The organism is uncultured Sphingobacterium sp., assembly GCF_964277905.1.
Taxonomy (GTDB): domain Bacteria; phylum Bacteroidota; class Bacteroidia; order Sphingobacteriales; family Sphingobacteriaceae; genus Sphingobacterium; species Sphingobacterium siyangense.
The window spans coordinates 1-57,671 of record NZ_CAXYKD010000046.1; the positions used below are offsets into that span (position 1 = coordinate 1).

At 40.1% G+C, this 57,671-nt stretch carries 53 protein-coding genes and 1 tRNA gene (1 of these 54 running past the window's edge); 24 read left to right on the forward strand and 30 right to left on the reverse strand.

The genetic code is table 11. The annotated features are described in order from the left end of the window. Positions 1-456: 456 nt before the first annotated feature. Positions 457-1,113, reverse strand: coding sequence for a tRNA (guanosine(46)-N7)-methyltransferase TrmB (gene trmB / locus ACHWSC_RS21280; RefSeq protein WP_394678101.1), 657 nt, complete (start codon positions 1,111-1,113; stop codon positions 457-459). Positions 1,114-1,314: 201 nt separating this feature from the next. Between trmB and ACHWSC_RS21285 the strand changes: the two genes are divergently transcribed. After that, positions 1,315-2,256 (forward strand): GDP-L-fucose synthase family protein, encoded by a 942-nt coding sequence (locus ACHWSC_RS21285; protein ID WP_394678102.1) that lies wholly within the window; start codon positions 1,315-1,317, stop codon positions 2,254-2,256. Positions 2,257-2,272: 16 nt separating this feature from the next. Here ACHWSC_RS21285 and ACHWSC_RS21290 read toward each other — a convergent pair whose 3' ends face one another. The 3 genes from ACHWSC_RS21290 to ACHWSC_RS21300 all read right to left on the reverse strand — a co-directional run bounded on the left by ACHWSC_RS21290 (position 2,273) and on the right by ACHWSC_RS21300 (position 3,631). Then, a complete protein-coding gene (locus ACHWSC_RS21290; RefSeq protein ID WP_394678103.1) occupies positions 2,273-2,773 on the reverse strand; it encodes a hypothetical protein in 501 nt (166 codons plus the stop codon). After that, entirely contained in the window at positions 2,763-3,182 is a 420-nt protein-coding gene (locus ACHWSC_RS21295; protein ID WP_088163270.1) for a hypothetical protein, read from the reverse strand. Before ACHWSC_RS21295 ends, ACHWSC_RS21290 begins: the two co-directional genes overlap by 11 nt. Before the next feature lie 179 nt (positions 3,183-3,361). Then, positions 3,362-3,631, reverse strand: a complete 270-nt coding sequence (locus tag ACHWSC_RS21300) for a YtxH domain-containing protein (RefSeq protein WP_075990249.1) — start codon at positions 3,629-3,631, stop codon at positions 3,362-3,364. A 235-nt stretch (positions 3,632-3,866) separates the two neighbouring features. Between ACHWSC_RS21300 and ACHWSC_RS21305 the strand changes: the two genes are divergently transcribed. Further along, on the forward strand, positions 3,867-5,411 hold the full coding sequence (locus tag ACHWSC_RS21305; protein WP_394678104.1) for a YifB family Mg chelatase-like AAA ATPase: 1,545 nt from the start codon (positions 3,867-3,869) through the stop codon (positions 5,409-5,411). On the opposite strand, the gene ACHWSC_RS21310 is transcribed toward ACHWSC_RS21305, so the two are convergent. Genes ACHWSC_RS21310 through rsfS form a run of 4 tightly spaced genes read right to left on the reverse strand, consistent with a single transcriptional unit; the run spans position 5,408 to position 9,245 of the window. Then, on the reverse strand, positions 5,408-6,031 hold the full coding sequence (locus ACHWSC_RS21310) for a rhomboid family intramembrane serine protease (RefSeq protein ID WP_145328760.1): 624 nt from the start codon (positions 6,029-6,031) through the stop codon (positions 5,408-5,410). The two genes, ACHWSC_RS21305 and ACHWSC_RS21310, sit on opposite strands and share 4 nt — an antisense overlap. Before the next feature lie 8 nt (positions 6,032-6,039). Beyond that, a complete protein-coding gene (locus tag ACHWSC_RS21315; protein WP_394678105.1) occupies positions 6,040-6,687 on the reverse strand; it encodes a lactate utilization protein C in 648 nt (215 codons plus the stop codon). A 55-nt stretch (positions 6,688-6,742) separates the two neighbouring features. Continuing rightward, positions 6,743-8,824 carry an ATP-dependent zinc metalloprotease FtsH gene (ftsH, locus tag ACHWSC_RS21320; protein WP_205400290.1) on the reverse strand — a complete coding sequence of 694 codons (2,082 nt, stop codon included), beginning with the start codon at positions 8,822-8,824 and terminating at the stop codon, positions 6,743-6,745. 46 nt (positions 8,825-8,870) lie between these two features. Next, positions 8,871-9,245, reverse strand: coding sequence for a ribosome silencing factor (rsfS, locus tag ACHWSC_RS21325; RefSeq protein ID WP_046673130.1), 375 nt, complete (start codon positions 9,243-9,245; stop codon positions 8,871-8,873). A 47-nt stretch (positions 9,246-9,292) separates the two neighbouring features. Here rsfS and ACHWSC_RS21330 point away from each other — a divergent pair, with 47 nt between their 5' ends. The 4 genes from ACHWSC_RS21330 (at position 9,293) to pfkA (ending at position 13,633) form a co-directional block, all read left to right on the forward strand. Beyond that, entirely contained in the window at positions 9,293-10,063 is a 771-nt protein-coding gene (locus tag ACHWSC_RS21330; protein ID WP_394678106.1) for a biotin--[acetyl-CoA-carboxylase] ligase, read from the forward strand. A 156-nt stretch (positions 10,064-10,219) separates the two neighbouring features. Further along, positions 10,220-10,669, forward strand: a complete 450-nt coding sequence (locus tag ACHWSC_RS21335; protein WP_075990253.1) for a protein-disulfide reductase DsbD domain-containing protein — start codon at positions 10,220-10,222, stop codon at positions 10,667-10,669. Positions 10,670-10,755: 86 nt separating this feature from the next. Then, positions 10,756-12,462, forward strand: coding sequence for a protein-disulfide reductase DsbD family protein (locus ACHWSC_RS21340; protein ID WP_394678107.1), 1,707 nt, complete (start codon positions 10,756-10,758; stop codon positions 12,460-12,462). Between the two features lie 196 nt (positions 12,463-12,658). Next, on the forward strand, positions 12,659-13,633 hold the full coding sequence (gene pfkA / locus ACHWSC_RS21345; protein ID WP_075990255.1) for a 6-phosphofructokinase: 975 nt from the start codon (positions 12,659-12,661) through the stop codon (positions 13,631-13,633). A gap of 168 nt (positions 13,634-13,801) precedes the next feature. On the opposite strand, the gene ACHWSC_RS21350 is transcribed toward pfkA, so the two are convergent. From ACHWSC_RS21350 to ACHWSC_RS21370, 5 genes are all read right to left on the reverse strand, one after another. Then, a complete protein-coding gene (locus tag ACHWSC_RS21350; RefSeq protein WP_394678108.1) occupies positions 13,802-14,248 on the reverse strand; it encodes a hypothetical protein in 447 nt (148 codons plus the stop codon). A gap of 309 nt (positions 14,249-14,557) precedes the next feature. Next, positions 14,558-15,697 carry a TlpA disulfide reductase family protein gene (locus ACHWSC_RS21355; protein WP_120335178.1) on the reverse strand — a complete coding sequence of 380 codons (1,140 nt, stop codon included), beginning with the start codon at positions 15,695-15,697 and terminating at the stop codon, positions 14,558-14,560. A 74-nt stretch (positions 15,698-15,771) separates the two neighbouring features. Continuing rightward, a complete protein-coding gene (locus ACHWSC_RS21360; RefSeq protein ID WP_394678109.1) occupies positions 15,772-16,581 on the reverse strand; it encodes a TPM domain-containing protein in 810 nt (269 codons plus the stop codon). Positions 16,582-16,738: 157 nt separating this feature from the next. Further along, on the reverse strand, positions 16,739-17,167 hold the full coding sequence (locus tag ACHWSC_RS21365; RefSeq protein WP_201667033.1) for a TPM domain-containing protein: 429 nt from the start codon (positions 17,165-17,167) through the stop codon (positions 16,739-16,741). Positions 17,168-17,322: 155 nt separating this feature from the next. After that, positions 17,323-17,901 (reverse strand): LemA family protein, encoded by a 579-nt coding sequence (locus ACHWSC_RS21370; protein WP_046673163.1) that lies wholly within the window; start codon positions 17,899-17,901, stop codon positions 17,323-17,325. A gap of 165 nt (positions 17,902-18,066) precedes the next feature. On the opposite strand from ACHWSC_RS21370, the gene ACHWSC_RS21375 reads away from it, so the two are divergent. Together ACHWSC_RS21375 and ACHWSC_RS21380 are read left to right on the forward strand one after the other, a co-directional pair. Then, positions 18,067-19,611 carry an FAD-dependent protein gene (locus ACHWSC_RS21375; RefSeq protein ID WP_394678110.1) on the forward strand — a complete coding sequence of 515 codons (1,545 nt, stop codon included), beginning with the start codon at positions 18,067-18,069 and terminating at the stop codon, positions 19,609-19,611. Between the two features lie 59 nt (positions 19,612-19,670). After that, positions 19,671-19,743: transfer RNA gene (locus ACHWSC_RS21380), tRNA-Gly, on the forward strand. Between the two features lie 324 nt (positions 19,744-20,067). Here ACHWSC_RS21380 and sufD read toward each other — a convergent pair. The 3 genes from sufD to sufB all read right to left on the reverse strand — a co-directional run bounded on the left by sufD (position 20,068) and on the right by sufB (position 23,707). Continuing rightward, positions 20,068-21,375: a Fe-S cluster assembly protein SufD gene (gene sufD / locus ACHWSC_RS21385; protein WP_075990261.1), complete on the reverse strand. Its 1,308-nt coding sequence runs from the start codon at positions 21,373-21,375 to the stop codon at positions 20,068-20,070. A gap of 59 nt (positions 21,376-21,434) precedes the next feature. Then, positions 21,435-22,193 (reverse strand): Fe-S cluster assembly ATPase SufC, encoded by a 759-nt coding sequence (sufC, locus tag ACHWSC_RS21390; RefSeq protein WP_046673119.1) that lies wholly within the window; start codon positions 22,191-22,193, stop codon positions 21,435-21,437. Positions 22,194-22,255: 62 nt separating this feature from the next. Next, positions 22,256-23,707, reverse strand: coding sequence for a Fe-S cluster assembly protein SufB (sufB, locus tag ACHWSC_RS21395; RefSeq protein WP_394678111.1), 1,452 nt, complete (start codon positions 23,705-23,707; stop codon positions 22,256-22,258). 332 nt (positions 23,708-24,039) lie between these two features. On the opposite strand from sufB, the gene ACHWSC_RS21400 reads away from it, so the two are divergent. Then, entirely contained in the window at positions 24,040-24,510 is a 471-nt protein-coding gene (locus tag ACHWSC_RS21400; protein ID WP_046673117.1) for an Lrp/AsnC family transcriptional regulator, read from the forward strand. A 110-nt stretch (positions 24,511-24,620) separates the two neighbouring features. Here the strand turns inward: ACHWSC_RS21400 and ung are convergent, their stop codons facing one another. After that, entirely contained in the window at positions 24,621-25,295 is a 675-nt protein-coding gene (gene ung / locus ACHWSC_RS21405; RefSeq protein WP_394678112.1) for a uracil-DNA glycosylase, read from the reverse strand. A 222-nt stretch (positions 25,296-25,517) separates the two neighbouring features. Here ung and ACHWSC_RS21410 point away from each other — a divergent pair, with 222 nt between their 5' ends. Next, entirely contained in the window at positions 25,518-26,057 is a 540-nt protein-coding gene (locus ACHWSC_RS21410; protein WP_075990263.1) for a hypothetical protein, read from the forward strand. A 66-nt stretch (positions 26,058-26,123) separates the two neighbouring features. On the opposite strand, the gene ACHWSC_RS21415 is transcribed toward ACHWSC_RS21410, so the two are convergent. Then, entirely contained in the window at positions 26,124-26,588 is a 465-nt protein-coding gene (locus ACHWSC_RS21415; RefSeq protein ID WP_394678113.1) for a hypothetical protein, read from the reverse strand. 67 nt (positions 26,589-26,655) lie between these two features. Continuing rightward, the gene (locus ACHWSC_RS21420) at positions 26,656-27,138 is read right to left on the reverse strand and encodes a DUF4293 domain-containing protein (RefSeq protein WP_075990265.1); all 483 of its coding nucleotides are present in this window, start codon (positions 27,136-27,138) and stop codon (positions 26,656-26,658) included. A gap of 193 nt (positions 27,139-27,331) precedes the next feature. Between ACHWSC_RS21420 and ACHWSC_RS21425 the strand changes: the two genes are divergently transcribed. Continuing rightward, positions 27,332-27,853: a hypothetical protein gene (locus ACHWSC_RS21425; RefSeq protein WP_075990266.1), complete on the forward strand. Its 522-nt coding sequence runs from the start codon at positions 27,332-27,334 to the stop codon at positions 27,851-27,853. Here the strand turns inward: ACHWSC_RS21425 and ACHWSC_RS21430 are convergent, their stop codons facing one another. The 3 genes from ACHWSC_RS21430 to murF all read right to left on the reverse strand — a co-directional run bounded on the left by ACHWSC_RS21430 (position 27,854) and on the right by murF (position 32,030). Then, positions 27,854-29,617, reverse strand: a complete 1,764-nt coding sequence (locus ACHWSC_RS21430; RefSeq protein WP_075990267.1) for an ABC transporter ATP-binding protein — start codon at positions 29,615-29,617, stop codon at positions 27,854-27,856. It abuts the gene before it with no gap. 24 nt (positions 29,618-29,641) lie between these two features. Then, entirely contained in the window at positions 29,642-30,397 is a 756-nt protein-coding gene (truA, locus tag ACHWSC_RS21435; protein WP_201669754.1) for a tRNA pseudouridine(38-40) synthase TruA, read from the reverse strand. Positions 30,398-30,728: 331 nt separating this feature from the next. Then, entirely contained in the window at positions 30,729-32,030 is a 1,302-nt protein-coding gene (gene murF, locus ACHWSC_RS21440) for a UDP-N-acetylmuramoyl-tripeptide--D-alanyl-D-alanine ligase (protein WP_394678114.1), read from the reverse strand. 315 nt (positions 32,031-32,345) lie between these two features. Here murF and ACHWSC_RS21445 point away from each other — a divergent pair, with 315 nt between their 5' ends. The 11 genes from ACHWSC_RS21445 to ACHWSC_RS21495 all read left to right on the forward strand — a co-directional run bounded on the left by ACHWSC_RS21445 (position 32,346) and on the right by ACHWSC_RS21495 (position 46,350). Next, the gene (locus ACHWSC_RS21445; protein WP_075990270.1) at positions 32,346-33,311 is read left to right on the forward strand and encodes a pectinesterase family protein; all 966 of its coding nucleotides are present in this window, start codon (positions 32,346-32,348) and stop codon (positions 33,309-33,311) included. Positions 33,312-33,412: 101 nt separating this feature from the next. Continuing rightward, positions 33,413-33,874: a glycosyl hydrolase family 28-related protein gene (locus ACHWSC_RS21450; protein WP_394678115.1), complete on the forward strand. Its 462-nt coding sequence runs from the start codon at positions 33,413-33,415 to the stop codon at positions 33,872-33,874. 7 nt (positions 33,875-33,881) lie between these two features. After that, a complete protein-coding gene (locus ACHWSC_RS21455; protein ID WP_394678116.1) occupies positions 33,882-35,798 on the forward strand; it encodes a glycoside hydrolase family 88 protein in 1,917 nt (638 codons plus the stop codon). A 5-nt stretch (positions 35,799-35,803) separates the two neighbouring features. After that, positions 35,804-36,841 (forward strand): pectate lyase, encoded by a 1,038-nt coding sequence (pelA, locus tag ACHWSC_RS21460; RefSeq protein WP_394678117.1) that lies wholly within the window; start codon positions 35,804-35,806, stop codon positions 36,839-36,841. 12 nt (positions 36,842-36,853) lie between these two features. Beyond that, a complete protein-coding gene (locus ACHWSC_RS21465; RefSeq protein WP_394678118.1) occupies positions 36,854-38,371 on the forward strand; it encodes a tagaturonate reductase in 1,518 nt (505 codons plus the stop codon). A 12-nt stretch (positions 38,372-38,383) separates the two neighbouring features. Beyond that, a complete protein-coding gene (locus tag ACHWSC_RS21470) occupies positions 38,384-40,030 on the forward strand; it encodes a UxaA family hydrolase (protein WP_394678119.1) in 1,647 nt (548 codons plus the stop codon). 14 nt (positions 40,031-40,044) lie between these two features. Continuing rightward, a complete protein-coding gene (gene uxaC, locus ACHWSC_RS21475) occupies positions 40,045-41,445 on the forward strand; it encodes a glucuronate isomerase (RefSeq protein ID WP_394678120.1) in 1,401 nt (466 codons plus the stop codon). 5 nt (positions 41,446-41,450) lie between these two features. Continuing rightward, positions 41,451-42,476, forward strand: coding sequence for a PfkB family carbohydrate kinase (locus ACHWSC_RS21480; RefSeq protein WP_394678121.1), 1,026 nt, complete (start codon positions 41,451-41,453; stop codon positions 42,474-42,476). Beyond that, the gene (locus ACHWSC_RS21485; protein WP_394678122.1) at positions 42,473-43,117 is read left to right on the forward strand and encodes a bifunctional 4-hydroxy-2-oxoglutarate aldolase/2-dehydro-3-deoxy-phosphogluconate aldolase; all 645 of its coding nucleotides are present in this window, start codon (positions 42,473-42,475) and stop codon (positions 43,115-43,117) included. The genes ACHWSC_RS21480 and ACHWSC_RS21485 overlap by 4 nt, the downstream gene beginning before the upstream one ends. Before the next feature lie 99 nt (positions 43,118-43,216). Beyond that, positions 43,217-44,659, forward strand: coding sequence for an MFS transporter (locus tag ACHWSC_RS21490; RefSeq protein WP_394678123.1), 1,443 nt, complete (start codon positions 43,217-43,219; stop codon positions 44,657-44,659). 71 nt (positions 44,660-44,730) lie between these two features. Beyond that, positions 44,731-46,350: an NADP-dependent glyceraldehyde-3-phosphate dehydrogenase gene (locus tag ACHWSC_RS21495; RefSeq protein WP_153844472.1), complete on the forward strand. Its 1,620-nt coding sequence runs from the start codon at positions 44,731-44,733 to the stop codon at positions 46,348-46,350. Positions 46,351-46,532: 182 nt separating this feature from the next. Here the strand turns inward: ACHWSC_RS21495 and ACHWSC_RS21500 are convergent, their stop codons facing one another. Next, positions 46,533-47,300 carry a rhamnogalacturonan acetylesterase gene (locus ACHWSC_RS21500; RefSeq protein ID WP_394678124.1) on the reverse strand — a complete coding sequence of 256 codons (768 nt, stop codon included), beginning with the start codon at positions 47,298-47,300 and terminating at the stop codon, positions 46,533-46,535. A 488-nt stretch (positions 47,301-47,788) separates the two neighbouring features. Here ACHWSC_RS21500 and ACHWSC_RS21505 point away from each other — a divergent pair, with 488 nt between their 5' ends. Next, positions 47,789-48,799, forward strand: a complete 1,011-nt coding sequence (locus ACHWSC_RS21505) for a LacI family DNA-binding transcriptional regulator (RefSeq protein ID WP_394678125.1) — start codon at positions 47,789-47,791, stop codon at positions 48,797-48,799. 60 nt (positions 48,800-48,859) lie between these two features. Here ACHWSC_RS21505 and ACHWSC_RS21510 read toward each other — a convergent pair whose 3' ends face one another. From ACHWSC_RS21510 to ACHWSC_RS21520, 3 genes are all read right to left on the reverse strand, one after another. After that, on the reverse strand, positions 48,860-51,268 hold the full coding sequence (locus tag ACHWSC_RS21510) for a TonB-dependent receptor domain-containing protein (RefSeq protein WP_394678126.1): 2,409 nt from the start codon (positions 51,266-51,268) through the stop codon (positions 48,860-48,862). Positions 51,269-51,404: 136 nt separating this feature from the next. After that, positions 51,405-53,075: a PspC domain-containing protein gene (locus tag ACHWSC_RS21515; protein WP_394678127.1), complete on the reverse strand. Its 1,671-nt coding sequence runs from the start codon at positions 53,073-53,075 to the stop codon at positions 51,405-51,407. Continuing rightward, complete coding sequence (locus tag ACHWSC_RS21520) at positions 53,068-53,439, reverse strand: PadR family transcriptional regulator (RefSeq protein WP_046673104.1); 372 nt, start codon at positions 53,437-53,439, stop codon at positions 53,068-53,070. Before ACHWSC_RS21520 ends, ACHWSC_RS21515 begins: the two co-directional genes overlap by 8 nt. 154 nt (positions 53,440-53,593) lie before the next feature. On the opposite strand from ACHWSC_RS21520, the gene ACHWSC_RS21525 reads away from it, so the two are divergent. After that, positions 53,594-53,977 (forward strand): VanZ family protein, encoded by a 384-nt coding sequence (locus ACHWSC_RS21525; protein WP_244294516.1) that lies wholly within the window; start codon positions 53,594-53,596, stop codon positions 53,975-53,977. A gap of 184 nt (positions 53,978-54,161) precedes the next feature. Here ACHWSC_RS21525 and ACHWSC_RS21530 read toward each other — a convergent pair whose 3' ends face one another. From ACHWSC_RS21530 to ACHWSC_RS21545, 4 genes are all read right to left on the reverse strand, one after another. Beyond that, a complete protein-coding gene (locus ACHWSC_RS21530) occupies positions 54,162-54,860 on the reverse strand; it encodes a ComF family protein (protein WP_394678128.1) in 699 nt (232 codons plus the stop codon). A 41-nt stretch (positions 54,861-54,901) separates the two neighbouring features. Further along, positions 54,902-55,972: a 23S rRNA (adenine(2503)-C(2))-methyltransferase RlmN gene (gene rlmN, locus ACHWSC_RS21535; RefSeq protein ID WP_145328839.1), complete on the reverse strand. Its 1,071-nt coding sequence runs from the start codon at positions 55,970-55,972 to the stop codon at positions 54,902-54,904. A 104-nt stretch (positions 55,973-56,076) separates the two neighbouring features. Beyond that, the gene (locus tag ACHWSC_RS21540) at positions 56,077-56,658 is read right to left on the reverse strand and encodes a tRNA-(ms[2]io[6]A)-hydroxylase (protein ID WP_070561487.1); all 582 of its coding nucleotides are present in this window, start codon (positions 56,656-56,658) and stop codon (positions 56,077-56,079) included. 71 nt (positions 56,659-56,729) lie between these two features. Beyond that, a protein-coding gene (locus ACHWSC_RS21545) for an Atu2307/SP_0267 family LLM class monooxygenase (RefSeq protein WP_394678129.1) crosses the window boundary here: on the reverse strand, positions 56,730-57,671 show its 3' portion. Its footprint extends 99 nt past the window's final position; the window shows 942 of its 1,041 coding nt (coding positions 100-1,041); the start codon falls outside the window, past its right edge; the stop codon is at positions 56,730-56,732.

Genomic DNA, 57,671 nt, shown 5'->3' on the forward strand with positions numbered 1-57,671 from the left:
TAGGGTTAATACTAAACATAGTTATTGGTGTAAATTGTTAATTTTCAATTTGGCACAAAAATATATCCCTAACAAAAAGTTTGCTTTAACTTAATGTTTTCTTTTTGTTAACAATTATTTCGAATAGTATTTCTTTTCATCACACTATTACGATTTAAAATTTTAATAAAATGCCTTGAAGTCCACTCAAAAAGGGTTCTCATGCATTAGGCACGCTTTTGAAGCGCTGTCTCCTTGGTTATTTTTTATTTTCAAATCGAAAATAATTAATAATATTTAAAAAACGAAATAAATCGAAATTATTTGAATATCGATTAAACAAAAAAGAGCCTCTCCAAAAAAGACTCTTAAATTATTTGAAAACCAACAAAATACAGCAAAAAACAATGCAATCACTAAAAACAAAAAAAGCCCAAACTTTCGTTTAGACTTTCTATTATGAAATAAACCTATTCGTTATCGTTTTTCGAAACTCCACTTCACATAATTAATGTTCTTGTCATGCGCCAAATACTTACGTTCGTAGTATGTTTTAATGGATAAAACGTTATCCACCAAGTCTGAATGGTAAAGATCCGTCGTTTCTTTATATTTTTTCAAATGCTGTAAATCGATCTGCTCCAGTGTATAAGCATAGAAACCATCGTTATCTGTTTTCAAATTCATCATCCCCTCAGGTTTCATAATGATTTTATAACGATCTAAAAACTTTGGCCCTGTCAATCGTTTCTTTTCACGACTATCTTGCGGTTGCGGATCCGGAAAGGTAATCCAGATTTCATCAATTTCATTTTCAGCAAAATGTTCAAGGATAGTCTCAATTTGTATCCGAAGAAAAGCAACATTCCGAATTCCATCTTCCAAAGCTGTCTTGGCTCCACGCCAAATACGATTACCTTTAAAATCAATACCGATGAAATTTTTTTCCGGAAACAATCTCGCTAGATTAACAGTATACTCACCTTTACCACAAGCAAGCTCCAAAACAACTGGATTATTGTTACCAAATTGCTTCTCAGCCCATTTCCCTTTATATTCTTTGCCTGCGTCGAGTTGGATTACATTTTCAAAAGTAGCAACTTCAGCAAATTTACGTAGTTTGTCCTTTCCCATTTTTTAATAAATATCCCGCAAAAATAACCTTATATTCCCGCTAAAAAAAATAAATCTGAAGGACAGCACCATTACCGGCAATTCCGGAACAATCTGAACTCCGATAGCACACACATGAATCAATAAATCGCCTTCTTAGGGGCGAATTATATTGCATATAAAAAGCAATTTATCTAAGTTTGCAGGAATCAATAACTTATCGTGGAGAAAGACGCTAAAATTTACATAGCAGGCCATCGCGGCATGGTCGGATCGGCAATTCATCGCAAATTATCGGAGCTTGGCTACAACAATATTGTCACACGCACATCTTCCGAATTAGATTTGCGCAACCAGCAAGCGGTCGCTGATTTTTTCGATCAGGAAAAACCTGACTATGTTTTCTTAGCCGCAGCCAAAGTTGGAGGGATCATGGCGAACAACACCTATCGCGCAGATTTTATCTACGAGAATATGGCTATACAGAATAACGTCATCAAATCTTCCTACGATAATAAGGTTAAAAAATTAATGTTCTTAGGTTCAAGCTGTATCTATCCAAAAATGGCACCACAGCCTTTGAACGAAGATATGCTACTTACGGGCACACTGGAACCTACAAATGAGCCCTACGCAATCGCTAAAATCGCCGGAATAAAAATGGCAGAAGCTTTTCGGGATCAGTATGGATGCAATTATATCTCCGTTATGCCAACGAATCTTTACGGAATTAACGACAATTACCATCCGCAAAACTCACATGTCTTACCGGCCTTGATCAGAAGATTTCATGAAGCTAAAATCAATCAGCTCCCTGAAGTTATTATCTGGGGAACAGGAACCCCCTTACGGGAATTTCTCTTTTCCGATGACCTGGCAGATGCCTGCGTATTTTTAATGAATAATTATGACGAGAAACAATTTGTCAACATTGGCATTGGCGAAGATCTAAGCATTAAGGACCTTGCAGAATTGATTAAAGACGTTATTGGCTACAAGGGAACTATTTCCTTCGACAGTTCCAAACCAGATGGAACACCACGAAAACTCATGGATGTCTCAAAACTGCACGCGCTGGGTTGGAAACATCAAGTTAGCCTTCGAGAAGGCATTCAACTAGCTTATGCGGATTTTTTGGAAAAAGAAGCAAACGCTTCCGAATAAATCCAACACGATCGCATTAGTAGGTTTCACTATAGGAAGGAATTCCGTACTCGTTAACCTCATCCTTGATAACCGCATTTTCAGCTTGGGCAGCTTTATTTTTCTTCTTTTTGGGACGAATAAACTGTGTTAACTTGCTAAGGAGGCCACTGATTTTATCTTGATTGATCTGGCCGACAGCACGCTCTGACAACAGCAACATCAACGCTTTCTTAAAAACACCGGTATTTTTTAGGAACAACCTATTCATAACAAAAGGCACGCCGATACGTAAGGTCTTCGTTAGCCAATCGGAATCTGAATTGCTACTTTTAGAGAACAGCTGCTGGACAATATTTACCCCCGGAATGTTGTCTTTTAATGTATTGAAAAAGCGAATTGGGGCCTCTATTTTATTGTTGAGCAAGGTAAATTGAGTCTTAAGATAGACTTCTTGCTCATTTTTAAGGGCTTTCAAACGGGAAATCTCAGCCTTAAGCTCTTGTAGGTTACGTATTTTAGTATGTTTATTGTTCATTTGTAGCCCTTTCTCTATCAAGTTTTTCCTTATGTAGATCTTCTTCCTCCTCCTCAATCTCATCGTTCCATTTAGCCAAAAAACGGCGGATAGAAAGATCCATAAATTTGGACTCTAACATCGGCTCAAAAACCCGTATTAAGATAATAATCACCAAGAAAATACCCGCTGTCGCCAAAAAGCCCAAGGAATAACTCCCCAGTAATTCTCCGAGCCAAAAACCCAGTGCCAGGCATAAAAAAAACAGGACAAATAACGTGAATATCAGCTTTGTCGCATCAACCACAAGGCTAGCGATCAATCGAGAAGAACGCTCAATTGTCTTTAATTTGACAAGCTTAAACTGAGAGTCAATGTACTCTTTGGTTTTTTGAAAAGTACCACTAAGTGAAAATTTTTCTTCTTCCATGCATCTTAAAATTATTCAGGCTATTTCAATGTCTAGTTCTAAAACGAATCCTGTTTCGGCTCAACGCCGGCAACTTCAATCCTCTATCCTAAAAGAAAGGTGTTATCGTAAAAATCTATCCTAGAAATAGCCTGATGATATGTATTCTACACCAATTATTCATACGAATAATTTGCGAACTATGCATGTTCGATGATATCATCATCTAGCACTTCTTCGGTCTGATTTAATTTTCCTTTTAATGTAGAAACAATTTTCTCTTTAAAATCATTCAATTGATCGAATTGTTCTTCCGCTCTCTCACGAATAGCATCACTCAAATCGCTTAATGAATCATTGATTTTATCTCTCGTATCCGACCCTTTGTCCGGAGCAAATAAAACTCCCAAAGCTGCACCTGCAGCAAGACCCGCTAACAACGCCAAAGCTACTTTACTTGTGTCATTCATTTCTTTTTCGTTTTAAAGTTCTAATTCTATTACGATGAATCTAGTCCTCGTTAATAATACAATTAACAGAGCAAATCGTTTGCCAAACGCGGCATTTAATCCATTATTTACAAGAAACTATATCTTCCAATATAATCATTTTTTGATAAACTTCGATTGACTTTCAATAATTCACCAAACAATTATTAACCCGTTCAGTTTTTTAGTATCTTTAAATCAACCCATTATAAAAATTATGCTAAATAAAACCTATTGCAGTGCTGTCTATGGAATCAATGCCTGCACAATTACCGTTGAGGTAATCGTATCTACAGGCCTACATTATTATATCGTAGGATTGCCTGACAATGCTGTAAAAGAAAGCTTAAGACGTGTCGAAAGTGCCATTACTTCCTGTCAACTTCACATGCCACGTCAAAAGATTGTTGTCAACTTGGCACCTGCAGACCTTCGCAAAGAAGGTTCCAGTTACGACCTATCAATCGCAATCGGCATATTGGCCTCCTCCGGGCAAATAACAAATGAGCTTCTGGCAGATTATCTCATTTTAGGAGAACTATCATTAGACGGAAGCATTAAGCCCATCCGCGGTATTTTACCCATCACCTTACAAGCCCTGAAAGAAGGCTTTAAAGGGCTTATTTTACCACAAGAGAACGCCAAGGAGGCCGCTATTGTCAGGGGAGTCGATGTTATTGGAGTAGAGAATCTCAGCCAAGTTGTTGATTTCCTAAATCATAAGCTGAAAATTGAACCAACAAAAGTTGATATTCAAACTTTCTTTCATACCGATACAGCGAATTACGATGTCGATTTCTCGGATGTTCAAGGACAGGAGAATATTAAAAGGGCACTGGAAATTGCCGCTGCAGGTGGTCATAATCTTATTTTAATAGGTCCCCCCGGCGCAGGAAAGACTATGTTGGCCAAAAGATTACCGACGATACTTCCACCCCTCAACATGACTGAATCATTAGAAACCACCAAAATACACTCTGTATCTGGAAACCTGAAGACCAAGGAGTCTCTCTTGACTACACGGCCGTTTCGTTCTCCGCATCATACCATATCCGACGTAGCTATGGTAGGTGGGGGCTCCAATCCGCTGCCTGGTGAGATTTCACTAGCACATCATGGCGTACTGTTTTTGGATGAATTACCGGAATTCAAACGAAGTGTACTCGAGGTCATGCGGCAGCCTCTCGAATCGCGACAGATTACCATATCAAGAGCAAAACTTACGGTGGATTATCCGGCGAGTTTCATGCTGGTAGCGGCCATGAACCCCTGTCCCTGTGGCTATTTCAATCATCCCGAAAAGGAATGCATATGTGGCAGCAACACCGTACAACGGTATTTAAGTAAAATATCGGGACCTCTTTTAGACCGCATCGATCTGCATATTGAGGTGACACCTGTACTATTTGATCAACTGAGCACAACACGTAAAGCCGAGGACAGCCGTACTGTGCGAAGTCGGGTCATTCAGACACGAGAAATTCAGAAAGAACGGTTTGATTCTTTTCCAGACGTTCATTGTAATGCGCAAATGAGTACACAATTGACCCGAGAAATATGTCAGGTTGATGAGGCCGGAAGGAAATTACTTAAAATAGCTATTGAACGCCTCAGCTTATCCGCGAGAGCATACGATAGAATACTCAAAGTTGCTCGCACAATCGCTGATATGGAACGGAGTAAAATGATCGAAAACCATCATCTAGCCGAAGCAATCCAGTACAGAAATTTAGACCGGGAAACCTGGGGCGGAAAATTTTAGAACTGAGCCAGACAATGCTTAATAACCCAAGGAAAACAGATAATCGTCAAGATCACACCTGACAATGCACCAAAGAAATGAGCATCGTGATTTATACCATCTTGTGCTTTTTTTGACGCCCACACACAGTAACCTAAAAACAAAAACGCAAACAGGTAAGCCGGCATCGGTATAATCATCATCACACCAATGGTACTCTTCGGATCGAAAAGAATGTAGCTGAACAAGACCGCACAAATTGCACCTGAAGCACCTAAACTATAGTAACCCGGATTATTTTTCTGCTGAATGATCGTTGGAATATCACTCAGGATTAAACTACCGATATAGATCACCGCAAATAAAATATGTCCGTATGGACTTGCCTCTGCAAGTATACGCTCTAAACCAAAAGCAAAATAGTAGAAGGTAAGCATATTAAACAGCAAATGCCCCCAATCTTTATGTACAAAACCACTGGTAAGAATCGTATATACTTTTCGATTACGTGCGATACTATACGGGTGTAACATCAGTTTGCCGTAAAGTTGCTCATGTGAAAATGTATAGATACTGGTAGCGAGTGTAAAAATGAAAATAATACTCGCAACAGGCATTTCTGTTAGATAAAATAATAGCATAGTAGTTCTTAGAATCGATCCTCTAAAAGTAAAACGTAAAGCTCTTTTGGTCCATGTGCTCCCAAAACCAATCTTTTCTCTATATCAGCCGTTCTTGAGGGGCCGGTAATTGTCGAAATCATTGTCGGGATTTCCTGACCGTAACGCTTCTGCATATAGGCTAAAGCATCCTTTAGATCCCAAACCAATTGCGAAGCTTTAGCAATAACAATGTGAATTGGGGGATATATACTCAACCTGCGCCCTGAAGCATTTGCATTACTCACCATCACACTGCCATTGCGCGCAACTAATGCTTCACATGATGTAATACTTGCATTTGCAAATTCAAAATCTTCCGCTGTTTTCAAAAAAGGAAAACCATATGGACTGAGTAGATTTTGAACACCTTGTTCCCAAGCGTATATATTTTTAATATTATTCTCCTCAGTCAATGAAATCAAATTTTCAATCAGACCGATCTCGCCATCACAATACAGAAACTTGCCTCCCGCAGCAGTCAATTCGCGAACAAAAACAATATCCACCAACTCATCCTCTTCTTTATAAAGTGATGTTTCTTTGAAATTGGGATGTGGATTATCGTTTTTCTGTAGTAATGCCTGACGTACCCGTTTTAACATTACCTCCTTCGCTGTTGCGTTCTTCACGTTCATGGCGCAAATATATATAAATGCAGCGCTAGATGACTCTAGCGCTGCAGCATTCAAATTAATTCAAATTATTTGACGGTGTTTCTGAGCTCTGCCCTTCGCTAGATCGCGCTTCGTCCGGGTGAACATCCAACGGTAGATCCGTCTGCGGAACTCCGCCACCATCAGCACCATTCACAAACTCCTCGTAAGTAGTCTTAGTTTCAAATGGGCGTTTACCTAATATCTCTTCCAAGTCCGACTGAAAAAGTATTTCTTTTTCCAATAGCTTTTCTGCTATTTTAATCAAACCTTCACGTTTGTCCAGCAATAACTGTTTCGTACGTGCATAGACATCACTAATTAAGTTGCGAACCTCTGCATCAATCAACTCTGCCGTTTTGTCAGAATATGGTTTTTGGAAAGATGCCTCAGAACTGTCTCGGAAAGAAACATTTCCAACTTTATCATTCATACCATAGATTGCAATCATCGCATAAGAAAGTTGCGTGATACGCTCTAAGTCATTTTGAGCACCTGTTGAGATTCTTCCAAAAGTAATATCCTCAGCGACACGACCACCCATAGTCATACATAAACTGTCTATCAGTTGCTCCGTCGTATATAAGAACTGCTCACGGGGAAGATATTGTGCATAACCCAAAGCAGCAACACCACGAGGCACAATAGATACTTTCACCAAAGGATCGGCGTGCTCTAAAAACCAGCCTGCAATAGCGTGCCCCGCCTCATGATAAGCAACAATACGTTTTTCTTCTGGAGAGATGATTTTATTCTTCTTCTCGAGACCACCGATCACACGATCAACGGCATCTTGAAAATCCTGCATATCAATCTCTGGTTTATTTTTACGGGCAGCGATAAGAGCTGCTTCGTTACACACGTTGGCAATCTCAGCTCCTGCAAAGCCTGGTGTCTGCGCCGATAATTTCTTTGCGTCGACCTCAGCTGATAACTTCAACGGCTTTAGATGTACTTTAAAAATTTGCTCACGGCCAATTAAATCCGGTTTATCAATAGAAATTTGACGGTCAAAACGTCCCGGACGCAACAACGCTGTATCAAGTACATCAATACGGTTAGTCGCCGCTAAAATAATAACGCCCGAATCCGTACCAAAACCATCCATTTCCACCAATAATTGGTTCAATGTATTTTCACGTTCGTCATTACCCCCCATCATCGAGTTTTTACCACGAGCACGACCAATAGCGTCAATCTCATCGATAAAAATAATACATGGAGCTTTCTCTTTCGCTTGCTTAAACAAGTCACGAACACGCGATGCACCTACCCCCACAAACATTTCGACAAAGTCAGATCCGGAAAGTGAGAAAAATGGCACTTGAGCCTCTCCGGCTACAGCTTTAGCCAATAAAGTCTTACCTGTTCCCGGAGGCCCTACAAGCAAAGCTCCCTTCGGAATTTTACCCCCTAGATTGGTATACTTACGTGGATTTTTTAAGAAATCCACAATCTCCATAACTTCCTGTTTTGCCTCCTCAAGACCGGCAACATCATTAAATGTGATATTGATCTGCGATTCTTTATCAAATAGCTGAGCCTTTGATTTACCAATATTAAAGATTGCACCGCCGCCGCCACCAGCACCGCCGCCCATACGACGCATCAAGAAAATCCAGATTGCGGCCAAGACCAACAATGGCAACATAAACGTGATAAACCAACTTGCCCACGGATTAGAACGATCATCGTAAGTCAATTGGACCTTTGGTGTACCTGGAGCTAATTCCGCCTGCGATGCCGCTAATTTCTTTTCTAAAACATCGGGAGAAGCATCTTTAAAAATATATTGTGGTCCCTTATCCTCCTGTCCTGATAGACTTGGAAGCGGATCAGCAGTTTTTGTAGCGTCTTTAAAACTAGGGTTATCTTTCCAGCCCTTTTTTAGATAGACCTCCACCTCGACAAGATCATTTTTCTTATAGGCGACCAGGCGCTCTACAGAGCCTGTATTCAACATGCGAGTCTCAAAATCACTATAGCTAACTTCCTTAGCTGGGTTTTCTCCAAAAACGTACTGTAAGGCAAAAAAACCTAAAAACATGGCAATCATAAGCCACACAAAATTGAATTTTGGCGGTTTCGGGCTTACCTTACTACTCGGGATTTTTTTCATTATATCGTAATTATATTTTCTTTATAAATTTTTTCGTTGAGGACAATTAAGCGCTTTGGAAATGCTGTACTTCTGCATCTCCCCATAAATCCTCGATACCATAATGCGCTCTTTTTTCGGTCTTAAAGATATGTACAACCACATCCACAAAATCCAAAATCAACCATTCTCCATTTGATTGTCCTTCTTTATATTGGGGTTCTTGACCAAATGCCTTATAGACTTCTTCTTCGACACTCTTTGCTATCGCATTCACCTGAATGTTAGAATCTGCATGACAAATCACAAAATAATCGGAAACAGAACTGTGAAGATCTCTTAAATCCAAGCGAACGATCTCGTTTGCTTTCTTTTCTTGCATACCATAAACGATAATTTCTGATAGACGTTGGGACAATTCTGAACTTTTATTTTTACTCATTAAAAAATGTGATAGTTTTGACTTAATATTTATTTAATACTTTCAGTTTGCAAAATAACAATATTTCGGGACTTATCATCGGTCAAAATACAATATATCTTGACAAAGTCGCCTCTACAAACGATTACCTCAGGGAATTATTGTCAAATTTCAAGCCACTAGCTGAGGGGACTGCCATTTTAGCAGAAGAACAATTTCAGGGTAAGGGACAGCGCGGAAGTTCCTGGGTCAGTGAACCCGGGAAAAACCTAACGACATCCATCCTCTTAAAGCCTCATTTCCTACCAATAGCACAACAATTTGCACTTTCAGCTACTATTGCCGTTGCAACCGTCAATTGGCTGCAAAGCAAAACCGAACAGCCTGTTGCCGTAAAATGGCCCAATGATATTTACGTCAATTCAATGAAAATCACAGGCATTTTAATAGAAAATAAATTAAAAGGCAGTAAAATCGACAGCGCCATTATCGGCATCGGTGTAAATATTAATCAAATTAATTTTGACACAGCAACAACAATAACCTCGCTTGCCTGCCTGACCGATCGACAGGATTACAACATCAAGGCCCTGGCTCAGGAGTTGTTCCAAGTGATCCAACAGGAGTACCTGACCCTTTATAAGGAAGGGGCCCAATATCAGTTAAGCCGCTACAACGCCTTATTGTTTTGGAAAGGTGAAGAAAGACCATTTCTTATCGATGGCATCAAGAAAACCGGTATCATTCAACGGGTATCTGACGAGGGGAAACTGTGCGTTCTCCTGGAAGACACCCTTCGCGAATTTGATATCAAAGAAATTACACATCTTATTACCTAATCTTTACAAAAAAAGGATAGCCCATTTTAAAATTGTCAAACCTTTGTTCTAAATTTGTCAACAGCGTGATTAAACCTTTATTCACACGAAGCATCAAAGAACAATAACACACTGCAATCATTGTAGCGGAAAAGGAAAAGAACAAATTAAATTCGGATGAAAAAGTTAATACTGTTAATGACTGCAGTAATTTTTGCAGTTACGGGAGCATTCGCTCAGATTCACAAACCTGTAAAATGGACTGTGGCCAGCAAAAAGTTAAATAATAAAGAAGCGGTAGTTTATGTAAAAGCTACAATCCAAAATGGATGGCACATTTATTCACAAAATGTGAAAGATGGCGGGCCAATTCCAACTTCTTTCACATTCGCCAAAGCTGCAGATTATGCACTAGTAGGTAAAACTGCAGAGCCAAAACCAAAAGTAAAACATGAGGATGTATTTAAGATGGATGTTGGTTACTTTACAAACGAGGTAATTTTCCAACAAAAAGTAACTTTAAACAAAGGAACTGCCACCGTTAAAGGTACTGTCGAATGGCAAGCATGTGATGCATCACAATGTCTTCCTCCAGACGAATATGCTTTTGCTGTGACAATCAAATAGTAAAAATGATTCTACACGGATAAATTAATAAGGCGATTCTCATCGCCTTTTTTTATTTTTGACCATAACATCAGAAATTCATACGCATGTTAAAAAACACATTCATTCTACTTTTAATTGCTTTTTTCAGCCTTTCTTTAACTACAGCAACTTTTGCCTCCGCACAAGATAGTTTAACAAGTACAGAAGGGCTTCAATTTGAATCATCACCGGATACAGCTACTGCTGTTGAAGCGGTACCTGAGGATCTAAATTTTACAGCTTCACCTGACACGATGGTTAGTCAAGATAGCAGTAAAATAGCTGCAACTAAGGCAAATGCTTCCTCCGGAAATCAAGAATCAGGAAAAAAATCACTTTGGAGTATTTTTATTGCTGGATTAGTTGGCGGCTTCGCAGCACTGCTCATGCCTTGTATATTCCCAATGCTCCCACTTACCGTAAGCTATTTTACAAAACAGGCCGGAAGCCGCGCAAGCGGTATCAGCAAGGCACTCCTTTATGGTCTCTTCATTATTGTGATCTACGTTGCTCTAGGAATGATTATTACGATTGCCTTCGGTTCGGATGCGTTGAATGCTTTATCGACAAATGGGGTATTTAATTTCCTATTCTTCCTGTTATTGGTTGTTTTTGCCGCGTCCTTTTTTGGTGCTTTTGAAATTACGTTACCAAGTTCTTTCGTCAATAAAATGGATGCCAAATCCGACAAAGGCGGTCTTGTAGGACTTTTCTTTATGGCATTCAGCCTTTCACTGGTCTCTTTCTCCTGTACTGGCCCCATTATTGGCACCTTATTGGTCGAAGCGGCCTCAAAAGGAGAACGCTTAGGTCCAGCAGTCGGTATGCTCGGTTTTTCTATAGCACTAGCAATTCCTTTTGGCTTATTTGCGATGTTCCCTTCGATGTTAAAATCCCTACCAAAATCTGGCGGCTGGCTAAATTCAGTGAAGGTTGTACTTGGCTTCTTAGAGCTCGCACTAGCGCTGAAATTCTTATCAAATGTAGATTTGGCCTACCATTGGAATTGGTTGGATCGAGAAGTGTTCTTATCACTATGGATTGCCATTTTTAGTATGATGGGCTTATATCTTATTGGAAAGATCAAGTTTTCACATGACAGCGAATTAAAATTCCTCTCTGTACCGAGAACTATTCTCGCTATCATTGTATTTTCCTTCGTTATCTATATGGTACCTGGACTGTGGGGAGCTCCCCTAAAATCGATTTCAGCCTTCTTGCCACCTTCAGCAACACAGGACTTTGACCTGTCGGCAGGAATAGCAGCCGCTCCTATACACAATAATGGTAAGGTCAAAAAATACGCAGAGATTTTTCACGAACGTGGTACACCAAAAGGATTTGATCCTTATTATGATTATGAAGAGGCTCTCGCAGCTTCAAAAGAACAGAATAAACCGGTATTAATTGATTTTACAGGCTGGAACTGTGTCAATTGTCGAAAAATGGAGGCAAATGTCTGGACTGATCCCGCGGTTGCCAAACTACTGAAGGAAGAATTTATTATGGCCGAATTGTTTGTCGATGATAAAACAGAATTACCTGCAAACGAACAATTCGTTTCAAAATATAGTGGCAAAAAAATCAAAACCATAGGTAATAAAAACAGTGATTTCCAAGCATCAGCTTTCGACAGTAATTCGCAACCACTCTATGTTATCGTCGATGCATCAGGAACAGTATTAGTTCCAAAAACGGGCGCAAACTATAATGTCGCGGAATATACTGCATTTTTACAGAGCGGAATTGATGCCTTTAAGGCAAAAAAATAGGCTGTATACGCTGGAGATATCCGTCTTGAATGATAGATGAGAAAAAGCAATTATTAAATTTGCATTATCTTTAGCTCACGCTTAAATGAATTGCACTTAAAAAAGCTATTGCTTGTTCTTAATAGCGTTATCGGCAACTTCTAATAACGGAAATATAATTGTATATACGCTTAAAAATAGCTAAGTTTGAGTACGTATGAGTAACATTAAAAAAATTGCTGTTTTGACATCTGGAGGAGATGCTCCAGGAATGAATGCTGGTATCCGCGCTGTTGTTAGAGCGGGTATCTACAATAATCTTGAAGTATTTGGCGTACGCAGAGGTTATGATGGTCTAGTTAATGGTGAGATTATCCCCATGGATGCTAAATCTGTAGCCAATATCATACAACGTGGTGGTACTATCCTAAAAACAGCCCGTAGCGAGGCCTTCAAAACTATTGAAGGACGTAAACAGGCTTATGAAAATTTACGCAGCCACGGTATTGATGCCATGGTTGTCATCGGTGGCGATGGTACATTTACCGGTGCATCCAAGTTTATAGAAGAATTCGATTTTCCGATCATCGGTCTTCCGGGCACAATTGATAACGATTTGGCCGGTACAGACTTTACGATTGGTTATGATACAGCCATTAATACAGTTATCCAAGCCGTAGACAAAATTCGCGACACCGCCGAGTCTCATGATAGACTTTTTGTAATCGAAGTGATGGGCCGCGACTCTGGACTTATCGCCGTTCGTTCTGGTATCAGTACCGGTGCCGAAGCAGTTCTGGTTCCTGAGTTCGAGGTAGACTATGATGCGATCATGAAAAGACTTGACAAATCCCGTAAAAATAAATCATCCCGCATTATTATTGTTGCTGAAGGTGACAAAGAAGGCGGAATGGTTGTTTCGGAAAAAATCAAGGAAAATTTCCCGCATTACGATGTTAGATTATCAATTTTAGGACATATCCAACGCGGTGGAAGCCCAACATGTATGGATCGCGTGTTAGCCAGCAGGCTTGGAGTGGCATCCGTAGAGGCTTTACTACAAGGTCGCAGGGGTGAAATGGCCGGACTGATTTGCAGTGAAGTAAGATTCACTCCTTTTAAGAGCGCCATCAAGCATAACGTAAAAATGAATGAAGACCTACTTCGTATCATTGAAATCCTTTCTTTGTAAGTGATATAAGTTATTCTTAACTAACAATAAAAAAAGAGTATACACTGTGATGTATACTCTTTTTTTATGCCTTTTGTTGCTAGATTGTCCAAATCCTTTAGGTAAAGACCTGATACCTAAACTATCATGTTACCAAAAGCCACAATAGTACCATATCCGGCACAGTTGTTATTTAAGCAAATTATTGAGGTACTCTTCAGATACTGGAGGCAACTGAATGGCTTGGCCTGCTTTCGCCATCGAGTCAGCAAAATGATTCGTGTTGCTGATCGCCTGTTCATAGGCCTTCACAACCTGTTCCGATAAGTGCAATACCTTTGGATCTTTGAGATCAACACGGTATTGATTATTTTCCAGTGTAACATGCTGATAAAAACGATATGCAGCAGCTTTTAGTTGGCCCAGCTCCTGTTGCGATAACTGATCGATTCTGGCATTAGGCGGCAGCGTGACATCGATAAAAGTCGTGTCTTTAGCCAACTGATCAATAGCATGATCCAAAGGAATGGCATGCAATGCCTCTAGGTTGACGATGGGAATCCCCTTATCCTGATCGTCTCTGCAGGAAGCAAGCACCGTCCCCAAGAATATGCCCAAAATTACTATTTTCTTCATCTATATAATTTTTATTGCCGCAATTGCTTTAGAAATCCCATTGCTCAACTTGTTTAAAACTCAAGATTCATCATCCCCTAAATTGGATTGTATACGAGGATATAGTAGTTCCATGTGATCATTCGCGATAGCAGCAGGCGAAGTTAGTGAATTCCTTCCACGTTATCACAGCCGCTAGCGCAGTAACGATGAAAGCGCAGTTTGATCAGGACAGCTATTATTAAATAGAAACCCCTAATTGTAGACCCAGCTCACCTGAGTATAACAATTAGGGGTTATTCAAATGCCCAATGGCAGTTATATACCGATTTATTTTAGCAATTCAGCTAACTTAGCCTCCAGAGCCTCACCTCTTAAATTTGATGCGACAATTTTACCTGAAGGATCGATTAAGAAGTTTTGCGGAATACCACGTACTTCGTACAACTTGACCGGAGCCGATTTCCAACCCTGTAGGTCCGAAACGTGTGGCCATTGTTGTAAATTATCATCATGGATAGCTTTCACCCAAGCATCTTTTTTACCCGGATTGTCCAAAGAAACACCAAACACGGTAAATCCTTTGTCTTTGAATTTATTGAAAGCAGCAACGACGTTCGGGTTCTCATGGCGACAAGGACCACACCAGCTTGCCCAAAAATCCAATAAAACATATTTACCTCTTAAAGAAGATAGAGAAATATTCTTTCCTGTTGTGTCTGGCAATGTGAAGTCAGGCGCTACCGAACCAACAGCAACTGCTTTCAATTTCTGGATACGCTCAGCCAATTCCTTCCCTTTTTCAGAATTTTTCAATTCAGGAGACAATTTCTCAAAAGAAGTCACATATTCATTGACGTTCTCACCGCTGACATTCTCAGACAACAAATCTAACGTGTACCAGCTTTTTGGGTTTTTGTTAATAAATTCAGCATCTGCTTTTTCCATTTTTTCGGAAATCTCACCAGCCTGTTTTTGCAAACCTTCGATGAATTTAGGATCCTGTTTTTGAGTCTCCGAAGCCGCATAATATTGTTGGTTCAACGCCTCGAACGCATCTGTATGAGGTTTAACAAAAGCCTTGTACTGCGTCAGATCATCATTGAGCGCTGTACCCGAGACGGTTGCATTTTTGAACCCTTTGGTTGCATCGACTTTGATAACTCCTTTAGAAAGATACAGCTGTGCTGTTTCAGGCTGCTTTTGACTATTTCTAAGTTCAGCGAAAGATAAGCCTTCCGGTGAATAGATCATCATACCCTTCGTTGGCGAAGCCACCTGTCCATTGAACTTAAACTCACCTTTTACAACCGTTGCTGAATCTGTCTGGCGAGTTCCATTGGCAGCATACTGCATAAACACTTTCGCTTTATCTGACGTTGTGTTTACTTTACCTGTAACTGTGTAGCTTTCTTGTGCCATTAACAAGGCTGGTAAAAAGCTTAAACCCATTAATATTCCCTTTTTCATAATTATATACTTCCCATAAATGTAAAACATTTCCCCTGCACTGTGGTTCAATTTAACATTATTTAGCAAACATGTTACCAACGTCCTGAAGCACCGCCACCGCCAAAATCACCGCCACCGAAGCCGCCAAATCCGCCTCCTGAACCACCACCGAAGCCACCGCCGCCACCGCGACCGCCACCACCGCCAAGACCATTCAGCAATGTCCACCAAAAGATATCAGAAGCTCCGCGTCCATTCATCACACGGCCTCCACCACCACCTCCACCGCGGCCACCGCGATTGGAGAAAATAACAATCAAGAATATCACAATAATAATGACAAACATCACCGAACCTGACCCCTTTCCTTTCGGTTGTTTTGGATCAGCTTTGTACTCTCCTTTTGTGTAGGAAATTAGGGAACTGGTCGCATCGTCGACTCCTTTGTAGTAATCTCCCTGACGAAAAGCCGGCTTGATATCATTTTCAATAATACGATATGCAATGGCATCGGGGACAGCCCCCTCTATACCATAACCTGTTTGAATGGTCACCGCACGATCTCCCAGGGCTACCAACAACAGAATACCGTTATTATACTTTTTATTCCCAATGCCCCATTTTTTCGCTAAACGGACTGCATAATCAGAAATATCATAGCCGCCGGTAGAATTCATCATAACCACAGCAATTTGCGTAGATGCGGAATCCTCAAATGCCAATAGCTTCTGCTCCAATAATTGCTTCTGACTTGCTGTCAATGTGTTTGTATAATCATTGACAAGTCTGTTTGATGTTTCTGGGAAATCTTGACCCAATACTGTGGCTATCGACAGCATAAAAAGCAACATAGCCATAGCAGGGATTCGAATCCGAGAAAATAATCTTGATACAAATTTCATCCTATTATTCTCTTTTATTCATTTTTATTTGCCTTAAGCAGTCTTCATGCTCCTATTGGCGTTCTGTAAATCCCGAAGTCGGGTTTATCACAATTTTTATCAATCTATTTGCGAGACAGGCAATAGCAGTTCGGGGTTCTTGCTGGTCACTTAACAATTAACGGTCTCCAAAAACAATATCATTTGGAAGCTCATTGATGTCATCATGTTCACGCGGAAAGAATTTTGCCAATTGTTTACCCGCATGCTCGATCCCTTTGACCAAGCCCTCAACAATGCGGTCCACCCGAAACTCCGCCACCATAAGATCTTTGGTACTGTTCCAAAAATCACTTTCTACACGTTGGTGGATTCCCTTATCGCCAATAATAGAAAATTTATGATCCTCAAGCGCGATATAGATAAGAACACCGTTTTTCAACGTGGTCTTATGCATGCCCAATTTGGAAAAATAATATGTTGCACGATCATGTACCTCATCGGGGCAATGATTTTCTACCACTACACGAATCTCACCAGAAGTCTCGTTCTCAGCCACATTAATGGCGTGAACGATCTTCTCTTGTTCTTCAGAATTTAATGCCATAGTCTGTATACGTTTGCACTCCAAGACCAGATTACCAGACGGTTATTCCAGATTCAAAGTATCTAAAACTAGTTAAAACACGATAAAAAAATGGATGATGTGCTTCTACGAAAGCCGCATCATCCATCGTTCTGTTCATTGCTAACAATTTACTATTAGAATGATACCGTTGGCGCTTTATCCGAACCTGGGGCTGCAGTAAATGTACCTTTCGCCTTAAATCCGAACATACCCGCCATTAAATTATTCGGGAAGCTACGTACGGTGGTATTGTATTGCTGTACCGCCTCATTGTAAGATCTACGTTCTGTTGAAATACGATTTTCAGTACCTTCCAACTGTGCTTGTAATTCCAAAAAGTTCTGATTTGCCTTCAAATCAGGATAAGCTTCAACCGACGCCAAAAGACGACTCAACGAACCGCTGAATTCATCCTGAACTTTTTGAAACTTGGCAATATTCTCCTCAGACAAATCATCGGCATTAATCGTTACCGAAGTTGCTTTAGCTCTTGCCTCTACAACGGCTGTCAATGTACTTTCTTCGTGCTTTGCCGCTCCTTTTACCGTATTAACCAAATTTGGAACTAGATCCGCACGACGTTGATACGCATTTTCAACTTGTGCCCATTTTCCTTTAACATTCTCATCTTGTGAGACCATCGTATTGTAGCCACAGGAGTTTAATGATACTAATGCAAATAAACCACATAGGGCGACCAAAAATCTTTTAATTTTCATTGTTCAAAGAATTAAATACTATTCAAATTATACGGTTACACTATCAAAGCATATACCAAGCTCTTACTAAGATAAGAATATTTTTATTTCCAAATCTCCAAATAGCCAATATTCATTAACTTTGTCTCGGTTTTGGGATAAAAACCCAGCCCTCATACTATGCAAAAAGAAATCGAAATTGCGATACTTCCAGAAAGGATCGAGGACGAACAGTACATTATACTGCAGGGCATAAAAGCTTTACGCGTTCAACCCCAGCAAATCAAAGGTTATAAAATCCGGAAACGTTCAATTGATGCCCGAAGCAAGCAAGTGGTCTACCGGGCAAGGGTTATCTACTATATCGATGAACTGCCTGTTCCTGAAATCTACGAAAATAATTTCAAGTCTGTCAAAGACGGAAAACCCGTTATTATTATTGGTGCAGGCCCTGCCGGCATATTTGCGGCTATCCGCTGCATTGAGCGTGGGCTCAAACCAATTGTAATCGAACGCGGTAAGAAAGTACAGGACCGTAGACGCGATCTCGCAAAGCTGAACCGGGAAGGCATCGTAAATCCCGAATCAAACTACTGTTTTGGTGAAGGTGGAGCCGGAACTTACTCCGATGGGAAACTATATACACGTTCCAATAAAAGAGGTGATGTAGACAAAGTGCTCAATCTTTTTGTCTCCCATGGTGCTACGACAGATATTCTAGTCAATGCACGGCCACATATTGGTACAAATAAATTACCGCATATTATTGAAGCAATGCGTGAGAGTGTCCTTGAATTTGGCGGCGAATTTCATTTTGATCAACGTGTCGACGATATTTTAGAATCTTTCGGTCATGTGCGCGGTGTCAAGTTAGCCAGTGGCGAAGAAATTAAGGCCGATCACGTCATCGTAGCAACAGGACACTCTGCACGGGACATTTTTGAGCTTTTTCACCGTAATAACTGGCTGATCGAAGCCAAAGCCTTTGCATTGGGTGTGCGCATCGAACATCCGCAGTCAATCATTGATCAGGCGCAATACCATTGTCAGGTTAGAAGCGAGCATTTACCCCCTGCATATTATAGTTTGGTTGAGCAGGTTAATGACCGTGGGGTATTTTCATTCTGCATGTGCCCAGGTGGAGTTATCGCTCCCTGTGCAACAGATTTAGATGAAATCGTTGTCAACGGATGGTCCCCATCCAAACGAAATAATCCGCACGCCAATTCAGGTACCGTTATTCAGATTAACCTTGAGGACGTTGCCAATGCACACAAGGATCCTTTTGCATTACTTAATTTTCAGAAAGAGATCGAGCGAAAGGCTTTTGCCGTAGGTGGCGGTAAACTTGTTGCTCCCGCACAACGTATGGTCGACTTTGTCGAAGGGCGTGTATCGATGGATCTGCCAGAAAACTCCTACAAGCCCGGAACAGCATCTGCAGATCTCACCGAAGTGCTACCTGCTTTTGTTCACGAAGCATTACGCGGTGCACTGCCAATCTTTGGCAAAAAGATGAAAGGGTATTATACCAATGAAGCCATTTTGGTTGGTGTAGAATCACGTACATCTTCGCCGATTCGGATTCCTAGAAATAAAGAAGATTTACAACACCCTCAGGTCAAAGGACTTTACCCTTGTGGTGAGGGTGCAGGTTATGCCGGAGGTATCATTTCAGCGGCCATAGACGGTATTAATTGTGTTGATGCGATCAATTTAAGTTAACATTTTTTGTTTTTTCTCTTGCAGAATACGAATAAATGCCTTACTTTTGTAGCATCAACGCGAAAGTAGCTCAGTTGGTAGAGCACAACCTTGCCAAGGTTGGGGTCGCGAGTTCGAATCTCGTCTTTCGCTCTAAAAAAGCTTCCAAAATTTGGAAGCTTTTTCTGTTTTGTAGTACTACCCTTTCTTTTTTTCCAGCCTCCTAATTAGATCATTGAAAAAGATAATACCCCAATATCCTAATATAAAGAGGTCCTCCTATCTATTTATCGAAAGAGGCTTAACAAGAGAAAAAGCGAACACGCTATAAAACCCAAGGTTTATAAGCGTAAGTTGTATATAAAGACATGTACATGGCCGTACAAAAAGATATCGTGGATCCAATTATTTCTATAAAAAATGGCGTTCACCGTATCGGTAAACGCCATTTTAAAAGCTATATGATCCTAAATGGATTTAATTTGTTCTTAGGCTTTCTTCTACAAGCTCTTCAACATATTTGCGAACAACCTCATTAGAGAAACGTGTAGTTACGTCAAATGCAAATGCATGTACCAACAGGATACGGGCAGACTCTTCACCAATTCCTCTTGCTCTCAAATAAAATAAGGCTTCATTATCAAACTGACCGATGGTACATCCGTGTGAACATTTTACGTCATCCGCAAAGATCTCCAATTGCGGTTTGGTATAAACCGCCGAATTGTCTGACATCAACATATTATTGTTCTGTTGAAAAGCATTTGTTTTTTGAGCATCCTCACGCACAAAGATTTTTCCATTGAAAACTGCAACGGATTTATCCTGTGTAATATTTTTATACCATTCATAAGACTCACAATGTGGCTTAAGGTGGTCTACGATGGTATGATTATCAACCAATTGATCACCTGCAGTTAAGTTGATTCCATATAAATGGCTCTCCACATGCGCTGCATCCAAGCGAACATTGATATTGTTACGGATAAACGAGGCGCCAGGAAAATTACAGTTGTAATTATTATAAAGACTATCTTTTTCTTGGTATACCTCTGTATGATTAAAGTAACGGCTTACAGATTCTGCGAGCTGCAAATAATAATGTTGTACTTTAGCATTCTCTTTGACGATAATCTCAGAGACCTTATTGTGCACATTATTTGCGGTACCTTCTGCAGTGATAAAGCTTTCGATCAATTCAAGTTCTGCATTTGGCTCGACAACGATCAAATTACGTGTTTGCGCAAAGAAATCCTCTTTCCCTGTAGCGACATGAATAATCTGTATTGGTTTATCAAGTACAACTCCCTTTTTCAAATGGATAAAAACACCATTTGTAAAAGCAGCCGTATTCAATGCGACCATAATATTGTCTGACTTGTCCGCGTATTTCGCAAAATGGCTCTCGAATGCAGGCTCTGAAGTGGCTTCATCCATTGGAATAACCGACAGTCCCTTCACATTTTCTAATTCACTTACTGCTAAAACATACTGACCATTCACCAAGATAATGCGGTAAGCATCCAACTGAGGAATCTCCCCTGCACTAAAGTCTAAGCCTTCGATATCCACATCGACATCAAGCGCATAAGGCTTATTGATAATACTGTGGATGTTTGTATATTTCCATTCTTCATTCTTAACGGTGGGAAAGCCTGCTGCTTCGAAACGTTCGAATGCAAGTTGGCGGGCCTCCACGAAAAACGAAGGTTCGTCTGAAACGCCTTGCTCTTTGAAAGCTCCCAACACTTGTTGAAGTAATGATTCTGAAACTAATGTACTCATGTTATTTTTTAATCAAATCGCCAAAATTCTCTTCCAATCCTATTTACTCAGGTAAAAGATTAGGCGTTTTGTGTATCATATTCTTTTAACCAATCGTATCCTTTTTCTTCGAGCTCCAAAGCCAATTCTTTAGGTCCCGATTTCACGATACGGCCATTGTACAATACGTGAACAAAATCTGGAACGATATAATCCAACAAACGTTGGTAGTGTGTAATAACAATAAAAGCATTGTCTTTAGAGCGCAATTGATTCACGCCATTTGCAACGATACGAAGTGCATCGATATCCAAACCAGAATCTGTCTCATCCAAAATAGATAATTTCGGATTCAACATCGCTAATTGAAAAATTTCGTTACGCTTTTTCTCACCACCGGAAAATCCTTCATTTAAAGAGCGGTTAGCCAAATTAGCCGAAAATTCAACCAATTTTTGCTTATCTTTTACCATTTGTAAAAATTCCTTCGCTTCCATTGGAGGAAGGCCTTTATACTCACGAATATCATTTACAGCTGTTTTCAAGAAATTGATATTCGATACGCCCGGAATCTCAACAGGATATTGAAAAGCCAAAAACAGCCCTTCACGTGCACGGTCCTCAGGTGAAAGATCCAATAAATCTACACCGTCCAATAGTGCAGAACCTTCACTTACTTCATATGATTCGCGTCCGGCTAATACATTACCTAATGTACTTTTACCAGCACCATTTGGTCCCATAATCGCATGAACTTCTCCCGCTTTTACTTCTAGGTTTAACCCTTTTAATATTTGTTTGTCTTCTACAGACGCATGTAAATTTTTAATGCTTAACATTTTATTCGTATTGAGTATGGTGTAATGTAGCGTCATAAACTACATTCCCAATGATTTTTTATCTATCCTACTGAACCTTCTAATGAAATTGCCAATAATTTTTGAGCCTCTACAGCAAACTCCATCGGCAATTGATTTAATACTTCCTTTGCATACCCGTTGACAATTAAACCAACAGCTTTCTCAGAATCGATACCACGTTGATTCAAATAGAATACTTGGTCCTCACCGATTTTGGAAGTAGTCGCCTCATGCTCTAATTTGGCTGTCTTATTTCTATTTTCGATATAAGGGAATGTATGTGCCCCACATTTATCACCGATCAATAAGGAATCACATTGGGTAAAGTTACGTGAGTTGTCTGCATTTGGACCGATTTTCACTAAACCTCTATAACTGTTGTGGCTCTTACCGGCAGAGATACCTTTAGAAATAATTTTAGATTTCGTGTTTTTACCCAAATGAACCATCTTCGTTCCTGTATCAGCTACCTGATAATTACGTGTCATGGCTACAGAGTAAAACTCGCCAATAGAGTTATCACCCTTTAAAATCACACCAGGGTATTTCCATGTAATTGCAGAACCAGTTTCTACCTGTGTCCAGGAGATTTTACTGTTATCACCTTTACAGATTCCACGCTTGGTTACAAAGTTATAAATACCACCTTTTCCATCTTTATCACCAGGGTACCAGTTTTGCACGGTAGAATATTTAATATCAGCATCGCGTTCGGCAATCAATTCTACTACCGCAGCATGCAGCTGGTTTTCATCACGCATAGGTGCAGTACATCCCTCCAAATAAGAAACATAAGCTCCCTCATCAGCAATGATCAACGTGCGTTCAAATTGTCCGGTATTCTGTGCATTGATACGGAAGTAGGTAGATAATTCCATTGGACATCTAACACCTTTTGGAACATAAACAAAGGATCCATCCGAAAATACTGCAGAATTCAACGCGGCATAAATGTTATCCGTCTGTGGAACCACTGTACCCAAATATTTTTTCACCAGGTCAGGATGCTCTTGCACGGCCTCACCAAATGAACAGAAAATAACACCTTGTTCTTTTAATTTCTCACGAAACGTTGTTTTGACAGATACCGAGTCAAAGACAGCATCTACCGCCACAACTCCTGCCAATACTTTTTGCTCATCCAAAGGAATTCCCAGTTTTTCAAAGGTAGCAATCAACTCAGGGTCAACCTCATCCATCGAATTAAGCTGTGGTTTTGATTTTGGGGCTGCATAATAGGAAATCTCTTGAAAATCAATTTCAGGAGCTTTGAAATTCTGCCAAGTAGGCATTCTTAACGTCAAGAAATGACGGAAAGCTTTTAATCTCCATTCCAATAGCCATTCAGGTTCATTCTTTTTTGCCGAAATAAAACGAACCGTATCCTCAGTAAGGCCTTTGGCTGCAATTTCCATTTCGATATCTGTCGTGAACCCGTATTTATATTCTTCGAGCTCCAGCTCTTTTAACAAATCGTCGTCTTTAGTACTCATATTGCGCTCTCACGGTTTAACTAATTTGGGAGGGCTTCACCTCCGCACCTATCGAACTGCAAAGTTACAATTTCAAAGCCAATAAAACAGCATTTAATAGCACCTTACGAAGGCATTTTTAATAAAAAAATGACATTTATCACTCCATTTCATTAAAATGAGCACATTTCAATCGATTATGACAGTCAAATGATTTTACATCGATTAAAATTATAACTAAACCGACACAATATAGCTAAAATCTATTAATCATCAATAATTTTGTATATTTTTAAATTTCCAAATATAATTTTGTATATTTACAAATACTATTGATTATTAAGACTTAAGATATGCCCTTTGCACCGGATAAAACAGATTTAAAAATTCTTAAACTATTACAAGAGAATGGTCGTATAACTAATTTGCAACTCGCATCTAGCATCGGACTATCTCCCGCACCAACTTTAGAGCGTGTGCGAAAACTGGAAAACTCTGGCTTCATCAAAAGTTACCATGCTTTTGTAGACGAGGAGAAACTGGGACTTGGAATCAAATCGTTTATCCAGATCTCACTCGATTTCCATACGCATAACGCTATCCCTGAGTTTGTTGCTGCTGTCAAAATGATACCCGAGGTAACCGAATGCCACCACGTTACAGGTAATTGTGATTTCATTCTCAAGGTTTACGTAAAAGATATTAAAGCTTATGAAGGTGTCATCATGGAAAAAATCTCCAAAATACCTTTTGTAAAGACATTCCAAACCATGATGATTATGTCAACCAGCAAAAAAGAGCCAATTATTCCTTTAGAATATTAAGCGAAGAAATCAGCCCAATCAAAAATATCATTACCGGAATCTCGCTTTCGGACATATTTGCTCCATGCGACGATCACCGGCAATGATGTTTATTTAACCCAAGACAAACCTTAAGCTAGGCGCCAATCAATTGGGGTTTTATCATGTTCCATCAAATACTGGTTTGCACGTGAAAAATGTTTACTACCAAAAAAACCACGATAGACAGACAACGGTGATGGATGGACCGCCGTTAACACAAGATGCTTCTTCGCATCAATGAGCACACTTTTCTTTTGGGCATAACTTCCCCACAACAGAAATACAACATGTTCACAACGCTCCGAAATGGCATGAATAATACTATCTGTAAAAATCTCCCAACCTTTCTTTTGATGTGAACCTGCCAAATGTGCCTGCACTGTCAATGTCGCATTTAACAACAGTACACCCTGTTTGGCCCAATAGGTCAAATCGCCAGCACGCGGCTCAACAAAACCGGGTATATCGTCTTGCAATTCCTTAAAGATATTTTTTAAGGATGGCGGCAAAGCAATCCCTTCTGGCACAGAGAAAGACAAGCCATGTGCCTGCCCATCATTATGATAAGGATCCTGCCCTAAGATAACTACTTTTACCTGGTCCAATGGCGTCAGCTTAAAAGCATTCATCACCAGATCTGCCGGTGGAAACACTTTCGTTTTCTGACGCTCTTCTTGCACAAAAGTAGACAGTTGTTTCATATAGGGCTGACCAAACAAAGGCTTTAGCACAGGAGCCCAAGAATCATCGTATTGCTTTTCCATACCCCAAACATAGATAAAGTTGCATATAAAGGCAAATTTATCCACATAAGCTCTTTTCAAGAGACTACAGCAAAAAAAACGAGCACATCTTGTTTATCCATATCCTCTTCAGGGGGAAAAACACATTTTTACAAAATAACCACCTGAACGAGTTGCTTAAACGATGAAATTAACGGATATTTGCAGAATTAAATTGAATACAAATATTTTAAACAAAGATTTATGTCAAATCTCGTTAGAATCATTATTTGCAGTGCATTGCTGATCGGAACAGTTGCCTTATTCTGGACTGGAAATTGGGGATGGGGAATCTTAGGTATCCTGATCACGATCTTAGGCTTTGTTACTGTATTTTTCCACGAATATATGCTGATTGCGCAATGGTATATGCGTAAACAAAATATGGCCGCAGCTGAAAAATGGCTCCGTAAAATCACCAACTACGAAAAGCAATTAATCCCACAACAGCACGGTTACTACAATATGCTGATCGGACTGATCGAATCACAACGTGCACCTATGCAATCCGAAAAATATTTTAAGAAGGCATTGGCGTTGGGCTTACATATGGATCATAATATCGCTTTAGCAAAATTAAGCCTGGCAGGTGTAGCAATGGCAAAACGCAACAAGCGTGAAGCCGAAAAACTACTTCAGGAAGCGAAAAAAGCAGATAAAAACAAATTATTGGCCGATCAGATCAAAATGATGAAAGACCAAATGGGTATGATGGACAAACAGCAGATCAGATACAATCGATAATATTGAATAATCAAAAAAGCTTCAAAGTATAACTTTGAAGCTTTTTTGCTCAAGAGCCAAAATCTATTATTTCTTTAATGGAATAGGAACTTCCAAAAACTCACCCTCTTCCGTACTGCTCTCAAACACCAGTTTAATCATAACCGGCTTATCCGTTTTCTTCCAATCCTTAACAACGACCTGTATATCCACAGGCTTATCTTCTTCTAGCAAATAGTGCAGATAATTCTGCTTGTCTTCAAATTTAACCAAAACATTTCCCATCTGAATCGTTGAAAAGAAATGGGGTTGTTTCTTCTGATCCAACACCTGCGTGGAAAAGGTGTTCATTTTATATTCTCGTGGATCGGTACTATAAGATATCGCAAACAAATTGATCACCAGTTCATTCTTACCCTCATCGAAGTGAAATTCCCGCACATCGAATTGAATATCGTCAACAACCAGCAATGAATCTGCCGACTGAGCCTTTACAAGCCCACCTCCAAGAAAGAGGATCAAGACAACAACATATCTAAAAAAAACATTCATATCATATTATATTTAAAAAAGCCACGATCTTCGTGGCTTTAACTCGTATTATTTTATTGTCTTAAAATTATGCTCGCAATCGATCGGCAGATCGGATCAACTTTTCATCTTTACGTACTCCACCCATCGCTAACGCACAGAAAATAATCGAAATTGGCAACAAAAAGAAACCTACCCCGATATTCCCGGCACCTAAAAACTGGCTCACGGTGGCAAGATGAGTACTTGCAGACGAGTATAACCAGATTGCAAATAAGATGATCGCCACAATCTCCACCCATATAAGCAAAAGTTGAACTTTACGCTTTTTAAATTTAAATATCGTAAATAGCGGAAGTCCTCCCAATAACACGGTCACCACAGTCTGGAGAATATAACCAAATCCCCCCTCATGTACAGACTGACCAGCAGCAACACTATACACACCAGTCACCTTCACATTCTTTCCTAAACCCACTAAATCGCTATAATTAACATAGGGAAATAGAAACAAGCCAAATATGACTAATCCTGCTATCAGCAAATAAACAGTTTGGATACGTTGAATCATAGTTTAATTTTTGTATATCAACAAACTTAGATAAATTGATTTTCATATGCAATATAATTGCGACCGAAAAAACAACCAATCCTACAGCTCTATAAACACCAAAACAATCAAACCTGACATTTTGTTGTATTTTTTTACATCATATCAAAGGGCTTCTTTTTAGAAAGCTTTATCTTTGCGAAAAAAAAATACCATGTTATACATATATGGAGCAACCGCTCATGCTAAAACTGCGGTAGATGTAGCAGAAGATTTAGCGATTGAAATTGGTGGTCTTATCGACAAATCGCTACTAATTGAAGATGTGTTTGATTACGAGGTTCAACTTCATCATGAATCAAAAGGCACGGAAGAAAATTTCTTTGTCGCAGTCAAGAATCCTGGTCTTCGCCAAAGGATTGTGTCAGAAAACGCAAACTGGAACTTCCAGACCCTCATCCATCCTAAAGCCTACGTATCAAAAAGAGCCGAAATTGGTGAAGGCACCATTATTCTCCCTGGCGCTTCGATCGCTCCAGATGTACAAATAGGCAACCACTGCGTTATTGCCGGTTCCGCCGTTATCGAAAGCAACACCATTATTGAAGATTTTGTCAACATCGGCCCAAATGTCTCAATCGGAGCAAACGTTCTAGTCGGTCGAGGTTCCGAAATCAAAGCAAATACACGTATCGAAGACGAAGAAACTATCCCCAAAGAGAGTATTATCGCTTAATTAAATCCCTGCGGAATGAAATTGCAAATCGTATAGTTTTTTATAATAACCATCGAAAGATAGCAATTCCTGATGCGTTCCGATTTCCTTGATTTCGCCTTTATCCAACACAATAATCTTGTCCGCCTTCTGAATGGTGGACAAGCGGTGGGCAATAACAATCGATGTTCTTCCTTTCATGAGGTTATCAATTGCATGTTGGATCATTTCTTCCGTTTCGGTATCAACAGAAGAAGTCGCTTCGTCCAAAATAAGAATCCGAGGATCGTGTACCAAAGCCCGTATAAAAGAAATCAATTGTGCCTGCCCCGCAGATAAAGTTGCTCCCCGCTCTTTCACATCATAATCATAGCCCCCTGGAAGTCGCATAATAAAATCATGCGCGCCCACCTCCTTTGCCGCTTCGATCACCTGCTCTCTAGATATTGCAGGATCACCTAATGTAATGTTATTGATGACACTATCCGAAAAGAGAAATACATCCTGCAATACCGTCGAAATGGTATTTCTCAGATAATCAAGATCATAATCCCGGATATTACGGCCATCCAATAGAATTTCGCCCTTATTGATTTCATAAAACCGGCTTAGAATATTGATGGTAGAAGATTTTCCGGCACCAGTAGCCCCAACTAAAGCTAAGGTCTCGCCCGGATTAACATTGAAGTTAACATCTTTCAGAACCCAGTTTTCCTCATTATAAGCAAACCAAACATCGCGAAAAGCAATCTCTCCTTTGATATGTGCGGGTTTCAAGGTCCCCAAATTAGGCGTCTTTTCATCGGTATCCAAGACTTCAAAAATTCGTTCAGCACTGACCATACCCATTTGAAGTGTATTGAACTTGTCAATAAGTTCCCGAATGGGCCTAAAGATCATATTGATATACATGATGAAGGCCACAACTACACCGGGAGAGATCACATCACCCATAATTTGTTTGGAACCAAACCATACCAATAATCCCAAAGCAATAGCCATGATAATTTCCAAAACAGGGAAAAAGATGGAGAAGTACCAATTGGTTCGAATATGTGCATTGCGATGTTGCGCATTAATTTCTTTGAACTTATCCATTTCCTGCTTTTCACGCGCAAAATATTGGATAATCCCGACTCCCGTAATATGTTCCTGCAAAAATGTATTTAAATTGGAAACCCATTTCCTCACATCAATAAAAGCAGATTTCATTGCCTCTTTAAACACATAAGTTGCTGCCACCATCAAAGGCATGGGAATTAAAACAATCAATGTTAGCTTCCAATCGGAGTAAAACATCACAACCAGAATAACGACCAGCTGCAATAAATCACCGATAATCTGGATCAAGCCCTCAGAAAAAATATTGGAAAGAGTCTCCAGATCAGAAATGGTGCGTGTAATCAGTTTTCCCAACGCCGTACGATCAAAATACTTGAGCCGGAGTTGAACAATGTGGTTAAATACCTGAATCCGGATATCGCGAATGACCGACTGCCCCAAAGTATTTGTCATTAAGGTATGGTAATAACGAATCAAGGTCTGCAGGATAACCAATGCCAACATCGCTATCAGCATGAGGGACAACCCATTGGTATCGAAGTTTAAAATATAGTTATCTAATGTATGCTGAATTAGCATAGGCAAAGCGGGCGCCACAGCGGCCAACAATATCGTTAGAACAACCGATATCCAAAATGACACATGGTAAGGCCGCATATAGCGACTCATGCGTTTCACTAAATTGATATCGTAGGTTTTACCAGTTATTTTATCTTGACTCACGTTAAATTCTATATCTATTAAGTTCTATATATAAGGATATGCTACTTCTGTTAAATATAAACCATGTGCAGGAACAGAAACACCCGCTTTTCCGCGGTTTTTACTTTGAATAACATCTTGCATAAATGAAACCGGCTTGCCTTTTATCCCTATTTCCAACGATGTCCCTACAATGGCACGCACCATATTGCGCAAAAAACGATCTGCAGTTATGTGAAAAACCAGATGCTGCTCAGTATGCCATACCCACTCAGCTCTACGAATATCGCAAATATTTGTAAACACCTGCGTATGAGACTTACTAAAGCATTCGAAATCTTGTTTACCCAATAAAAATTGTGCAGCTTCATTCATTTTTTCAACATCCGGACGATCGCGCATAAAACATGAATAGGGATAGATAAAAGGATCTTTATGAAAATGAAGATGGTATTCATATGATCTTTGCGTTGCATCGAAGCGAGCATGTGCTTCGGGTTCCACTTCGATCAAGCGCTTCACGGCCACATCAAAGGGCAATAAAGCATTGAGCGAATGAATAAAACGATCAGCTTTTTGTAGAATACCCACGGGGGCAGCATCGAAATGTGCATACAACTGCTTGGCATGAACACCCGTATCTGTACGGCCAGCTCCCGTTGTTTCAATGGGCTCCCGCAACAGGGTTTCAAGCGCTTTATTCAGCACTTCCTGCACGGAAATTGCATTATTCTGAATTTGCCAACCATGATAAGCCTGTCCAAAATAGGCTATTTCTAAAAAAAAACGTCTTTTATCCATTATATGCAACAAAGGTACGTTTTTCCAAATGAGCATCATTTTTCCATAGAACTAATTTGCTCATTTTACGCATTATTTAATCCTTACATGACAAAACTGTTTGTTTTGCCCTTCCTTTTTACTCAAATCTGCCTGATGGGCAATTTGGCATTCAGTGGCACCAAAGCCACAGTAAACACCTACTATCTTCGCCCTGCGACCACGGTAAGTCCACCGTGAGTCCACGTTGAGTCCACCTTTTTAAGTACATTCAATGCGCGAGCACCATGGTCGCAATATGGTCGCACCCCGAACTTATCCCCTCGTTGTGCATAACACAAAGCTAAAAAGACTAGAGTAAATCGACCAGATTTTCAAAAGCCATGCCGCGTGATGCTTTCAATAAAACTGTGGCATTAGTTATCGGTTTTTCGCTGATTGCTTGTTTTGCTTCAGCAGTAGTTTCATAAAACTCTCCACCTTCATACCGATGTGCGAAAAATTCTTTGCCGACAAAAATCTTGCGATCTGCAGGAATAGCTCTTACGTTTTCAACAATTTTTCTATGCTCTTCAAAGGATTCGGCCCCCAATTCAAACATATCACCCAATACAATAGCCTTCTTATCCGCTTCAATAATCCGGATATTATCCAGTGCAGCGGCCATGCTTGTTGCATTGGCATTATAATAATCGCAGATCAGCGTATTGTGGGCCGTTTTCATAACCTGCGAGCGATTGTTGGTAGGTGTGTATCCTTCAATACCCCGATTGATCGCCTCAGAAGAAATGCCAAAATGCAGACCCACTGCAATTGCCGCAAGAAAGTTTTCGGTATTATAAGAGCCTGTTAACTGCGTATCAACTACATAAGATTCGGTCGCCCCCTTCTTTTGCCACTCGATCTGCAAAAGGGGATTTGCTTTAAGAAGCTTTCCAATCACATCATTACCTTCCGAGAAACCATAAGTAATGATGTCAGCTATCTTGCGAGCCGAAGCCATCTCTTTGAGATGTGGGTTATCGGCCTGCAAAAATAATACCCCTTGATGGTCTTGCAGCCAATCGTATAGCTCACCTTTGGTTTTCTTTACTCCTTCAAAAGAGCCAAAACCTTCTAGATGTGCTTTACCAACGTTAGAAATCAAACCATGTGTCGGTTCGGCAATCCCACACAAAAAAGCAATTTCTTCCAAATGATTTGCCCCCATTTCGATGATTGCTAGCTCAACGGAATCATCTATCGCCAATAATGTCAATGGAACACCGATATGATTATTCAAATTTCCTTTTGTCGCATATGCCTTATACTTCTGCGAAACAACAGCATACAACAGTTCCTTCGTAGTCGTTTTTCCATTCGTACCGGTCACCCCAATAATTGGTATATGCAACTGGTGTCTGTGATAATTTGCCAGTTGCTGTAATGCTTTTAAAACATCCTCTACAAGAATATACTGTTCTCCTTTTTGGAAAGTCTCTTCATCAATAACAACATATTTAGCGCCCATTTCAAGTGCTTTCTCTGCAAAAGCATTTCCATTGAAATTGGCCCCTTTGAGAGCGAAGAATATACTATCCTTTTCAATTTTACGTGTATCAGTGGTGATATTCGGATACTGTTTATAAATCTGATAAAGCGATTGGATGTCCATGTTGAGAAATTTGTTGAACAAACTTAGAGAAATTGCTTTTTATATGCAATACAATTGAACTCCATATAGACAATTTAGGCCCCTTAATCGTTCTGAACATCCTTTTGTGGCTATACAAGCTCAATCAAAGATATCCAAAACACGTAATATTTCAAGATACAAGTGCACGCTTCATGCCATGGTAGCATGCTAGAATTGTCTTTTCAATCGGTTCACGCAAACGTGACCGATAACGTTTGCGCATTTATTTTGGTGGATTTCCTTTAAGGAAGGCTTTAATATTGGTAATTTCATTGACCAATTAAACAATTTGGAATGCGAACGATCATACTTTCCCTTTTTTTAATTCCTTTTTTTCTTTTTGCTACGGAAGTAAAGAGCTATGATTTTGTCGTGGCCAAAGATGGTACGGGAAATTTCACGACAATTCAAGATGCCATTCATGCTGTCCCAGATTTTCGAAAAAAGGAAACGAAAATATATATCAAAAACGGGACATATCGCGAAAAAATCATCCTCCCGGGGAGCAAGCAGTTTGTTACATTAGTCGGTGAAGATAAATTTAAAACGATTATCAGTTATGACGATTATGCGCAAAAGAAAAATCGTTTTGGTGAGGAAATGGGTACTTCTGGCTCAGCAAGTTTTTATTGCTATGGGGACGATTTTACGGCCATAAACCTTTCTTTCGAAAATGGATCCGGCCCGGTAGGCCAGGCAGTGGCGGCATGGATCTCCGGAGACCGTAATTTGTTTCTCAATTGTCGCTTCTTAGGATTTCAAGACACCTTATACACTTTCGGGAAGGGAACAAGACAGCTTTATTACCAATGCTATATCGAAGGTACTGTAGATTTTATCTTTGGCGGGTCCACGGCCTGGTTTGAAAATTGTGAACTGCACTGCAAAAACAAGGGCTATATTACCGCAGCATCTACGCCCGAACAGGTAGATTTTGGCTATATCTTTAACAACTGCAACATCACGGGAAATAAAGACACAAAGACGTTCTATCTTGGACGCCCTTGGCGACCTTATGCCAAAGTAATTTTCATGCATTGTAATCTTCCCCAATTTATTGACGATAAAGGTTGGCACAACTGGGGCAAAGAGTCAAATGAGAAAACAGCTTATTTCGCAGAATATAAAAACAAAGGCGCAGGCTCAGTGTCACAAAATCGTGTCAAATGGAGTCGCCTATTAACAGATCGAGAGGCCGATAGCCTTAATTTTCAACGTGTATTCAAGGATTGGGTACCAACGCTTACATTTGATCGATAAGTCATGACCGGTAACGATTGCATAAGTTTTTCATCCAAGTTAGGGACAAAGAATGTACAATTGCTTTTACAAATAACCATTTTTAAACCAAAATGTAAAAAATGAATTCGTTTAAAAAGCACTATTCACGTACATTGAAATCCGCTCTTGGATTGCTTCTCGTGCTACCACAGCTGTGTATAGCACAAGAGCCTGCCCGTCCTATCGTACAACAGGTCGAATTTAAGAAAGACACGTTAAATATCGGCAATTATGGTGCTAAAGGTGACGGTCAATTTCTTAATACGGCTTTAATCAATCAAACTATCCGTAGATGTAGCGAAACTGGTGGCGGTGTGGTACTGATCCCTGCCGGAATTTGGGTGGCAGGACCTATTGAAATGCAGAGCAATGTAAACCTGCACCTCAAACAAGTTGCCGTACTGCTTTTCACCAAGGACTTTGATCAATATAAGCTCGTTGAATCTAATATTCATTTATCGAAATCCAACACAAGGACTGCCAAGAAGATCAGTCAATTTATAGCGGGAAGTACAGACAAATCCTTAACGATCAAAAATTAGGAACGCGATGAGAAAGTTATTTTTAATTCTTTTAAACCTTGCAACACTTGTTCCATTTTCTGGATTTGGCCAACAAAAGCCTTTTTCTGAGCAGATGGCTAACACTGTACTTGAACAGCTCTACCCGGATTCATTATTCAACAGGACCTACAAATTTCCAAAATGGACATACGATATGGGGGTTATTTTTGAAGGCCTGACAGATGTATGGCGCAATACCGCAGACGCTACCTATTTTAATTATATGCAATCGCGCATGGATGCTTACCTCAGCATTCCGGATTCGATTAAAAACTATGATGCATACGACTTCAATATCGACAATATCAAAAATGGCACGGCGCTATTAACACTTTACAAAGTAACCGGTAAAGAAAAATATCTAAAGGCCTGCCACCAATTATATGCACAGCTTCAAAAGCAGCCCCGCACACATGAAGGTGGATTTTGGCATAAGAAAATTTATCCTTACCAAATGTGGCTAGATGGTTTGTACATGGGACAACCTTTTTATGCAGAATATGCAAGCCTAATGGATATCCCTGCTGCTTTTGACGATATCGCCAACCAGTTTAGCTACATGGAAAAAAACGCCCGTGACACAAAAACAGGCCTACTGTATCATGGCTGGGATGAATCAAGAAAGGAACGCTGGTCGAACCCCAAAACAGGTTTATCACCGCACTTTTGGGCTAGAGGTATGGGCTGGTATGTCATGGCACTTGTCGATGTGCTGGATTATTTCCCAGAGGAGCATCCGCGCAGACAAGAACTCCTTGCAATCTTAAACAGAACGTTATCGGCAGTCGTCAAGTATCAAGATGTAAAAACCGGTGTTTGGTATGACATTGTGGATCTGGGGACAAGAAAAGGAAATTACCTGGAATCTTCGGCCTCCAGTATGTTTGTATTTGCATTGGCAAAATCATTACGCAAAGGTTATATCCCGGCTTCATTTCAGAAAAATCTGGATCGGGGCTACCAAGGGCTTTTAAAAGAATTTATCACCCCTGCTGGAGAAAACCGTGTTAATCTCACAAAGACTGTTCAAGTTTCCGGTTTGGGTGGAAAACAATATCGCGATGGTAGTTTCGAATATTATATGAGCGAACCAGTCATTACCAATGATCCCAAAGGAGTCGGTGCTTTTATCCTTGCAGCTTCCGAAGTTGAATTTGGAAAGGAACAAAAAGGAAAAAAAAGACGCACTATCACATTGGACAATTATTTCAACAACGAATATAAAAAGACTGCATCGGGGCAACTTAAACCCTACCATTATCTTTGGAATGGTGACGATAACAACGGATTTTCCCTTTTGGGTAGGGTATTTGAAAAAAATGGTGGTCAATTAAACACATTAAAAACAGCACCTACAGTACAAAATCTCTCAAAATCCAATGTCTATATCATTGTAGACCCCGATACAGAGAAAGAAACTGAGCATCCGCATTTTATGAATGAAACCGACGCCCAACAGATTGCTCAATGGGTTAAACAGGGCGGGGTACTTGTTCTTTTCTTAAATGATAGCGGCAACTGCGAAATCAGCAAATTCAATACCCTCGCACAAAAATTTGGCATCACATTCAATGAGGACAGCCGCAATCGTGTGAAAGGAAATGATTTTCAGACAGGAGCAATTGCAATTCCAAAGGATAATGCCGTATTTCCGAATACAACCCAAATATATATCAAGGAAATTTCAACATTACAGGTAAACGCTCCGGCCCAAGCATTGATTCAAGACAATGGTGATACCATCATTGCTACGGCAAAATATGGAAAAGGTACCGTATTTGCCATTGGGGACCCCTGGTTATATAATGAATATACCGATGGAAGAAAACTACCTAAGGAATATGAGAACTTTACTGCAGCGAATGATTTAGTACACTGGTTATTCAAACAGATCAACAACTAGAGACCATGAGAAAAATAAGTATGCTAAGTTTCATCGCGGTATCAGTATTTCATCATTACGGTATTGGACAGACCCTGCCTAACAAAGATTCATTGGCCGAAAAGATGCTTCAGTACCAGTTATCAAATGGGGCCTGGCCCAAACAGTTGGCAGACAAAAGTGTGGTAGATTATAGACTTCCATTAACGAACGAGCTCTTACAGAAGATCAAGGAAACAGCTATTGATCATGCCACACTCGACAATAATGCGACAACCCGGGAAATAACTGGATTGATCAAGGCTTTTAAGGACACGAGAAATCAGGCTTATTTGACTGCAGCAGAAAAAGGTATTGCCTATATTTTATCGGCTCAATATGAGAATGGTGGATTTCCACAATACTATCCAAATAAATCACTCTATAGAGCTGAGATAACCTACAACGATAATGCCATGATCAATGCATTACTGGTGCTTTACAAAGTAGCAAATAGGCAAGACGGATTTGAGGCTATCAATCCCATATTTGTGTCAAAAGCACAAAAAGCAGTAGAAAAGGGCATAGTTTGTATCCTGAAAACACAGGTCATGCAAGGTGGGGAAAGGAGTATTTGGGCTGCGCAATACAATCAGAATACTTTAAAACCTGCTCAGGCAAGAAAGTTTGAACCAGCTTCATTGAGCACAAGTGAATCTGTTTCCATCATTCGCTTTCTCATGCTGCAGCCTGCAACCACTGAAATTAAGCAGGCCATCGAACATGCAATACAATGGTTCGAACAGCATGATATTGAAGGTTACCGTTTCGACCGTATACAGGATCCGCTGACTGGAAAATATCAACGGCAGCTTGTCGCTGATCGGACTTCCACGATTTGGCCGCGATTTTATAATCTCGAAGACAACCGTCCATTGTTTGGAGATCGGGACAATACAATCAAATACAACTTTGAGGAGGTTTCAGAGGAGCGTAGAAATGGCTATGCCTGGTTCGGCAACTGGCCGGAAAAGCTGATCCAAAAGGACTATCCAAAGTGGAAAAAACAATACAAAATTCAATAATAAAACGAGCAGATGTTACTGACACAACATACTATACAAACGATGAGCACTGACCTGGTGAATAAACCGACGGCAGCGTCCTTCGCATATCCAGAAAAGATTCTTCAATTTGGCACCGGCGTATTACTCAGAGGCCTCCCGGATTATTTTGTCCATAAAGCAAATCAAAAAAATCTGTTTTGCGGTAGAATCCTGGTTGTAAAGTCAACAAGTTCGGCAGGTTCTGATGCCTTCGAACAACAGGACAACCTATACACATTATCCATTAAAGGTATAGAAGACGGTGAAGAGATTTCACAATATGAAATCAATAATTCGATTTCCCGTGTATTGGCGGCCAACCAACATTGGTCAGAAATATTAAAAAGCGCCGAAAATCCGGATCTTGAAATTGTCTTCTCCAACACCACCGAAGTCGGCATTGTTATGAGCGAAGACCGCATCAGTGACGCACCACCGGCTTCTTTCCCGGGTAAACTTTTGGCTATTCTTTATCGGAGATTTGTTTACTTCAATGCGGATAAAAACAAGGGCTTAACCGTCGTCCCTAGCGAATTGATTACCGACAATGGAACTAAACTGAAATCAATCGTCACTGCCCTCGCTAAGTTGAATGAACTCCCAGAAGAGTTTATGGACTGGCTTAATACCGCCAATGACTTTTGTAACACCCTAGTCGATCGTATCGTCCCTGGAGCATTGCCTCTAGCGGAATACACGAAAACCTGCGCTTTACTGGGCTACGAAGATCAATTGATGATTATGGCCGAACCCTTTCGCTTATGGGCGATAGAAGCGACTTCTGAACGTATACAACAACGCCTGTCCTTTGCATTGGCAGATCCGAATGTCATGTTGGTTCCATCAATTGAAAAGTACAAGGAAATCAAACTAAGGCTGCTCAATGGAACGCATACTTTAAGTTGTGCCCTTGCCCTTCTTGCGGGCTTCGAAACTGTAAAGGAGGCCATGCAAAATGCAGCATTCAATCAATTTATACGTCTTTTAATGCAAGATGAAATTGGTCCCGCCATTTTAAGCGACAGTATTTCTGTTGCGGATATCAACGATTTCTCATCCAAAGTCATCGACCGCTTTGCTAATCCACATCTGGAACACAAATGGGAATCCATCGCTTTAAACTATAGCTCAAAAATGGCAATGCGCAATATTCCCTTGCTAAAAAAGTGGTATACAACGCACAATAAAGCTCCTCAACTCTTCGCACTTGGATTTGCGGCTTATCTCTATCTACTAAAATCCACGCTGAACGGTGCTCAGTATGAGCAATTGATTAATGGACGAACGGTTGTGCTTCAGGACGAATCGGCACCGAGGTTACATGCCGCTTGGTGCAATCCAGATACACTCGTCCATACCGTGCTTTCAGATACGGGCTTATGGGGGATCAATTTAACGAAGTTTCCTCATTTTGAAGAAACAGTCAACCAGAAATTGCAACAGATCATTGAAAAAGGGGCATTAAAGGCACTCGAAATTTCAGCAGTTCTCGACAATAAAACGGTATAAATAGCACTAAAGATGAAAAACAACGTATTAAAGATACATCCCAAAGACAATGTTTTAGTCGCCTTACAAGATCTCAAAAAAGGTGACGCAATTTCGTTTGAGGGTGCACATTATATTCTACAGGAAGATATTCCGGCCAAGCATAAATTTTTTATGCAGGATATGCACTTTGGTGACGAAATCTATATGTATGGTGTTCTCGTAGGAAAAGCGCAATTTGATATCCCACAGGGAAGCATCATGAATACCGGCAACACCAAACATGCAGCCGAACCTTACCATTTCAGGCCTTCACATTACCACTGGGAAAAGCCTGATGTTGCAAAGTTTGAAGGAAGAACTTTCAATGGTTACCTCCGTCCGGACGGCCGTGTTGGCACCGCAAATTACTGGTTATTTATCCCAACCGTTTTCTGCGAAAACCGAAATCTTGATGTTATCAAAGAGGCATTATACAATGAGCTTGGCTATTCAGTCACTGGAAAATACAAGAACTTCACTCATCAGCTGTTAAAAGCCTATGAAAAGGGTGAAACACTAGACCTATCCTCACTCGGGCAGCTAAATACAATTACGGAGCAATCGGATCGTGTATTCAGAAACGTAGATGGGATCAAATTTTTGAATCATCAGGGGGGCTGTGGCGGAATCCGACAAGATGCAGCCATCTTGAGTAAGTTACTTGCTGCCTACGCCGACCATCCAAATGTCGCAGGTATTACGGTATTGAGTCTAGGTTGCCAAAATTTGCAGCTGAACGATCTCGTCAACGACATTAAGCTGCGTAATCCAGGATTTGACAAACCATTGTACTTATTTGAACAGCAACAATCAAAAAGTGAGGAGCAACTACTGAAAGAGGCGATACTACAAACTTTTGTGGGGCTGACAGAAATTAATAAACTTGGAAGACAGCCGGTACCATTGAGCAAATTAACCTTGGGTGTAAAATGCGGTGGTAGCGATGGATTCAGTGGTATTTCTGCCAATCCCGCAGTCGGTTATACCGCAGACCTTTTAGTTGCTCTTGGCGGAAAGGTACTGTTGGCCGAATTTCCAGAATTATGTGGTGCCGAGCAGAATCTAATAGACCGTACCATCGATCCAAAGGCTGCCAATAAATTCATCGATCTGATGACCGCTTATAGCAATGCTGCCGAGGCTGTTGGTTCGGGTTTTTATATGAATCCATCTCCAGGAAATATCCGCGATGGGCTTATCACGGATGCTATAAAAAGCAATGGAGCAGCAAAAAAAGGAGGAACCTCCCCTGTTGTTGATGTTTTGGACTACACAGAAGAAGCAACGAAACCGGGGCTTAACCTCGTTTGCACGCCAGGAAATGATGTGGAAGCGACCACAGGGAAAGCTGCCGCAGGCGCAACACTTATTTTATTCACGACGGGTTTAGGTACGCCTACCGGAAATCCAATATGCCCGGTCATCAAAGTTGCAACAAATAATGTCCTGGCAACCAAAATGGCCGACATTATCGATATCAATACCGGCCCCATTATAGATGGTGAGAAATCGATCCAAACCATGGGCGAAGACATTTTAGAATATTGTATCAAAGCAGCTAGTGGTGAAATAACACCTAAGGCTGTCCAATTAAATCAAGACGACTTTATACCTTGGAAAAGAGGTGTGAGTTTATAAAAATAGGATATTGTATGAAAGCTTTTTTAGACGACAACTTTTTATTAAACACAAAAACAGCAGAACAGCTGTATCACAGCTATTCAAAGCATTTGCCGATCATTGATTATCATAATCACTTGATTCCTGAACAAATCGCTAATAATGTAAAATTCGACAATATTAGTCAAGTGTGGTTACATGGCGATCATTACAAATGGAGGGCCATGCGGGCCAATGGTGTCAATGAGCGTTATATTACAGGCGATGCTTCCGATGAGGAAAAATTTATCAAGTGGGCAGAAACGGTACCTTATACGCTTCGCAACCCGTTACATCACTGGACACACCTCGAGTTACAGCGCTATTTTGGTATCACAGATTTGTTGTCACCAAAGACGGCTGCAAGGATATATGCCGATACAGGCGCTTTGTTACAACAAGACAGCCATTCCGTTCGCGGGTTACTGAAAATGATGAAGGTTGAAGTGGTTTGTACCACTGACGATCCTATCGACAGCCTCGAGTTTCACCAACAATTTGCAAAGGAAAAAGAATCGTTCAAAATGCTTCCCGCCTTTCGTCCGGATAAAGCGATGAACTCAGATGATATTATTGCATTAAATCAATATATCGATAAACTGGAAGCAGTCAGCAACATTCAAATCAATAGCCTTGGAGATTACTTAAACGCGTTAAAAACAAGACATGATTTCTTTGCTGCCAACGGATGTAAAGTATCGGATCACGGCCTGGAGCAAATCTATGCCGAAGATTATACCGAACAAGAAATCGTGACGATCTTTGAGAAGATTCGTACAAAAAAGGAAATCTCTCCGACCGAAAATCTGAAATTCAAATCTGCGATGTTGATTTATTTTGCAGAATGGGACCATGAAAAAGGCTGGGTTCAACAATATCACTTAGGAGCATTGCGCAACAACAATGCCCGTATGCATCGTTTGATCGGACCTGATACCGGTTGGGATTCGATCGGAGATTTTAGTCAGGCACGTGCATTGTCAAAATTTTTGAATAAATTAGACAATCAAGATAAGCTAACCAAGACCATCTTGTATAATCTCAATCCTGCCGACAATGAACTTATTGCAACCATGATCGGGAATTTCAACGATGGATCAATTAAGGGAAAAATTCAGTTTGGCTCGGCTTGGTGGTTTCTAGACCAAAAAGACGGCATGACAAAACAAATCAACACACTGTCAAATATGGGTTTATTGAGCCGTCTCGTTGGTATGTTGACAGATTCTAGAAGCTTCCTTTCATTTCCAAGGCATGAATATTTCAGAAGATTGTTGTGCGACATCTTCGGACAGGACATTGAAAAGGGAGAGATACCACATGATATCGAATGGGTAGGGAAAATCATAACAGATATCAGCTATAATAACGCAAAAGAATATTTTGAATTTTAATGAACATGCAGGGTAAAGTTTTAAGCTTTGGAGAATTGTTGTTGCGGATCTGCCCCGACATCGAACAAGATTGGATTGAACAACATCAGCTGCCTTTCTACGTCGGCGGGGCCGAGCTGAATGTAGCCACAGCCTTGGCGTTGTGGAATGTACCATCATCCTACTTATCTGCAATTCCTCAAAATGCCATCTGTGAAGGTATTGATAGCTACCTGAAACGCAGAAATATAGACACATCAGCGATGCAATGGACTGGCGAGAGATTGGGTATTTACTATCTGCCAAAAGGAAAAGATCTAAAAAATGCAGGTGTCATTTATGACCGTGCGAACTCCTCCTTTGCAAACCTCAAAGTAGGTAGCATTGACTGGGACGAGGTCTTTGTCGATGTTAAGTGGTTTCATTTTTCAGCCATCTGTCCTGCAATTAGTCAAGATATTGCAGACCTATGCCTGGAAGCCGTAAAAAAAGCACAAGAGAAAGCAATCTTTGTATCCCTGGACCTGAATTACCGTGCTAAACTCTGGAAATATGGAAAGACCCCAAAAGAGATTATGTCCGAAATTGCCCAATATTGCAATTTAATTATGGGCAATATATGGGCTGCTCATCAGATGCTCGGAACCCAGCTAGAGGAACAATTCTTAACTTCTTCTTCCGGATATCAGGAAGAAGATCTATTGGCACAAGCAGAGCGGACGAGCAAGGAAATTATTTCCGCGAATCCGATTTGTCAGTATGTGGCCAATACTTTTCGTTTTGACTATAAAACCAAGGGAATCAAGTATTATACCACACTGTTTGACAAAGACAGCCTGATTAAATCAACGGAATATACTGCCGAAGAAATTTTGGACAAAGTAGGTAGTGGAGATTGCTTTATGGCAGGTCTGATTTATGGGTTGTATTCCAACCTTTCTCCAAAAGAGACCCTAGCGTTTGCAACGCTCGCAGCATTCGATAAACTATTCATCGCAAGCGATGCAACAACAAGTACAGTGGAAGACATAAAAAAAAGAATGATAGCATGAATTTGAAAGAAATTGTATTAGATAAAATTATAGAGCAGGGGACACTTCCTTTGTTTTTTCATCACGATAAGGCCGAAAGCATAACTATCCTGCGAACTTTATATCAGGCAGGCATACGTGTCTTTGAATTTACAAACCGCGGCCCAGAAGCATTGGCAGTGTTTGAAAGTTTGATTGCCGCAAGGAATTTAGACATGCCAGATCTCTATTTAGGTATTGGCACCATCAAATCGGTTGAAGAAGCGCAACAATTTCTGCAGATTGGTGCAGATTTTATTGTTTCTCCCATTGTAAACCCCTTAGTTGGCTCTCTTGTACATGAGCAACATAAGTTGTGGATTCCAGGATGTATGACACCGACAGAAATTTATACCGCGCAACAGCAACAAGCGGCGCTTATAAAATTATTTCCGGCAAATATTCTGGGGCCGGCATTTATGTCGTCGATAAAAGATCTCTATAAAGGACAGAAATTTATGCCGACGGGGGGCGTAGAAATCGAAATGGAGAATTTAAAAGCCTGGTTCAAATCGGGGGTTTGTGCAGTAGGCATGGGCAGCAAGTTAATTGACCCCAAAGACACAAGCAATTTACTCGAAAACACTAAAAAAGCCCTTGAATTTGTCTCAAAAGCACGATAAACGTCTTTATATAGTGACTTCAAACAAGTCTTGCTGAGGAACACATTTTGACGACGGGAAACAGACACGTATACTAAAAAATAAACTATTAAACCCATTATGATTAACACGGAGAAAAAGGGTAATTACCGTTGGGTGATATGCTCTCTACTATTTTTTGCTACCACAATCAACTACCTGGATCGGCAGGTGCTGTCCCTGACCTGGAAAGATTTTATTAGCCCTGAGTTTCATTGGACAAATACAGACTATGGTAATATTACAGCACTATTTTCGATCTTTTACGCCATTAGTATGCTATTCGCAGGTCGCTTTGTGGATTGGATGGACACAAAAAAAGGTTTTCTATGGGCAATTGGAATCTGGTCAATTGGCGCCATATTACATGCTTTCTGTGGTATAGCGACATCAGGAATTGTTGCCGGCGAATGGTTCGTCGGTTTCGAAGGCGCAAAAGAAGCAATTTCTCATGTAAATAATGCCGGCTTAATTATTAGTGTTAGTGTCAATCTATTTATCTTTTCCCGTTTTGTTCTCGCTGTTGGAGAGGCGGGGAATTTTCCTGCCGCGATCAAAGCCACAGCCGAATATTTTCCAAAAAAAGACCGGGCGCTCTCAACAAGTATCTTCAACTCGGGCGCAACTATTGGTGCCCTGGCTGCACCCTTGACCATTCCTGTAATCGCTGCACATTGGGGTTGGGAAATGTCGTTCATCATCATAGGTGCATTAGGCTTCGTTTGGATGGGTTTCTGGATTTTTCTCTATAAAAAGCCACATGAAAATCCAAAAGTCAATGCGGCAGAATTGGCATATATCAATCAAGATGACCATGAACAGCAGTCCGCACACACAGTCGATACCAAACTTCCAAAAACAACCATATCTGAATGCTTAAAATATAAGCAAACCTGGGCATTCGCCTTTGGAAAATTTATGACCGACGGAGTCTGGTGGTTTTTCTTGTTCTGGATGCCAGCATATCTTTCTGCCGTCTACGACATAAAATCATCGGATACAGAAGGGCAGCTCGCAATTTTTGTCCTCTATGCAATTACTATGTTATCGATTTACGGCGGATGGCTACCGACCTACTTTGTGGAGAAAAAGGGTATGAATGCCTATGAAGGCCGCATGAAAGCCATGCTGTTATTTGCTTTTGTACCATTGGTTGTCCTTTTCGCTCAGCCCTTGGGGCACCTCTCCTATTGGATACCTGTCATTCTGATCGGTTTCGCCGGAGCCGCACATCAGTCCTGGTCCGCCAATATCTTTTCGACCATTGGAGACTCCTTCCCAAAACGCTCCATTGCAACTGTTACAGGGATTGGAGGACTTGCTGGAGGTATTGGCGCCTTTATTATCAACAAGACTTCAGGATGGTTATTTGATTATGCTAAAGAAACACAAATGACTTTTATGGGATTCAAAGGCGAAGAAGCTGGATATTTTATTATTTTCTCTTTCTGTGCGATTGCATATTTAATTGCATGGCTGGTAATGAAAACCCTAGTTCCTAAACTTATTTTAATAAAAAATTAACATATATTGCAAAATTTATATTATATTAGCAATATCTTTATAAATATCAATCTAAACCATTTTTTAAAACAATGAGCTTAAACTTAGAAGGTATCTTCTACGAGGAGAAAGACATTCCCGCAGAATTTACGCTCGACGAACAGGTCGATCAAAGAGAGTTCCTTTCCAATGGAGAAATGATTTCTTGGACGGGTCAAGTAAACGAAGTTTTTTCACCTATTTGTGTGAAGACTAAGGATGGCTTGAAACGTAAGCGCATCGGTAGTTTCCCTGTTTGTACTGAAAAAGAGTCCATGGAAGCCTTAGACGCTGCTGTAAAAGCATACGACAATGGCCGTGGAGAATGGCCGACAATGAGCGTTGCCGATCGTATTACTTGTGTTGAAAATTTCACGCAAAAGATGATTGCCAAAAAGGACATTGTTGTCAAGCTCATTATGTGGGAAATTGGCAAATCCTATGCAGACTCAGTAAAAGAGTTTGATCGTACTGTGGAATACATCTATGCAACGATCGATGCATTGAAAGATATAGACCGCGATTCTTCACGTTTTCAAATCGAACAAGGTATCGTCGCCCAAATCAGAAGATCTCCATTAGGCGTAGTCCTTTGTATGGGTCCATTCAACTATCCATTGAATGAGACATTCACGACATTGATTCCAGCATTGATCATGGGAAATACCATGTTATTCAAACCACCTAAACATGGTACTTTATTACACTATCCTTTATTAGAAGCTTTCAGAACGAGTTTCCCAAAAGGCGTTGTCAATACAATCTATGGCCGTGGCAACAAGATCGTCCCTAGCCTAATGCAATCGGGTAAGATCAATGTCTTGACGTTAATCGGTTCAAGCCGTGTTGCTGATGAACTTAAAAAATTGCATCCAAAAGTGAATCGCCTTCGCGCTATTCTTGGCTTGGACGCAAAAAATGCAGCAATTATTACAAAAGATGCAGATTTGAACCTCGCGGTTTCTGAAACCGTACTGGGGTCACTCTCTTTCAATGGCCAACGTTGTACAGCATTAAAAATTATCTATGTACATCGCAGCTTAGCACAAGAATTCCTAAAGCGTCTCTCTGCTGAAGTCGCCAAATTGAAATATGGAATGCCTTGGGAAAAAGGGGTGTCTTTGACGCCACTTCCAGAAGTCAATAAACCTGCTTATTTGACTGAGTGCATTGAAGATGCAAAAGCATATGGTGCAAAAGTAGTCAATGAGAATGGTGGTCAAGTTGCAGAATCGTTCTTCTATCCGGCAATTGTTTATCCTGTCAATTCACAGATGAAACTTTACAGAGAGGAACAATTTGGTCCAGTTATCCCAGTCGTTCCTTTTGATGACCTTGAAGAACCTATCGAGTACTTAATCGGATCTTCGCACGGACAACAAGTAAGTATTTTTAGTAATAACGCAGCTGTTGTTTCATCCCTTATTGATCCACTGGTCAATCAAGTGAGCCGTGTAAACATTAATTGTCAATGCCAACGTGGTCCGGATACTTTCCCTTTCACAGGTAGAAAGGACAGTGCTGAAGGAACGTTGTCAGTAGTTGATGCTTTGCGCTCATTCTCCATACGTTCTCTAGTGGCCACAAAGTTCACTGAGGAAAACAAGAAATTGTTAAATGAAATCGTGAGTGAAAATGAATCAAATTTCTTAAGCACGAAATACATTTTCTAGTATACGGCTGAGATGAACAAGCGACGTCGATCATTTCGATGTCGCTTGTTTTTAAATCCATTTTTTCAGAAATTCACCAAGTACATTTTCGGATCAACTCCATCCTTTTTACGACAGCCCTTCCCCTGTCAATAAAATTGATTTAGGTTTATGCTTCTTTCTGATTTTATAGCATCCTAAAGTTACTTCAGCATCAGATTTTTTTGAATAGGTAACTGCAATTCGCAAATCCCCTTGGCAACCAGCTTTGCCACTTCATTGGCACCAAAGGTATTCAAATGGGTATCATCCTTCTTTCCCTGTGGATAATTCAAATCGCCACTGTCCACATGTAAAAACAATTTCTTACTTCCATCTTCTCCGTAAGACCTGACAAGTACTGTTGTCTGATCTTCCATGTCAATACAAGGTATTTGCATATCTCGGGCAATCTTGCGGATAACAGCCGGATACTGTCCATGGGTTTTGATGAGAACGCCATTTTCAAATTTACGCCGCGCTATCGGTGTCAAAAGAATTGGAATCCCGCCTTTCTCCTTTGTCTGATTGATATAGAAAGTCAAATTCTGTTCAAACTCTCCCAACGAAGTTCCCACATTGGGTTTATCGACTTTTTCGTCATTATGCCCAAACTGGATAAAAACATAATCTCCGCGACGGAGGTTTTCAAAAATAGGTTCCCAATGATTAATAGTACTCCCGTCCTTGCCCAAATCTTGTTTAAAGGATTTAGAACTGCGGCCATTTAATGCGCGATTATCGACCCTCACTTGTTGATTAAACATCTTTGCAAAAGCCATTCCCCAACCAGTTTCAGGAAAGGTGCGCTTATCTTTATTTGCAGCTGTTGAGTCGCCAATTATATAAATTGTGTGGGTTTGTTCCTGCTGTAAAGCGAGGAGAAAAATTACCATCACAAAGCCCGAAATAAGTGTACCGATTTTCTTCATTGGGTATATCTAAAAAAACACGCGCCTTCAACATCCCGAAGGCAGGTTGTATTCATTTTTCTTAAAATCCTATTAAACCTAGCCTGCTTATAGAGGAGAACAAACGGGAGCATTAAAAATCACTCCTGCTCCTGTCACAGTTACACTCCCCCATTAATTCGTTTTGATCGCTATCAACGACAGTTACTTGGACTTTTTGGGTTTGAACATGCACATTTAATGTGGATAAAGAAGCACAAATAGCAGTAGATACGACTACGCTTTACTCATATTTTTAGGTATTCTATTCAAATGATTAAATCACCTTCGCTGGAAATGCAGAGGAATTTAACCAATCATCATATAACCAAGTTTACAAAGTATATTTCACTTGTTGATGCAAGTAGCAGTAATAAAGTTATGCAAACGTTGCCGGCAACGTTTGCACAGGGGAGCTAATTAGGTTTTGTAATTTTTTTTGATTAATATTAGGTTCTATTTTGCCAATTATGAGATTCGAAAACTATACAATCAAAGATATTGCTAAAGCACTTAACTTATCAACGTCCACAATTTCCAGAGCATTAAGAGATAGTTATGAAATAAGTCCTGAAACAAAAAAGATTGTATTGGAATATGCCGAAAAAATCAATTATCGTGCGAATCCCATTGCAAGGAGTTTAAAGGAGCGTCGAAGCCACTCCATTGGTATCATTGTCAGCGAAATAGCCAATAATTTTTTTTCCCAAGTCATAAACGGTGTCGAATCTATTGCCTATGACAAGAATTTTCATATCATCATTTCACAGACACATGAGTCTTCGGAAAGGGAAAGGCTGAATGTTGAGTATCTAACATCCAGAGGCATAGATGGGTTATTAATTGCGTTGTCCTCAGAAACCGAGGATATTTCTTATCTCCACCAATTAAAAGAACGTGGATTTCCAATTGTATTTTTTGATCGGATCCCACAACAGTTCGACACATACAAAGTCATCGTAAACAATCAGCAAGGAGCCTATGATGCCACCCAGCACCTCATAAAACTTGGAAATAAGAAAATTGCACATCTTACAAACTCTAAATCGTTGTCTATAACGAAGGACAGATTAATTGGCTATAAAAAGGCTCTGATGGCTAATCATATTGATTTCGATCCAGATTTGGTTAAATATTGTCAATATGGAGGGCTACATCTGGAAGAGATCGAAAGTGCAATTGAAGAGCTTATCCGGCTTGGTTTTGATGCTATTTTTATTTCTGGTGATAAGTTAACGACAGGATACCTCCATGTCGTGAAAAAAAGAAATTTCGAAGCCTGTAGCGATATTGCTATCGCCGGATTTACAAACTCTAATGTTGTCGAACTATTCTCATCTAAAGTAACCGCCATAAGACAACCCGCTTTCGAAATGGGGAAAATCGCTACGGAACTTCTTATCAAATTAATAGAAGCCAAATATCCGATTACAGAATTTGAAACGCGTGTATTACCAACTGAGTTAGTAATCAATGACTAAATAAAAAGCTGTAAGAAAAAATATTCCTACAGCTTTTTGCATTTACCTAATGGACAGTAATTATTGTGCTCTTTCCTTCTCCTCGTTACTTGTATCTTTCTTACGATAGTTATTTTTTAAATTTCCGAATTTATACGAATAGGTCAATCGAACCACACGACGATCTTGGTATTGTCTGATACTGGAGTCAAAATCGCCGAAATTAGTTTTCAGATTCTGATTCCCTGTATTAAACAAGTCACTCACCGCCAGTTTCAAAGAACTACGTTGATCTTTAAATGTCTTTGTCGCTCCAATTTCCATATCCCAGCGGGCCTTCATATCGTATACATTATATTTGAAAGGAGAGAAATACCTCAAATTGACATTAGCCGACAGACTTTTCGCCAACTTTAAATTGTGCATCGATGTAGCCTGCAAAAGAAATGACTTTCTTTTCAGCGGATGACCACTCACCATGCCATCAAAGTTAAAATGGATGCCCGTAATATTGTTATTCATGCTCCAAATCTTGGATACCGTTATCGGTATGTTCAGATTTAGGTAAGCTGTCAAATTCTTACCTAAATTTTCACGTATAACCCAAGTTTGTTTCAACACTGAATCTTGCCCCATACTCTCTACAATCGCATCCCGCACATCGTTAATACCCAATGTCACATTGTAACGTTGCATCAACGTATAGTTTAATGTGAATTCATTGGAAAATTGCGGATTCAGATAAGGGTTACCACGTTCGAAGGTTAGTTTATCAATGAAATAATCAAAAGGATTCAACTGTCGGTAATTGGGACGGGTGATTTTCCTTGCATAACCTAAGGAAAGAATATGATTCTCATTGAGGGTATACGTCAGATTTGCATTCGGAAAAAGCTTAAAGTAGTTCCGCTTCACCTGCTTATTTAAGGTCAATGAGTTTCCATCAGAAAATGTATATTCTCCTCTTGCACCGACCTTCAGCCCCCATTTTCCTATCGTATTATTATAGTCTATATATCCAGCGGCGATCTGCTCCTTATACACAAAATGATTCGTCCGCTTTTCATTATTGATCCAGGAATTGTTCAAAAAATCTTCAAAGGTTAAGTCATTATCCGACGTAACATTAGAATATTTAGCCCCCATCTCAAGCTTGGAGACCTTAGATAGCGGTTGTTCATAATCCAGTTTGGCGACATAGATATCGATTCCGATGGGCATTCTACTCCGTTGGATCTCCTCGGGAGTAATCGCATCCATCTGACCATCAAAATATTGGTTATTATACCCCACGCCTTTACTGCTTTTGAATTTGCTCCAATCCAGATCAAGGGTAAGTTTTCTGCCGTTAGAATCAATTCTAAACTCATTGTTTAAATTAGCAGAGTACCGATCAAATAACTCTTTGAATTGCGATGTCGAAATCAAAAGCGAATCCAATGTTGTAAAAGACTTTCCTACATTGGTCTTACTATCGTTATCATTGTATTCGATATTATTCGAACCATTAAACTGCACGGTTAACGTATTTCTGGCTGATGTCCTTTGCTCAACACCGAAGCGATAGGAATGATTCTGTTCTTTTTCATCCAATATCGACCTTTGCTTAAAATAGGTCTTATCCCCTTTATTCTGAATAACACGATCAAGCAGGAGCTTCCGGTGACTTTTCTCATTCGAATAGGCATACGATCCAAATACTGTCGTATTATTCTTTTTATAATTTAAGGATAAGGAGCTATTCCCTCTGAATTTTTCTCCCCGCCCTGCCGTCATGTTAAAGGTTCCGTTAAATCCTTCCATCCGATTTTTCTTGAGCACAATATTTATAGTCCCCACAGCCCCCTCAGCGTCATCTTTTGCTGCCCGGGTAGTGATAACTTCGACGGACTTAATCTGGTTGCCATCCGTACTTTTCAAAAAATTCACCAACTGCTCACCCGACATATAGGTCTGCCGACCATCGATGGTCACTGATACACCAGATTGACCCATCAACTGTAGATTATTATTGTTATCTAAACTCACTCCAGGAGCCCGCTGTACAATATCTAAGGCATTATTCCCTGCGGCCAAGGGAGAGTTTTCGACATTTAAAACCAGTTTACCAGGCTTGCTTTCAACCATCGGCCGCTTACCCTCTACGGCGACCTCCTGCAATTTTCGTGTGTCCGTGTTCAGCAGGATCGTTGGGACCTTGTAATCTGATTTATTGATATCAAAAACGTTGCTCTTATTGGCCGTATACCCAACCATTTTGACGTCGACATAATAACTTCCAGCTTGTATATCCGAAAATTGGTACTCTCCATTTTCATCTGTAACAACTGCTTTCAAAATAACTGTTGTCTTTGCCTTCATCAGATAAGCAGTTGCAGAAGCCAAAGGCACATTATTTTCCACCAGTACTTTGCCTGTAACTTTCACTTGCGCATAGGCAAAGGAAGCAATTAAAAAATTTAAGAGTAAGAGGTAAAAATATCTTTTCATTCGTTTATAAATAGGTGTAATAGCATTTACTTTTGATGGCACTAAATAGGCTTATCACACGAGGTTCAGTAGTGATTTTCGAGGTTACAGCTTCAATAATTTGTCTTCCGCCTAAAGGCGGAAGACTTGGTTTATGTTATTTCTTTTTTGTCTCTATGGTAATACCATCTTTTTTGACATTGATAATGGTATCTCTACGGATAACAACAGACGTATCATTTGCGATTACTTCATTGCCTTCAGCATCTGTTTCGTCACTGTCATCTGACTTTTTGGGTGGCAATGCACATTTCAACCCGAGTGACGTGACTACAAACTCAACATCTTTTACATCCCTTAGGTCTTCACTATAACGGTCACGACATTCGTAAAATGAAATATCCCTTAATTTATCTTCCAAATTATCATTAATGATCAACTTGGTGCCTACTGGGAGAAACAAGGTAATATTGACTTCTTGATCCCGATAGAGCTCACCTTCATTCAACTGGAACGCATTGTCAAATGTTAATGATGTACTATCTTGTCTCAACGCATAGTTAATTTTACCTGCTCTGTCTGTTGCGACTTTATAAGAATTTCCTTTAGCCGAATACTCATAACGTACATAAGGTTCCTGTAGAGAATCGATACGTTCGACACGGATACGAATATTACGTCTCAGATAAGTAGAGAGGTTTTCGTTTTTTATACCCAAACCGCTTTTTACACCATTTTTTAAGCGGATGACGCGAATATCATTTTCATTTAAGTAATAAACAGCTTGTTTTTGCAGTGGCTTCTCTTCAACAATCGTACTGGACTCTTTGAATTCCTTTGCTACCGATGTAGCATAGTAGATAATTGCGCCTATCGACGCCAACCAGACTAAAAATAAAGTGGTTGTCAAATAATTGTTCATTGGTTTTTTCTCGAAGAGAACGCGTAGAAGCAAATAGAACAATCCAGCAAAAGGGATAAAAATGGCCAAGAAACCCGCTATCAAAGCAAAAGGTACATCGCTCGGATTCATGAGATAAAAAGGACCAGAATCGTCCATGACGTCAGGAATAACGTTCACAATAGCCAGTGCAAAGAAGATAAGTCCAATAATCAACCCGATGAGCGTTAACCCAACAATAATAACAAAGAATACGCCGATGACTTTCACAAAGACCTGCAATAATTTAGCAACACTATCGCCCGTGCGGTCCATTCCCCTCGAAAACGAATCCTTTACTCCGCTCATTTCTTCATCGAAAGAACGTTTGAAGTTCTGAATATTCGGTGCTTCCCCTCGCATTTCCATCTTATCTGCACGAGTTACAGCGAGCGGCATGACAATCCATAGGATGACATAGACCAATACGCCCGATCCACCGATCACAACAAATAAAGCAAAGAGTAAACGTACCCATTTGGCCTCAATGCCAAAAAAATGTCCCAGTCCACTACATACTCCACTGAAAACTTTGTCATCAGGGTCGCGCATCAGCTTCTTCCCTACTTTAAAGCCGTCTGCATTTGGCTGGCGCTGAAAAGATGCATAACCATCCTGATCCTCAGATTCAAAATCACTTACGCTTCCCATTTGCTCTATCACAGCATTAACATCGTCCATATTCAGAACTTCTTTGCTACCCGCCTGAATCTTTTCAGTAAACATCTCAGAAATACGATTTTCGATGTCCTCTAAAATCTCCCGACTATCTTCCGATTGTCCAAAGTGCTTCTTTATATCAATCATGTAGGAGCGAAGCACCTCATAAGCATCCTCTTCAATATGGAAGACGATACTATTTATGTTGATAATTATTGTCTTATTCATCGTTATTGTCTTTAACTGGTTTAGTTGAATCATTGTTTCTACCCACCAATGACGTGTTTACAGCAAACACGAGCTCATTCCAGGTAACATCTAGTCGCGAAAGGACTTCTAACCCTTCTTGGGTAATTTCATAATATTTTCTAGGCGGACCTGAAGTCGACTCCTTCCATATATAGCTTAACAGGCCATTGTTTTTTAGACGTGTTAAAAGCGGATATAAGGTTCCTTCCACAACCAATAATTGAGCTTTCTTCAGTTCGCTGATAATATCGGAGGCATAAATTTCTCCTCGAGAAATTATGGATAGGATACAATATTCAAGTATCCCCTTCCTCATTTGGATTTGTGTATTTTCAGCTATCATAACAATACAAAGATATATGTATTTTATGGTACCATGCAATACATAGTACCATACAAAACAAAACAAATTTATTAAAACACTGATTTACAGGTAAATAATTTTTAAATTCATAATATTTTTATTTCTATCAGGAAATTTTTGGATATTTAACGCCATGATTAAAATCTTATTAGACTATAAGTGGTGTTTTATTTGGGCCATAATAGTTATTATTTTATGCACACTCCCGGGCAACGATTTTGATGCAGTTCCCGCCTATCCAGGTATGGACAAATTAGTCCATTGCGGTATGTTTTTTGTTTTCTGTACGTTGCTTTACAATGGTGTTATCCAGCAATTCAGCGGTAAACCAACCCGCTGGCTTCCGATTTTTATCGTATCTATCCTCGGATTTTTATTTGCCGGACTGACAGAATTACTTCAGCTTTATATTTTTACTTATCGGAGCGGTGATTGGTGGGATTTATTTGCCGACAGCATCGGAATAGGGATGGCCGGGTTTGCCTACCTACTAAACTATGTCAACCGAAGGTCGTAAATACCGGGTTGATTTAGTTTTGACGGTTTCGTCATTTTTGAGTGCGTTACCAAGCCTATATTTGGGGTCTATATATTAGCTACTTAAATTATAGGAACTCGCATCAAATTATCGGAACGCGTTCTTCCGGGTTGCGAATTTTATCATTTTTAAATGAACCCATACGATATGGGCCAAATCGGACCTAGGCCCTTGCTAAAGTAGCAATAGATACCCGACAGTCTGTAGCATCTAAGAGTGTTAATGCTGCGGAAACAATCGTAGCACCTGTTGTTAACACATCGTCCACCAATAGAATGTGTACATTGGCCGGCAACCCAGTGGCCTGACAATCGAAAATATCACTTACATTTTCGTAACGGTCGAGTCGCCCCTTACCTGTTTGGCTAATTGTCGCTTTCTTTCTTACCAAAATATCTTCACGCAATGGGATTTCCATCGCTCTGGACAAACCGCTTCCAAAGTAAGTGGATTGATTATAGCCTCTTTTTCGGAGTTTACTCTTGTGTAATGGCACAGGAACAATACAATCGATATTCTGATAGGCCTTTGCTTCTATTAATTTTAAGCCGTATAGATAACCAAAATATTCCGCAAGAAAAGGTTGATTATTGTATTTAATCTGATAAATGAGGTGCTCTACACGGCTATCCTTTTGCATGAACAAAAAAGAACAGGCCTCTTCCACTGGAGCTTTCCCCCAAAGCTGTCTTGCGGTATCATTATCTGAATATTCGTGAAAATTAGTATAAGGCAAATGGAAATCGCATGCTACACAAATAAACTTTTCCTGATATTTTAGCACACAACCGCAACAGCCACATTCTCTTGGAAAAAAGATGGATACAAAATCGCTAAAAAGCTTATTTAATTCGGATTTCATCTGGTAAATTCCCCTATTAAAGATAGGAACTATCCTTCAGATTATGCCTCGGCTTCCTCCTTTTTCTCGTCCTTGATTGCTAATTGTCCACAGGCGGCATCGATATCTTTACCACGGCTACGTCTCACATTCGTGATGATACCTTGACTTTTTAGATAATTTGCAAATACCTCGATTTTATCCGCTTCAGCATTTAAGAAATCGGCCAGTGCGATAGGATTATACTCAATCAGGTTGACCTTACAAGGAACGTGTTTACAGAACTTAGCAAGTTCTTTTGCATCCTCCAATTCGTCATTGAAATTGTTAAAGACAATATATTCAAATGTAATTGGACTTTTTGTCTTCGCATAAAAATATTTGAGGGCTTCTGCCAGAGCTTTTAGTGAGTTCTGCTCATTGATCGGCATAATTTCATTTCGCTTTTTATCATTTGCGGCGTGCAAAGAAAGTGCTAGATTAAAACGTACCTGGTCATCACCCAATTTTTTAATCATTTTTGCGATACCCGCAGTGGAAACAGTGATCCGCTTAGCAGCCATATTTAATCCGTCGGGGGCCGTAATGCGTTCAACCGACTTCATCATATTGGCATAGTTCAACAAAGGCTCACCCATCCCCATATAAACGATATTTGTCAGTGGCTGCCCGTAGTTCTCTTCGGCTTGCTTGCTGATCAGAACGACTTGATCATAAATCTCATCGGCATTGAGGTTCCTCTTACGGTCCATATAGCCTGTTGCACAGAACTTACAGGTCAAGCTACAGCCCACCTGTGAGCTGACACAGGCTGTCATTCGTTCCGGAGCGGGTATCAACACCCCTTCAATGATATTGTTATCATACAGCCAAAAACTACTTTTAATAGTTTTATCTGAGCTGATCTGAGATTCTTTAACTGTTACTGCATTGATCGTAAAATTTGCTTTCAGCTTCTCACGAAGGGACTTACTCAAATTACTCATCTGATCAAAATCTACACAAGATTTTACCCAGAGCCATTCATAAATCTGCTTCGCACGAAAGCCCTGCTCCCCCAACGCTGTAAGTTGATCTTTGATCTGATCCAAAGACAAACTCCTGATATCTATTATTTTACTTTTTTCAATCACGGTACAAAGATAAGAATAAATAAGTGACAAAAAATCCCGTTCTAAGAAATAGAACGGGACAACTGTTATGTATGTGTTTTAAAATAGGTAGGAGCGCGGTCCGATTAGCCATGAATGGCTTCTTTATTTCCGTACGACTGAATCAGCTTCCCTTCAAATTCCAACCACTCCTTCCAACGCTTTTCTACATCGACGTCTACAGTATATTTGCGTGCAAAATTTAAAAATGTTGTATAATGATTTGCCTCAGACACCATTAAATCATGGTAAAACTTCGCAAGATCTTTATCCTGAATATTTTGCGACAGCACTCTAAAACGTTCGCAGCTTCGGGCTTCAATCATTGCCGCGAATAATAAACGGTCAATAAAAGCCATATTTCTACTGCCATCTTTTTTAGAGAATTTCATCAATTGGCCAACATAATCATCTTTACGTTCACGACCCAAGGTATAGCCACGTTCTTTGATGATATCAATAACCATCTTAAAATGTTCCATTTCTTCGATAGCAATTGCTGTCAGTTCATGCACTAAATCTTCGTATTCTGAGTTGTTTGTGATTAATGATATTGCATTTGAAGCCGCCTTTTGCTCACACCAGGCATGATCAGTCAAAATTTCTTCTAAATTTCCTTCTGCGATGTTTGCCCATCGCGGATCTGTCAACAACTTTAATCCAAGCATCTTACTCTCTAAAATGATTTACGCCACAAAGGTAGCGAATATCTCAGCGTTAAAAAAATGATAATCGCTCTTTAGGCATCTTTATGAAGAGCCTTTCGAATTTCAGGCGCTATTTTTTCGCCAAAAATCTCTATAGAACGCAGCATCTCTTTATGCCCAGGAGCGCCCACATCCATGTGTGCAGAGAAACGTGTCAATCCGAATTTTTCCTGTATTTGCAAAATTTTATCTACAGCATAATTAGCATCCCCAACAATAAGGTGGCCCCTTGAAGATCTGCCAAAGTCATATTGTGTACGTTGGTATGGAGGCCAACCACGACTTGCTCCTATACGATCCATCTGCGCAGAATAAATCGGATAGTAATAATCTGCTACCTGAGTGTTATGGTCGCCAAAGAACGCATGCATGTGCACTCCAACTTGAAAATTAGCCATATCATGCCCATTGTCTTCATACGCTTGGCGGTACATATCAAATAAGTGGTCGAAGCTTTCGTACATACCCCCGATGATAGCAAACATCACTGGTAAACCTAGTTTTCCTGCACGGATAACAGAAGATGTTGTACCTCCTACGGCAACCCAAATTGGCAATGATCCATTTTTAGGTCGAGGGAAGACTTCTTGATTGATTAGTGGAGCTCTAAAATTTCCTCGCCAAGTAATTGGATTTTGCTTGTTTAAACGTAACAAAAGCTCAAGTTTCTCTTCAAACAATTCGGAATAATCTTTCAGATCATAACCAAATAAAGGGAAGGATTCAATGAAGGATCCTCTTCCAGCCATCAGCTCAGCACGTCCATCGGATAAAAGATCGACTGCCGCGAAATCCTGAAATAATTTAACAGGATCCGCAGAACTCAATACTGAAACTGCACTACCCAATTTAATATTTTTGGTAACTGTAGAAGCCGCAGCCAAGACTATTTCGGGTGCTGCAACCGCATAATCTGCCCGGTGATGTTCCCCGATTCCAAAGAAATCCAATCCTACTTGATCCATAAGCTTGAT

Excerpts from the sequence above, each read along its gene's own strand:
- trmB (WP_394678101.1), bottom strand. The coding sequence starts at position 1,113 with ATGGGAAAGGACAAACTACGTAAATTTGCTGAAGTTGCTACTTTTGAA.
- ACHWSC_RS21290 (WP_394678103.1), bottom strand. The coding sequence starts at position 2,773 with ATGAACAATAAACATACTAAAATACGTAACCTACAAGAGCTTAAGGCT.
- ACHWSC_RS21295 (WP_088163270.1), bottom strand. The coding sequence starts at position 3,182 with ATGGAAGAAGAAAAATTTTCACTTAGTGGTACTTTTCAAAAAACCAAA.
- ACHWSC_RS21300 (WP_075990249.1), bottom strand. The coding sequence starts at position 3,631 with ATGAATGACACAAGTAAAGTAGCTTTGGCGTTGTTAGCGGGTCTTGCT.
- ACHWSC_RS21305 (WP_394678104.1), top strand. The coding sequence starts at position 3,867 with ATGCTAAATAAAACCTATTGCAGTGCTGTCTATGGAATCAATGCCTGC.
- ACHWSC_RS21310 (WP_145328760.1), bottom strand. The coding sequence starts at position 6,031 with ATGCTATTATTTTATCTAACAGAAATGCCTGTTGCGAGTATTATTTTC.
- ACHWSC_RS21315 (WP_394678105.1), bottom strand. The coding sequence starts at position 6,687 with ATGAACGTGAAGAACGCAACAGCGAAGGAGGTAATGTTAAAACGGGTA.
- ftsH (WP_205400290.1), bottom strand. The coding sequence starts at position 8,824 with ATGAAAAAAATCCCGAGTAGTAAGGTAAGCCCGAAACCGCCAAAATTC.
- rsfS (WP_046673130.1), bottom strand. The coding sequence starts at position 9,245 with ATGAGTAAAAATAAAAGTTCAGAATTGTCCCAACGTCTATCAGAAATT.
- ACHWSC_RS21335 (WP_075990253.1), top strand. The coding sequence starts at position 10,220 with ATGAAAAAGTTAATACTGTTAATGACTGCAGTAATTTTTGCAGTTACG.
- ACHWSC_RS21340 (WP_394678107.1), top strand. The coding sequence starts at position 10,756 with ATGTTAAAAAACACATTCATTCTACTTTTAATTGCTTTTTTCAGCCTT.
- pfkA (WP_075990255.1), top strand. The coding sequence starts at position 12,659 with ATGAGTAACATTAAAAAAATTGCTGTTTTGACATCTGGAGGAGATGCT.
- ACHWSC_RS21350 (WP_394678108.1), bottom strand. The coding sequence starts at position 14,248 with ATGAAGAAAATAGTAATTTTGGGCATATTCTTGGGGACGGTGCTTGCT.
- ACHWSC_RS21355 (WP_120335178.1), bottom strand. The coding sequence starts at position 15,697 with ATGAAAAAGGGAATATTAATGGGTTTAAGCTTTTTACCAGCCTTGTTA.
- ACHWSC_RS21360 (WP_394678109.1), bottom strand. The coding sequence starts at position 16,581 with ATGAAATTTGTATCAAGATTATTTTCTCGGATTCGAATCCCTGCTATG.
- ACHWSC_RS21365 (WP_201667033.1), bottom strand. The coding sequence starts at position 17,167 with ATGGCATTAAATTCTGAAGAACAAGAGAAGATCGTTCACGCCATTAAT.
- ACHWSC_RS21375 (WP_394678110.1), top strand. The coding sequence starts at position 18,067 with ATGCAAAAAGAAATCGAAATTGCGATACTTCCAGAAAGGATCGAGGAC.
- sufD (WP_075990261.1), bottom strand. The coding sequence starts at position 21,375 with ATGAGTACATTAGTTTCAGAATCATTACTTCAACAAGTGTTGGGAGCT.
- sufC (WP_046673119.1), bottom strand. The coding sequence starts at position 22,193 with ATGTTAAGCATTAAAAATTTACATGCGTCTGTAGAAGACAAACAAATA.
- sufB (WP_394678111.1), bottom strand. The coding sequence starts at position 23,707 with ATGAGTACTAAAGACGACGATTTGTTAAAAGAGCTGGAGCTCGAAGAA.
- ACHWSC_RS21400 (WP_046673117.1), top strand. The coding sequence starts at position 24,040 with ATGCCCTTTGCACCGGATAAAACAGATTTAAAAATTCTTAAACTATTA.
- ung (WP_394678112.1), bottom strand. The coding sequence starts at position 25,295 with ATGGAAAAGCAATACGATGATTCTTGGGCTCCTGTGCTAAAGCCTTTG.
- ACHWSC_RS21410 (WP_075990263.1), top strand. The coding sequence starts at position 25,518 with ATGTCAAATCTCGTTAGAATCATTATTTGCAGTGCATTGCTGATCGGA.
- ACHWSC_RS21415 (WP_394678113.1), bottom strand. The coding sequence starts at position 26,588 with ATGAATGTTTTTTTTAGATATGTTGTTGTCTTGATCCTCTTTCTTGGA.
- ACHWSC_RS21420 (WP_075990265.1), bottom strand. The coding sequence starts at position 27,138 with ATGATTCAACGTATCCAAACTGTTTATTTGCTGATAGCAGGATTAGTC.
- ACHWSC_RS21425 (WP_075990266.1), top strand. The coding sequence starts at position 27,332 with ATGTTATACATATATGGAGCAACCGCTCATGCTAAAACTGCGGTAGAT.
- truA (WP_201669754.1), bottom strand. The coding sequence starts at position 30,397 with ATGGATAAAAGACGTTTTTTTTTAGAAATAGCCTATTTTGGACAGGCT.
- murF (WP_394678114.1), bottom strand. The coding sequence starts at position 32,030 with ATGGACATCCAATCGCTTTATCAGATTTATAAACAGTATCCGAATATC.
- ACHWSC_RS21445 (WP_075990270.1), top strand. The coding sequence starts at position 32,346 with ATGCGAACGATCATACTTTCCCTTTTTTTAATTCCTTTTTTTCTTTTT.
- ACHWSC_RS21450 (WP_394678115.1), top strand. The coding sequence starts at position 33,413 with ATGAATTCGTTTAAAAAGCACTATTCACGTACATTGAAATCCGCTCTT.
- ACHWSC_RS21455 (WP_394678116.1), top strand. The coding sequence starts at position 33,882 with ATGAGAAAGTTATTTTTAATTCTTTTAAACCTTGCAACACTTGTTCCA.
- pelA (WP_394678117.1), top strand. The coding sequence starts at position 35,804 with ATGAGAAAAATAAGTATGCTAAGTTTCATCGCGGTATCAGTATTTCAT.
- ACHWSC_RS21465 (WP_394678118.1), top strand. The coding sequence starts at position 36,854 with ATGTTACTGACACAACATACTATACAAACGATGAGCACTGACCTGGTG.
- ACHWSC_RS21470 (WP_394678119.1), top strand. The coding sequence starts at position 38,384 with ATGAAAAACAACGTATTAAAGATACATCCCAAAGACAATGTTTTAGTC.
- uxaC (WP_394678120.1), top strand. The coding sequence starts at position 40,045 with ATGAAAGCTTTTTTAGACGACAACTTTTTATTAAACACAAAAACAGCA.
- ACHWSC_RS21480 (WP_394678121.1), top strand. The coding sequence starts at position 41,451 with ATGCAGGGTAAAGTTTTAAGCTTTGGAGAATTGTTGTTGCGGATCTGC.
- ACHWSC_RS21485 (WP_394678122.1), top strand. The coding sequence starts at position 42,473 with ATGAATTTGAAAGAAATTGTATTAGATAAAATTATAGAGCAGGGGACA.
- ACHWSC_RS21490 (WP_394678123.1), top strand. The coding sequence starts at position 43,217 with ATGATTAACACGGAGAAAAAGGGTAATTACCGTTGGGTGATATGCTCT.
- ACHWSC_RS21495 (WP_153844472.1), top strand. The coding sequence starts at position 44,731 with ATGAGCTTAAACTTAGAAGGTATCTTCTACGAGGAGAAAGACATTCCC.
- ACHWSC_RS21500 (WP_394678124.1), bottom strand. The coding sequence starts at position 47,300 with ATGAAGAAAATCGGTACACTTATTTCGGGCTTTGTGATGGTAATTTTT.
- ACHWSC_RS21505 (WP_394678125.1), top strand. The coding sequence starts at position 47,789 with ATGAGATTCGAAAACTATACAATCAAAGATATTGCTAAAGCACTTAAC.
- ACHWSC_RS21510 (WP_394678126.1), bottom strand. The coding sequence starts at position 51,268 with ATGAAAAGATATTTTTACCTCTTACTCTTAAATTTTTTAATTGCTTCC.
- ACHWSC_RS21515 (WP_394678127.1), bottom strand. The coding sequence starts at position 53,075 with ATGAATAAGACAATAATTATCAACATAAATAGTATCGTCTTCCATATT.
- ACHWSC_RS21520 (WP_046673104.1), bottom strand. The coding sequence starts at position 53,439 with ATGATAGCTGAAAATACACAAATCCAAATGAGGAAGGGGATACTTGAA.
- ACHWSC_RS21525 (WP_244294516.1), top strand. The coding sequence starts at position 53,594 with ATGATTAAAATCTTATTAGACTATAAGTGGTGTTTTATTTGGGCCATA.
- ACHWSC_RS21530 (WP_394678128.1), bottom strand. The coding sequence starts at position 54,860 with ATGAAATCCGAATTAAATAAGCTTTTTAGCGATTTTGTATCCATCTTT.
- ACHWSC_RS21540 (WP_070561487.1), bottom strand. The coding sequence starts at position 56,658 with ATGCTTGGATTAAAGTTGTTGACAGATCCGCGATGGGCAAACATCGCA.